Source organism: Actinomyces sp. HMSC075C01 (assembly GCF_001812965.1).
Classification (GTDB): Bacteria; Actinomycetota; Actinomycetes; order Actinomycetales; family Actinomycetaceae; genus Actinomyces; species Actinomyces acetigenes.
In genome coordinates this window covers 1-50,495 of sequence record NZ_KV810937.1, presented here as the reverse complement: position 1 = coordinate 50,495, position 50,495 = coordinate 1, and the positions used below count along the sequence as shown (strand labels likewise).

At 67.4% G+C, this 50,495-nt stretch carries 48 protein-coding genes; 38 read left to right on the top strand and 10 right to left on the bottom strand.

What is annotated here, in order from left to right; translation table 11 throughout:
- Window positions 1-124: 124 nt before the first annotated feature.
- Window positions 125-595, bottom strand: a complete 471-nt coding sequence (locus HMPREF2883_RS14550) for a hypothetical protein (RefSeq protein ID WP_141758987.1) — start codon at window positions 593-595, stop codon at window positions 125-127.
- Window positions 596-601: 6 nt separating this feature from the next.
- Here HMPREF2883_RS14550 and HMPREF2883_RS01795 point away from each other — a divergent pair, with 6 nt between their 5' ends.
- The 30 genes from HMPREF2883_RS01795 (at window position 602) to HMPREF2883_RS01650 (ending at window position 33,996) form a co-directional block, all read left to right on the top strand.
- The gene (locus HMPREF2883_RS01795; RefSeq protein ID WP_070658650.1) at window positions 602-1,450 is read left to right on the top strand and encodes a tetratricopeptide repeat protein; all 849 of its coding nucleotides are present in this window, start codon (window positions 602-604) and stop codon (window positions 1,448-1,450) included.
- 2 nt (window positions 1,451-1,452) lie between these two features.
- Window positions 1,453-2,553 (top strand): HAD-IIA family hydrolase, encoded by a 1,101-nt coding sequence (locus HMPREF2883_RS01790; protein ID WP_141758989.1) that lies wholly within the window; start codon window positions 1,453-1,455, stop codon window positions 2,551-2,553.
- Window positions 2,554-2,650: 97 nt separating this feature from the next.
- Window positions 2,651-2,905 carry a hypothetical protein gene (locus HMPREF2883_RS01785; RefSeq protein WP_070658646.1) on the top strand — a complete coding sequence of 85 codons (255 nt, stop codon included), beginning with the start codon at window positions 2,651-2,653 and terminating at the stop codon, window positions 2,903-2,905.
- Between the two features lies 1 nt (window position 2,906).
- On the top strand, window positions 2,907-3,779 hold the full coding sequence (locus tag HMPREF2883_RS01780; protein WP_070658644.1) for a TlyA family RNA methyltransferase: 873 nt from the start codon (window positions 2,907-2,909) through the stop codon (window positions 3,777-3,779).
- A gap of 143 nt (window positions 3,780-3,922) precedes the next feature.
- Window positions 3,923-4,882: an NAD kinase gene (locus HMPREF2883_RS01775; RefSeq protein ID WP_070658657.1), complete on the top strand. Its 960-nt coding sequence runs from the start codon at window positions 3,923-3,925 to the stop codon at window positions 4,880-4,882.
- Window positions 4,879-6,687, top strand: a complete 1,809-nt coding sequence (gene recN / locus HMPREF2883_RS01770) for a DNA repair protein RecN (RefSeq protein ID WP_070658659.1) — start codon at window positions 4,879-4,881, stop codon at window positions 6,685-6,687. Before HMPREF2883_RS01775 ends, recN begins: the two co-directional genes overlap by 4 nt.
- Window positions 6,684-7,889, top strand: coding sequence for a putative cytokinetic ring protein SteA (gene steA / locus HMPREF2883_RS01765; RefSeq protein ID WP_070658642.1), 1,206 nt, complete (start codon window positions 6,684-6,686; stop codon window positions 7,887-7,889). Before recN ends, steA begins: the two co-directional genes overlap by 4 nt.
- 58 nt (window positions 7,890-7,947) lie before the next feature.
- A complete protein-coding gene (locus HMPREF2883_RS01760) occupies window positions 7,948-8,877 on the top strand; it encodes a copper transporter (RefSeq protein ID WP_070658640.1) in 930 nt (309 codons plus the stop codon).
- A gap of 96 nt (window positions 8,878-8,973) precedes the next feature.
- The gene (locus tag HMPREF2883_RS01755) at window positions 8,974-9,891 is read left to right on the top strand and encodes a hypothetical protein (RefSeq protein ID WP_070658639.1); all 918 of its coding nucleotides are present in this window, start codon (window positions 8,974-8,976) and stop codon (window positions 9,889-9,891) included.
- Window positions 9,891-11,537, top strand: coding sequence for a murein biosynthesis integral membrane protein MurJ (gene murJ / locus HMPREF2883_RS01750; protein ID WP_070658637.1), 1,647 nt, complete (start codon window positions 9,891-9,893; stop codon window positions 11,535-11,537). Before HMPREF2883_RS01755 ends, murJ begins: the two co-directional genes overlap by 1 nt.
- The gene (locus HMPREF2883_RS01745; RefSeq protein WP_070658636.1) at window positions 11,534-12,691 is read left to right on the top strand and encodes a glycosyltransferase family 4 protein; all 1,158 of its coding nucleotides are present in this window, start codon (window positions 11,534-11,536) and stop codon (window positions 12,689-12,691) included. The genes murJ and HMPREF2883_RS01745 overlap by 4 nt, the downstream gene beginning before the upstream one ends.
- A gap of 69 nt (window positions 12,692-12,760) precedes the next feature.
- Window positions 12,761-14,575 carry a CTP synthase gene (locus HMPREF2883_RS01740; RefSeq protein ID WP_070658635.1) on the top strand — a complete coding sequence of 605 codons (1,815 nt, stop codon included), beginning with the start codon at window positions 12,761-12,763 and terminating at the stop codon, window positions 14,573-14,575.
- 53 nt (window positions 14,576-14,628) lie between these two features.
- A complete protein-coding gene (locus HMPREF2883_RS01735; protein ID WP_101587970.1) occupies window positions 14,629-15,300 on the top strand; it encodes an NUDIX domain-containing protein in 672 nt (223 codons plus the stop codon).
- Window positions 15,301-15,428: 128 nt separating this feature from the next.
- Window positions 15,429-16,847, top strand: a complete 1,419-nt coding sequence (locus HMPREF2883_RS01730; RefSeq protein ID WP_070658633.1) for a glycoside hydrolase family protein — start codon at window positions 15,429-15,431, stop codon at window positions 16,845-16,847.
- A gap of 30 nt (window positions 16,848-16,877) precedes the next feature.
- Entirely contained in the window at window positions 16,878-18,227 is a 1,350-nt protein-coding gene (locus tag HMPREF2883_RS01725) for an ABC transporter substrate-binding protein (RefSeq protein ID WP_070658632.1), read from the top strand.
- A 72-nt stretch (window positions 18,228-18,299) separates the two neighbouring features.
- Entirely contained in the window at window positions 18,300-19,178 is an 879-nt protein-coding gene (locus HMPREF2883_RS01720) for a carbohydrate ABC transporter permease (RefSeq protein ID WP_070658630.1), read from the top strand.
- Window position 19,179: 1 nt separating this feature from the next.
- Entirely contained in the window at window positions 19,180-20,091 is a 912-nt protein-coding gene (locus HMPREF2883_RS01715) for a carbohydrate ABC transporter permease (protein WP_070658628.1), read from the top strand.
- A 40-nt stretch (window positions 20,092-20,131) separates the two neighbouring features.
- On the top strand, window positions 20,132-21,118 hold the full coding sequence (locus HMPREF2883_RS01710) for a LacI family DNA-binding transcriptional regulator (RefSeq protein WP_070658656.1): 987 nt from the start codon (window positions 20,132-20,134) through the stop codon (window positions 21,116-21,118).
- A 165-nt stretch (window positions 21,119-21,283) separates the two neighbouring features.
- Window positions 21,284-22,288 (top strand): LacI family DNA-binding transcriptional regulator, encoded by a 1,005-nt coding sequence (locus tag HMPREF2883_RS01705; protein ID WP_070658626.1) that lies wholly within the window; start codon window positions 21,284-21,286, stop codon window positions 22,286-22,288.
- Window positions 22,289-22,397: 109 nt separating this feature from the next.
- Window positions 22,398-23,693 carry an extracellular solute-binding protein gene (locus HMPREF2883_RS01700; protein ID WP_070658624.1) on the top strand — a complete coding sequence of 432 codons (1,296 nt, stop codon included), beginning with the start codon at window positions 22,398-22,400 and terminating at the stop codon, window positions 23,691-23,693.
- Between the two features lie 115 nt (window positions 23,694-23,808).
- The gene (locus HMPREF2883_RS01695) at window positions 23,809-24,726 is read left to right on the top strand and encodes a carbohydrate ABC transporter permease (RefSeq protein ID WP_070658622.1); all 918 of its coding nucleotides are present in this window, start codon (window positions 23,809-23,811) and stop codon (window positions 24,724-24,726) included.
- Window position 24,727: 1 nt separating this feature from the next.
- A complete protein-coding gene (locus tag HMPREF2883_RS01690) occupies window positions 24,728-25,687 on the top strand; it encodes a carbohydrate ABC transporter permease (protein WP_070658620.1) in 960 nt (319 codons plus the stop codon).
- A gap of 7 nt (window positions 25,688-25,694) precedes the next feature.
- Complete coding sequence (locus HMPREF2883_RS01685; protein WP_070658614.1) at window positions 25,695-26,615, top strand: glycoside hydrolase family protein; 921 nt, start codon at window positions 25,695-25,697, stop codon at window positions 26,613-26,615.
- Window positions 26,616-27,213: 598 nt separating this feature from the next.
- A complete protein-coding gene (locus tag HMPREF2883_RS01680; protein WP_070658612.1) occupies window positions 27,214-27,948 on the top strand; it encodes a helix-turn-helix transcriptional regulator in 735 nt (244 codons plus the stop codon).
- A complete protein-coding gene (sufB, locus tag HMPREF2883_RS01675; RefSeq protein WP_070658610.1) occupies window positions 27,945-29,384 on the top strand; it encodes a Fe-S cluster assembly protein SufB in 1,440 nt (479 codons plus the stop codon). The genes HMPREF2883_RS01680 and sufB overlap by 4 nt, the downstream gene beginning before the upstream one ends.
- A gap of 92 nt (window positions 29,385-29,476) precedes the next feature.
- Entirely contained in the window at window positions 29,477-30,739 is a 1,263-nt protein-coding gene (gene sufD / locus HMPREF2883_RS01670) for a Fe-S cluster assembly protein SufD (RefSeq protein ID WP_070658609.1), read from the top strand.
- A gap of 67 nt (window positions 30,740-30,806) precedes the next feature.
- Window positions 30,807-31,556 carry a Fe-S cluster assembly ATPase SufC gene (gene sufC / locus HMPREF2883_RS01665; RefSeq protein WP_070658607.1) on the top strand — a complete coding sequence of 250 codons (750 nt, stop codon included), beginning with the start codon at window positions 30,807-30,809 and terminating at the stop codon, window positions 31,554-31,556.
- Between the two features lie 161 nt (window positions 31,557-31,717).
- Complete coding sequence (locus HMPREF2883_RS01660) at window positions 31,718-33,070, top strand: SufS family cysteine desulfurase (protein ID WP_070658605.1); 1,353 nt, start codon at window positions 31,718-31,720, stop codon at window positions 33,068-33,070.
- A 2-nt stretch (window positions 33,071-33,072) separates the two neighbouring features.
- Window positions 33,073-33,549, top strand: a complete 477-nt coding sequence (gene sufU / locus HMPREF2883_RS01655) for a Fe-S cluster assembly sulfur transfer protein SufU (protein WP_070658603.1) — start codon at window positions 33,073-33,075, stop codon at window positions 33,547-33,549.
- 51 nt (window positions 33,550-33,600) lie between these two features.
- Window positions 33,601-33,996 carry a metal-sulfur cluster assembly factor gene (locus HMPREF2883_RS01650; protein WP_070658601.1) on the top strand — a complete coding sequence of 132 codons (396 nt, stop codon included), beginning with the start codon at window positions 33,601-33,603 and terminating at the stop codon, window positions 33,994-33,996.
- A gap of 19 nt (window positions 33,997-34,015) precedes the next feature.
- On the opposite strand, the gene HMPREF2883_RS01645 is transcribed toward HMPREF2883_RS01650, so the two are convergent.
- Together HMPREF2883_RS01645 and HMPREF2883_RS01640 are read right to left on the bottom strand one after the other, a co-directional pair.
- Window positions 34,016-34,411 carry a DUF488 domain-containing protein gene (locus tag HMPREF2883_RS01645; protein WP_070658599.1) on the bottom strand — a complete coding sequence of 132 codons (396 nt, stop codon included), beginning with the start codon at window positions 34,409-34,411 and terminating at the stop codon, window positions 34,016-34,018.
- 78 nt (window positions 34,412-34,489) lie between these two features.
- A complete protein-coding gene (locus tag HMPREF2883_RS01640) occupies window positions 34,490-35,326 on the bottom strand; it encodes a MerR family transcriptional regulator (RefSeq protein ID WP_070658597.1) in 837 nt (278 codons plus the stop codon).
- Between the two features lie 190 nt (window positions 35,327-35,516).
- On the opposite strand from HMPREF2883_RS01640, the gene HMPREF2883_RS01635 reads away from it, so the two are divergent.
- The 5 genes from HMPREF2883_RS01635 (at window position 35,517) to HMPREF2883_RS01615 (ending at window position 39,325) form a co-directional block, all read left to right on the top strand.
- Window positions 35,517-36,266: a hypothetical protein gene (locus tag HMPREF2883_RS01635; protein ID WP_070658595.1), complete on the top strand. Its 750-nt coding sequence runs from the start codon at window positions 35,517-35,519 to the stop codon at window positions 36,264-36,266.
- 119 nt (window positions 36,267-36,385) lie between these two features.
- Complete coding sequence (locus HMPREF2883_RS01630; RefSeq protein ID WP_083313534.1) at window positions 36,386-36,724, top strand: S-adenosylmethionine decarboxylase family protein; 339 nt, start codon at window positions 36,386-36,388, stop codon at window positions 36,722-36,724.
- Window positions 36,721-37,491 (top strand): hypothetical protein, encoded by a 771-nt coding sequence (locus HMPREF2883_RS01625; RefSeq protein WP_070658592.1) that lies wholly within the window; start codon window positions 36,721-36,723, stop codon window positions 37,489-37,491. The genes HMPREF2883_RS01630 and HMPREF2883_RS01625 overlap by 4 nt, the downstream gene beginning before the upstream one ends.
- Window positions 37,492-37,542: 51 nt before the next feature.
- Window positions 37,543-37,788, top strand: a complete 246-nt coding sequence (locus HMPREF2883_RS01620; RefSeq protein WP_070658590.1) for a DUF350 domain-containing protein — start codon at window positions 37,543-37,545, stop codon at window positions 37,786-37,788.
- Window positions 37,789-37,798: 10 nt separating this feature from the next.
- The gene (locus HMPREF2883_RS01615; RefSeq protein WP_070658588.1) at window positions 37,799-39,325 is read left to right on the top strand and encodes a polyamine aminopropyltransferase; all 1,527 of its coding nucleotides are present in this window, start codon (window positions 37,799-37,801) and stop codon (window positions 39,323-39,325) included.
- Window positions 39,326-39,371: 46 nt separating this feature from the next.
- Here the strand turns inward: HMPREF2883_RS01615 and HMPREF2883_RS01610 are convergent, their stop codons facing one another.
- Both HMPREF2883_RS01610 and HMPREF2883_RS01605 read right to left on the bottom strand, forming a co-directional pair.
- Window positions 39,372-39,884: a flavodoxin family protein gene (locus tag HMPREF2883_RS01610; RefSeq protein WP_070658586.1), complete on the bottom strand. Its 513-nt coding sequence runs from the start codon at window positions 39,882-39,884 to the stop codon at window positions 39,372-39,374.
- Between the two features lie 192 nt (window positions 39,885-40,076).
- Window positions 40,077-40,985, bottom strand: coding sequence for a KPN_02809 family neutral zinc metallopeptidase (locus HMPREF2883_RS01605; RefSeq protein ID WP_070658584.1), 909 nt, complete (start codon window positions 40,983-40,985; stop codon window positions 40,077-40,079).
- Window positions 40,986-41,135: 150 nt separating this feature from the next.
- Between HMPREF2883_RS01605 and HMPREF2883_RS01600 the strand changes: the two genes are divergently transcribed.
- Window positions 41,136-42,191, top strand: a complete 1,056-nt coding sequence (locus tag HMPREF2883_RS01600) for a quinone-dependent dihydroorotate dehydrogenase (protein WP_070658581.1) — start codon at window positions 41,136-41,138, stop codon at window positions 42,189-42,191.
- 41 nt (window positions 42,192-42,232) lie between these two features.
- Here HMPREF2883_RS01600 and HMPREF2883_RS01595 read toward each other — a convergent pair whose 3' ends face one another.
- Window positions 42,233-42,841 (bottom strand): DUF3043 domain-containing protein, encoded by a 609-nt coding sequence (locus tag HMPREF2883_RS01595; RefSeq protein ID WP_070658579.1) that lies wholly within the window; start codon window positions 42,839-42,841, stop codon window positions 42,233-42,235.
- Between the two features lie 41 nt (window positions 42,842-42,882).
- Here HMPREF2883_RS01595 and HMPREF2883_RS01590 point away from each other — a divergent pair, with 41 nt between their 5' ends.
- Both HMPREF2883_RS01590 and HMPREF2883_RS01585 read left to right on the top strand, forming a co-directional pair.
- Window positions 42,883-44,271 (top strand): dipeptidase, encoded by a 1,389-nt coding sequence (locus HMPREF2883_RS01590; RefSeq protein ID WP_070658578.1) that lies wholly within the window; start codon window positions 42,883-42,885, stop codon window positions 44,269-44,271.
- A gap of 40 nt (window positions 44,272-44,311) precedes the next feature.
- Window positions 44,312-45,562 carry a glycerate kinase gene (locus HMPREF2883_RS01585; protein ID WP_070658576.1) on the top strand — a complete coding sequence of 417 codons (1,251 nt, stop codon included), beginning with the start codon at window positions 44,312-44,314 and terminating at the stop codon, window positions 45,560-45,562.
- A gap of 43 nt (window positions 45,563-45,605) precedes the next feature.
- On the opposite strand, the gene HMPREF2883_RS01580 is transcribed toward HMPREF2883_RS01585, so the two are convergent.
- The 4 genes from HMPREF2883_RS01580 to HMPREF2883_RS01565 all read right to left on the bottom strand — a co-directional run bounded on the left by HMPREF2883_RS01580 (window position 45,606) and on the right by HMPREF2883_RS01565 (window position 50,455).
- A complete protein-coding gene (locus HMPREF2883_RS01580; protein ID WP_070658575.1) occupies window positions 45,606-46,619 on the bottom strand; it encodes a LacI family DNA-binding transcriptional regulator in 1,014 nt (337 codons plus the stop codon).
- A gap of 195 nt (window positions 46,620-46,814) precedes the next feature.
- Window positions 46,815-47,744: a sugar ABC transporter permease gene (locus HMPREF2883_RS01575; protein ID WP_083313533.1), complete on the bottom strand. Its 930-nt coding sequence runs from the start codon at window positions 47,742-47,744 to the stop codon at window positions 46,815-46,817.
- A 30-nt stretch (window positions 47,745-47,774) separates the two neighbouring features.
- The gene (locus HMPREF2883_RS01570) at window positions 47,775-49,349 is read right to left on the bottom strand and encodes an ABC transporter permease subunit (RefSeq protein ID WP_070658574.1); all 1,575 of its coding nucleotides are present in this window, start codon (window positions 49,347-49,349) and stop codon (window positions 47,775-47,777) included.
- Between the two features lie 89 nt (window positions 49,350-49,438).
- Window positions 49,439-50,455, bottom strand: a complete 1,017-nt coding sequence (locus HMPREF2883_RS01565) for a sugar ABC transporter substrate-binding protein (RefSeq protein WP_256277276.1) — start codon at window positions 50,453-50,455, stop codon at window positions 49,439-49,441.
- Between the last annotated feature and the right edge of the window lie 40 nt (window positions 50,456-50,495).

Sequence of the window (50,495 nt, the reverse complement as noted above, 5' to 3'; positions counted from 1 at the left end):
GGGGGACCGGCCCGACAACCGTTAACCCCCACACCCCAACAACACAGGACACAACCAGCGACCGCCACGCGACGTGCTGCTGGTACCTGTTACGCCTGAGTGCCTCCGGCCAGGTAGGCTCCTCTCAGGTATTCAAGGACAGCGGGGGAACTGACGGCAGTCCCGGAGTGAAAGAAGGACCATGGCGTATCAGGACCGTCAGCACGGCTTGGACCACGGCGATGCAGGTCGGCGTCGCCACGGCAGTGAGCGTCACGGCTTCGGGGCGCGTCGCCGTTTCGCAGAAGAGGATGGCCACTCTCACCGCAGGGATTACGGGGGCCGGGACGACTGGCGCGACGAACGGCGTCGCGACGGGGACAGCGGCGACAGGCGCGGTGACCGCAACGGTAGGCGGCCAGGTCGTCTCAACGACCGTTCCGGGCGGAAGGATTCGCGGGACAGACGAGACGACCGGCGTGGTCGTCCGCCGCAGCGTCAGCGCGTTCCCGAGCCCAAGGTTCCGGACGAGGTTCAGCCCGGAGACCTCGAGCGCGGTGCACGGGGCGAGCTGCGCGCCCTGGGCCGCGCCAACGCTGAAAACGTCGCTCGGCACCTGGTGATGGTTCAGCGCCTCCTCAACGAGGATCCTCAGGCCGCCTACGAGCACGCGCGCTATGCCGCCTCTCACGCGGGCCGCGTTGCCGTCGTCCGGGAGACGGCCGGGATCGCCGCATACCTCGCCGGCCACTACAGCGAGGCGCTCCGAGAGATTCGCGCCGCCAGGCGCCTGTCCGGTCTTGACCTCCACCGGGCCATCGAGGTCGACTGCGAGCGAGCACTGGGTCATCTCGACAAGGCCCTCCAAGCCGCTCAAGCGGCCGATCCACGCCAGCTCGACGAGATTGAGCGGGCCGAGCTGGCCATGGTCGTCTCCAGCCTTCGCCACGACATGGGCCAGACGGATCTCGGTCTGATCATCATCGAGGACGCCATCAGGGCACGGCCCTCCGACAGTGAGACCCTCCGACGCCTGCACTCCGTGCGCGCCGACCGGCTCGAGGAGCTCGGCCGGCATCAGGAGGCCGAGGCCATCCGTGACCGTATCGGCCCTGAGCCGGTGGAGGAGGACGAGGTCGAGGTCTTCGACATCGAGGACGACTGCGACTCCGAGGCCCAGGAGGAGGACAGTCCGGAGCGCTCCGGTACGCAGAGCGCCACCGATTCTGATGGCGACACGGACGACGAGGCAGTGAGCGAGGCGGCCGAGGCTTCGCGGGCCTCGGATGAAGCCGCCCAGGACAAGGCCTCAGCAGACCTCGATGAGCACGACGAGCCTATGAGCCAGGATGAGGACGCTCAGTGGTCGCAGTCCTTCTCCGAGCGCGTCGAGGCCGAGATGGCCGAGCTGCTCCAGGACGCGCAGGACACGCCTGCGCCTTCCACCAACGCCTCTGAGGAGCCCCGATGACCGTGCCCCAGCCCCAGGCCACTGATACCGCCGTCCCCGCCACCCTGATCGGCAGCGAGCAGCCCCTGTGCGTCGCCTACGACGTCGCCCTGCTGGACCTCGACGGCGTCTGCTTCGCAGGCCAGGCCCGAGTGCCCCACGCCGCCGACAACGTCAACGCCGCCCGCCAGGCCGGAATGCACCTGTCCTTCGTCACCAACAACGCCTCACGGGCCCCTCAGACGGTCGTGGACAAGCTGGCAGACAACGACATCACCGCCGAGGCGTCGGAGGTCTTCAGCGCCGCCATGGACGCGGCCGCCATGCTCACCGAGCACGTCGAACCGGGTTCCATGGTGCTCGTCGTCGGCGGCGACGGCGTCCGCCAGGCCCTCCTCGACGAGGGCTTCCAGGTGACCAGCAGCGCGCAGGACGAGCCGGTCGCTGTCGTCCAGGGCTGGGACCCGGCGGTTGACTGGGCGCTGCTGTCCGAAGGCGTCTACGCCATCAATGCCGGGGCCCTCCACGTGGCCACCAACCTCGATGCGACCCTGCCCACCGAGCGGGGTTTCGCCCTGGGCAACGGCAGCCTCGTGGCCGCCGTCGTCCATGCCTCGGGCAAGGAGCCCCTGGCCGGGGGCAAGCCCTTCCCCGGGATCTACACGCGCGCCCTCAAGCGGGCCGGTGGGACCAGGCCCTTGGCCGTCGGCGACCGGCTCAACACCGACCACGTCGGAGCCCGGGCCGCCGGGATCCCCGGGCTGCACGTCCTCACCGGTGTCTCCGACGCGCGAGACGTCATCTGTGCGCCGGCCACCGAGCGTCCCAGCTTCCTTCACACCGACCTGCGGGGCCTGACCGCGCCCCACCCCGAGCCCGTGCGAGTTGAGCTCGACGGCCAGGTGTGGTGGCGGGTCGGCAGTCGTAGCGCCCGAGTCCTCGGCTCCGGGCTCGAGCTCCAGGACGCCGGCGCCGTGTCCTGCCCGGACGGCAGCGCTGTGCGTATCGACTTGGACTCCTACCGGGCGCTGGCCGTGGCCGCCTGGGACTGGGCTGACGCCCAGGTCCGCCGGGGCGAGGCCGCAGAGCTGGAGGTGCCCGAGATCGAGGTGATCGAGCCCTGAGATACCGGTCGGGGCCGGTGAGGCTCCTACCGGGGGAGAAGAGCAGCGCGCAGCGGCAGCGCGAACGATGTCGAAACGATATCGATGGGAGTCAGGAATGAGCGGCAACGAGTCGAGAACCGACGTCGGGGAGGAGAGTCCGGCGACGGCGGACTCCGCGCACCGGCCTGCTCCTCGGCCGCCGGTGCCCTCGCCCCCGCGAGCCGACGTCGCCCTGACGGCGGCGCAAGGGCTCCACGACCACGCCGACGAGCTCGCCCAGATCGCTCAGATGCCCTTGGAGGAGCGCGCAGCCGCCCTGGCCGCCATCCACGAGGACCTCGCCGCCGTCCTGCACAAGGCGGAAGGCTGATATGGCCCGGCTCATCCGCATCGACTCAGAACTCGTGCGCCGCGGGCTGGCCCGCTCCCGCACTCACGCCGCCACCCTCATCACTGACGGTCATGTCACCCTCGACGGCGAGGTCGTCACCAAGCCCGCCCGGCAGGTCAACCCGGCCCAGGCCATCGAGATCCTGGTGCCCTCCGGAGACGACTACGTCTCCCGCGGCGCCCACAAGCTCGCCGGTGCCCTGGACACGCTGGGGCGACGCGGCCTGGCACCCCGCGTTGAGGGTCGCCGCTGCCTGGACGCCGGCGCCTCGACCGGCGGCTTCACCGACGTCCTCCTGCGCCGCGGTGCTGAGCACGTCGTAGCCGTTGACGTCGGCTACGGCCAGCTGGCCTGGTCGCTTCGCTCCGACCCCCGCGTCACCGCCCTGGACCGCACCAACATCCGTACGCTGGATCCCGAAGCCGTCGCCCCCGCCCCGGAGCTGGTCGTGGGTGACCTGTCCTTCATCTCCCTGACCCTGGTCCTCGAGCCGCTGCTGCGCGCCGCGGCCGACGACGCCGACCTTCTGCTCATGGTCAAGCCCCAGTTCGAGGTGGGTAAGGACCGGATCGGGCACGGGGGAGTGGTGCGCGACCCGGAACTCCATGTGGAGACCGTCATGACGGTGGCTGAGCGGGCCCATGCCCTGGGCGTGGGAGTCGAGGCCGTGACCGCCTCCCCCCTTCCGGGGCCAGCCGGTAACGTTGAGTACTTCCTGAGCATGCACGCCTCCCGCGCCGGGTGCCCCGAGGACCTGAGCGGGGACGAGCTGCGCTCCAGCATCGAGGACGCCGTCGCCGCCGGCCCCGCGGCGCTCGATCCACGACGACGCAGAACAAGGACCCGCCCATGAGCAAGCTGAGCCCTTCAGACACCAGTGCTGCGGCGCGCCCGGCCGACTCTACTGACTCTGCCAACTCTGTCGACTCTGCAGGCCTCCGCCAGAGCTCGCAGCAGCCGGGAGCGGAGCAGCACGGTCGGAGGATCTCGCGCGTCATGCTGCTGCAGCGCGAGCTCAACGACAAGCCCGTCCCCGTCCCCAGACCCAGTGCTCCCACGGCCAGCGCCGTGGCCCGGGCCTCGGCGGCGCTGCGTGCCCACGGAGTCGAGCCGGTCGGCCCGGACTGCACCGACCACGTCGACCTCGTCCTGGTGCTCGGCGGTGACGGTACGATCCTGCGCGCCTTCGAGATCGCCCGCGAGCGCGACATCCCCCTGGTGGGTATCAACACCGGCCACGTCGGCTTCCTGGCCGAGGCCGACCCCGACGGCATCGAGCAGGTGGTGGCGGATCTGGTCGCCGGCCGCTACACGGTCGAGACCCGCACCACCTTGAACGTGGAGGTCATCTGTCCCGACGGGACGGTCACGCGCGACTGGGCCCTCAACGAGGCGGCCCTGGAGAAGCGAGACCGCGCCCGCATGATCGAGGTCGCCATCGGCGTCGACGGCCAGGCCGTCTCCTCCTTCGGCTGCGACGGCCTCATCATGTCCACCCCCACCGGATCGACCGCCTACGCGTTCTCCTGCGGAGGCCCCGTCATCTGGCCCGAGGTCGAGGCGCTCCTCCTGGTGCCCGTGGCTGCGCACGCCCTGTTCACCCGCCCCCTGGTCCTGGGGCCCAACTCCTGCATGGAGGTCGTCATCCAGCGAGTGGGCTTCGGAGGCGCCGAGATCTGGTGCGACGGAAGACGCAGCCTGGACGTGCCGGTCGGCGCCAGGATCCGCGTCACCCGGGCGGAGCGTCCGGTGCGCCTGGCACGTTTCAACGAGGCCCCCTTCGCCAGTCGCCTGGTGCGCAAGTTCGACCTGCCCGTGGAGGGATGGCGGGCCTCCAGCAGCGCCGATGAGGCCCACTCGCCCGAGGAGGACGCGCTGCATCAGCCGAATCTCTCAACCTCCGGCAAGGGCGCCGAGGGTGAGCGCCGGTGGGGCTCCTCGGGAGGGACGGCGTGATCGAGTCTTTGCACATCGAGGACCTCGGTGTCATCGAGGAGGCCGACCTTCCCCTTAGTCGTGGCCTGACCGCCCTGACCGGTGAGACCGGCGCCGGCAAGACGATGGTGCTCACCTCCCTGGGGCTGCTGCTGGGGCAGAGGGCTGAGACCACTATCGTGCGCACCGGTGCCGAGCGCAGCCTGGTCGAGGGCGCCTTCCTGGTCGACCCGGACTCGCGTGTCGCGGCCCGCGTCATCGAGGCCGGGGGTGATCTCGACGACGACCTCCTCCTGGCCTCTCGCACGGTCCCCGCCTCTGGACGTTCCCGCGCCTACCTGGGAGGGCGCTCCGTGCCGGCCTCGGTCCTCAGCGAGGTGGGGGGCCGGCTGGTCTCCGTCCACGGTCAGGCCGACCAGCTGCGGCTGCGCTCGACCGCGGCCCAACGCGCTGCTCTGGACTCCCTGGGCGGCCAGGACCACGCCGCGCTGTGCCGGCGCTACGCCCGGGCCTACCAGGCGCGCCGACAGGCCGGCCAGGAGCTCCAGGAGTGGCAGGCATCGGCTCACGCCCGGGCCGTCGAGGTGGCCCAGCTGCGCACCTGGCTCGAGGCCCTGGAGGAGGTCGACCCCCGCAGCGGTGAGGACCGGGAGCTGACGGCGGAGGCCGAGAGACTCGACCACGCCGAGGACCTGCGCAGGGCTGCCACGGGGGCCCGTACCGCCCTCAGTGGGGAGGAGTCCTCCACCGGGCAGGCGCCCGACGTCGTCTCCCTCATCGCCTACGCGCACCGCAGCCTGGCCGCCGAGTCCGACCGTGACCCCGCTCTGGCCGAGCTGTCCGCGCGCACCCAGCGACTGGGCATCGACGCAGCCGATATCGCCGCCGAGCTGGGCGGGTACCTGTCCGCGCTGAGTGCCGACCCGGCTCGCCTCGCCCAGGTCCAGGACCGCCGCGGGGAGCTTGCCCGCGCCTGCCGGGAGATCGGCGGGCCTCAGGAGCAGCTCGACGACGTCGACGCCCTCCTGGCCTGGGGCGAGCGCGCGGCCGCGCGTCTGGCCGAGCTCGACGGCCCCCAGGACACTGCCACCGTCCTGGCCGAGCGCCTGGCCGCCGCCGACGAGGAGCTGGCCGGTGCAGGCGCGGAGCTGAGCCGGGCGCGTCGGCGGCTCGGCGAGCGTCTTGAGCAGGCCGTCACCGCGGAGCTGGAGGGCCTGGAGATGAAGGGTGCCCGGCTCGTCGTCGAGCTGGACCGGCTTGATGAGCCCGGTCCCACCGGCCTGGAGAGCGTCGCCCTCACCCTCGTCTCACACCCTGGCGCGCCCGCCCTGCCCCTGGGGAAGGGGGCCTCGGGAGGCGAGCTGTCCCGCATCATGCTCGCCCTGGAGGTGGTGCTCGCTGACGCCGCGGCCTTAGCGCGCCCCTCGACCCACACCCGCACGCTCGTCTTCGACGAGATCGACGCCGGGGTGGGAGGCCGGGCCGCCCGGGAGATCGGTAGGCGCCTGGCTCGTCTGGCACGACACCACCAGGTCATCGTCGTCACCCACCTGGCGCAGGTGGCGGCCTGGGCCGACACCCACCTCGTGGTGCGCAAGGAGACAGTGACCGCCCCCGATTCCGGTACCGACCCCGCAGAGGCGCCCGCAAGGAATGTGAGAAAGTCCCAGCCGGGACGCACCCGCACACAGGTCTTCGTCGTCGAAGGCCAGGAGAGAGAACGGGAGCTGGCCAGGATGCTCTCCGGGCACGAGGACTCTCAGGCCGCGGTCCGGCACGCCGCTGAGCTTCTCCAGGAAGCAGTCGTGGGACAATCCGAGCCGTGAGGAATCCCTTCCGCAGGAAGTCTGCGTCCGTCTCCGAGCATCCCAGCGGTGTCGTGCGCGTCGACGCGCGCACGAAGAAGCTCACCAAGCGTCTCCAGCCCGGGGAGATCGCCGTCATCGACCACACCGACCTCGATCGGGTGGCCGCCGAGGCTCTGGTGGAGCGCGGTGCCTCAGCGGTCCTCAACGCCTCCCCGTCCATCTCCGGGCGCTACCCGAACCTCGGCCCCGAAATCCTCCTGGACGCGGGAATCCCCCTCGTGGACGACCTGGGCCCCGACATCATGCGTCTGCACGACGGCCAGCGCATCACCGTCGAGGACGGCTCGGTGCGGGTCGAGGGTAAGGAGCAGGTCGTCGCCGAGGGAGCGGTCCAGACCAAGCAGACCGTTGCCGAGGCCATGGAGGAGGCCAAGAAGGGCCTGTCTGTCCAGCTGGAGGCCTTTGCCGCCAACACCATGGAGTACATGCGCGGGGAGTGGGATCTGCTCCTCAACGGCGTCGGCATGCCCTCGCTGACCACGCAGATGGGCGGCAAGCACGTCCTGGTGGTCGTGCGCGGCTACTCCTACAAGGAGGACCTGCAGGCGCTCAAGCCCTACATCCGCGAGTACAAGCCCGTTATCATCGGGGTCGACGGGGGCGCCGACGCCGTCCTGGACGCCGGCTTCAAACCGACCCTGATCGTGGGCGACATGGACTCCGTGTCCGACAAGGCACTGACCTGCGGCGCCGAGATCGTCGTCCACGCCTACCGCGACGGACGTGCCCCGGGCCTGGCCCATGTCGAGGAGCTCGGGGTCGAGCATCATGTCTTCGCCGCCACCGGCACCAGTGAGGACATCGCCATGCTCATGGCCGATGAGGCCGGTGCCGAGATCATCGTGGCCCTGGGGACGCACGCTACCCTGCTGGAGTTCCTCGACAAGGGGCGCGCCGGCATGTCCTCGACCTTCCTGACCCGGCTCAAGGTCGGAGGTCGCCTCATCGACGCCAAGGGCGTCTCCCAGCTCTACCGCACCCGCATCTCGGGGTGGTGGCTGCTGTTCCTGGCCCTGGCGGGCACCTTCGCCCTGGCCATCGCTCTGATGTCCACACCCGGTGGACAGACCTTCCTGGGCCTGTCCGGCGCCGTGTGGGACGACGTTGTCAACTTCTTCCGTTCACTGCTGGGCCTGGCCCCGAACTCACCCACCGTCTAACGACCCCCGCCCATCTGAGAGGCAGCCCCTCTCACGGTCATTCTCAAGGTCTTCAACCATGATCGACTTCCGCTATCACCTGGTATCGCTCATCTCCGTGTTCCTGGCTCTCGCCGTCGGGGTCGTCCTGGGAGCCGGCCCCCTGCAGAACTCCCTGGGGACCGCGCTCAACGACCAGGTCACCGCCCTGCGTGAGAACCGCAACGCCACCCAGGCCAAGCTCGAGCAGACTGAGACGGCCGTCAACGAGCGGGACTCCTACATCACTCAGGCCGCCAGCAGCCTCCTGCCCGGGACCCTGGCCTCCAAGAGCGTGGCCATGGTACTTCTGCCCGATGCCAAGGCCGAGGACGCCGACGCCATCACCACCCAGCTCAAGAGCGCAGGCGCCACCGTCACCGGTCGAGTGAGCCTGACCAGCACCTGGGTGGACCTGTCCCGGGAGAACTACCGCTCCACCTTCTCCGGACAGGTCCAAGGGCACCTGGGCAGCGCCAACTCCCAGGACGCCAACGGCATTCTGGGAGAGGCACTGGCCAAGGCCCTCACCTCCAACGACGACTCCTCCCGAGTCCTCATGGACATGCTGTCAGTGGACAAGTCCGACACGCCCTTCGTCACCGTGGACTCCACGCCCACCGCTCCGGCGGAGATGATCGTCGTCGTCGGGCCGCGCCCGCAGGCCTCCTCCGGCAAGGGCGCAACGGTCGAGGCCTCACCGGGTCAGGACCCCAAGGCCTGGGCCAAGGCGCTGGAGGGTACAGCCGGCCGGGCGCCCACAGTTGTCGTCGGCTCAGCCGACGGTGACGACGGCGTCGTCGGCATCATCCGCTCCGAGAAGGCGAAGGTGACCACCGTCGACTCCATCGGCCAGATCGCCGCCTTTGTCTCCACACCCCTGGCCCTGGCCTCCACCCGAGCGGGAACCATCGGCCACTACGGCTTCGACGAGGGAGCCGAGGCCGTCATGCCGCCAGTGACCAAGTAGTCCCTGTCCTCAGGCGACTCAGCCGACTCAGGGGCTGCGGCCGCGTCATGAGTGGCGACGCCGCGATCCGTCCTCGTACTGCCTTAGGCTGAGATCATGGCTGGCACGATCACGCGAGTAAGCTCCTGCGCCCGAGGACTGGCGAGGGTGGGCCTCAAGGCGGCGGGCACCGCCCTGTCCTGGTCCGCCTGTCTGGCGCCCATCGCCCAGGGACTGGAGCGCACCAACTTCCACGGCCGCACCGTGAGCCTGCGCGGGGGCGTCGGGGCCGCAGCCGGCGCCGTGACGGCAGGGATCGAGGCCGGCAGACTCCTGCGGGCCAGGACGGCCTCTCCCTCACGGGTAGGGCTCGCCGCCACCCTTGCGGCGGCGGCCGGCGGGTGCGCCGGCCTGGTCGACGACCTCGATGCCGGGGCCCACGACGGCGACACCCCCGCCAAAGGGCTCAAGGGCCACCTCACCGCCCTCGCCCACGGACGCGTCACCACCGGAGCCCTCAAGATCGCCGTCATCGGCTCAGGGGCACTTGTCGGCGGTGTCCTCCTGGCCCGCCACCGCAGCTCGGGCACAGGCGCACGTCCGCTGGCGTCCAGCGCCGTCGACGCCGCGTCCAGCGCCGTGGTCATTGCAGCCTGGGCGAACCTGCTCAACCTGCTCGACCTGCGCCCCGGACGGGCGCTCAAGACCGCCTGCATCGTGAGCGCCCCGCTGCTGGCCACCACCGGACGCGACGGTGAACCCACCCGGATGCTGGCCGCGGGCACCCTGGGAGTCAGCCTCACGGCCCTGCCGGAGGACCTCCTGGAGAACACGATGCTGGGGGACACCGGGGCCAACGCCGTCGGCGCCCTGCTGGGAACCGCCCTGGCGTGCCACCCCCACGCCGCGGTGCGCGCCGGGGCCGCCCTGAGCGGGGTGAGCCTCATCCTGGCCAGCGAGAAGATCTCCTTCTCCCGCGTCATCACCGACACCCCGGTGCTGGCCGCACTCGACGGGCTGGGACGCCGCCCCTGATGGCATCCCGGCAACGCCACGGCGGCCTGCTCTCAGCGGCCGGGTCCGTCGCCGGCCTGACCCTCGTCTCCCGCGTCCTGGGGTTCCTGCGCTGGCTCGTCCAGGCCGCCACCGTCGGCACCGGCACGGTGGCGGGCGCCTACACCACGGCCAACCAGCTGCCCAACACCCTCTACGAGGTCGTCGTCGGAGGGGTCCTGGCGGCCACGGTCGTTCCGCTCCTGGCCGCACCGATCGCCGCGGGCAGGCGCGAGGAGGTCACCGCCACCGCCTCGGGGCTGCTGGGTCTGGTCTTGGCGGTCCTGACCCCGCTGTCCCTGGGGCTCATCGTCCTGGCCGCACCGATCGCCTCCCTGTTCCCCACCTCCCAGGGCGTGGACCCGGCGCTCCAGCACGAGCTCGTCGCCTCCTTCCTGCGTATGTTCGCCCTGCAGGTGCCCATGTACGGAGTGGCGGTCGTCCTCACCGGGGTCCTCCAGGCTCACAACCGCTTCGCCTGGCCGGCTCTGACACCGATGCTCTCCAGCCTCGTGGTCATGGCGACCTACGGGCTCTACGGGGTGCTGGCCGGCGGTGAGGACGCAGCCGCTTCCAGCCTCGCCCTCCAGGTACTGGGCTGGGGCACGACCCTCGGGGTGGCCGCGCTCAGCCTGCCGCTGCTGTGGCCGGTCCACCGGCTGGGGCTGGGACTGCGCCCCACCCTGAGACTGGGGGGCGCCCAGGCCCGGCGGGCGCTGCGGCTCGGTGGGGCCGGGGTGTGGACGATCCTGGCTCAGCAGGTGAGTGTCCTGGTGGTCCTGGCTATGGCCCGTTGGGGCGGGCAGACCGGCACCGCGGCGGTCTACCAGTACACGCAGGCCGTCTACGTCCTTCCCTACGCGGTGCTGGCCGTCCCGGTGGCCACCGTTCTCTACCCCCGTCTGACCGCCGCCTTCGAGGCCAGCGAGCTTTCGCCGAGCAGGCCCGGTGGCACAGGCGGGGAGGACGTCACGCGCCTGGTGGCGACCTCAACGGCCCTGGTCACCGCCGTCGCCGTGGCCGGAACCGCCATGCTCCTGGCCGCCAGCGCCGCCGCCGAGCGATTCTTCTCCTTCAAGCAGGTCGACGGGATGGGCCAGGCGCTGGCCGTCCTGGCCCCGGGACTGATCGGCTACGCCCTCATCTACCAGGTCACCCGGGTCCTGTTCGCCGCCGACCGCTCTCGGCCCGCCGCCCACGCCACCGCGGCCGGCTGGCTGACCGTGGCGGTGGCCAGCGCTGCCTGCGTGCGCCTCATGGCGCCCTCGGGCGGGGACGGGCGCGCCACCCTCGTGGCCCTGGGAATGGGCACGACCATTGGGATGACAGTGGCGGGGGTGAGCCTGCTGGTCGTTCTGGCCCGGGTCATGGGGCGCCGGGTGCTGCGCGCGACCCTGACGGCGCTCGTCGCAGGGCTGCCCGTGGCCCTCGCCGCCGGGCCGGCTGTGCGTGCGGCGACCACCCGCGTCACCTCCCTGCCCCTGGCCGTTGTCACCGCCGTGATCGGTGCTGCTGCGGCCGCAGCCCTCGTCCTGGTGGTCATCCACCTGGCCGACCGCAGCCTCCTGGCATCGGTACGCGGTGGGAGGGCGACGGTGAGAACGAAGGATGACAAGGAGAGACCATGAGCGGTGTCGATGCCACGAACGAGCCCGGTGCCGCGCCGGGCACGCACGCCGGGCGCCGGAGGATCCTCCAGGTGTGCGGATCGGCCGCCGGAGGGGTGCGGGCCCACCTGGCCGACTGCGCCCGGCTCCTGGCCGCCGACGGCCACGACGTCATCGTCGAGGCGCCCGCCGCGGTCCTTGACACACTGGATGTTGAGCCGGCTCGCGCCGAGGCACTCGAGATCGGCCCCCGCCCCAGCCTCAACGACTCCCTGGCCGTGGCCAGGCTGCGTCGGCTGGGACGGCGCGCCGACGTCGTTCACGCCCACGGCCTGCGAGCCGGGGCCCTGGCCGCCCTGGCCCTGGGACGACGCCGCCGCGGACGCACCCGCCTGGTCGTCACCCTCCACAACCTCACCATCGGGGGACGCCTGACCACCCTGGTGGGGGAGAGGCTCGAGCGGCTCATCGCCCGACGCGCCGACCTCATCCTGGCGGTCAGCCCCGACCTGGCCGAACGGGCCCGGGAGCTCGGCGCCCCACGCGTCGAACTCGCCATCATTCCGGCAGCGCCCCCACAGCAGCCCACCGAACCGGCCCCCTCCGACCCGGCTGCGCCGGAGGAGGCCTGGCCGCAGGAGGGCGCCCGCCTCCTGACCGTCGCCCGCCTGGCTCCCCAGAAGGGCCTGCCGCTGCTGCTCGAGGCCGCCGCGATCCTCTCCCGCGAGGTCGACGCCGGCCGGCTGGCGGCCTTCACCTGGGCCCTCGCCGGGGACGGCCCCGGCCGCGAGGAAGCCGCTGAGCGCATCGCCGCCGAGCAGCTCCCGGTCACCCTCCTGGGGCGGCGAACCGATGCTCCGGCCCTCATGGAGGCCGCTGACGTCGTCGTCCAGACCAGCCTGTGGGAGGGCCAGCCCCTCACCATCCAGGAGGCCCTGCGCTCAGGCACCGCGATCGTGGCCACCGACGTCGGCGGCACCGCCGTGACCGCCAGGGGAGGAGCCGTCCTCGTGGCTCCCCGGGCCCAGGCCATCGCCGAGGCGCTCGGAACCCTCCTGAGCGACCCCGAGGCCCGCTCCCGCGCCGCCGAGCGCGCTCACGAGGCGGCGGGGCGCCTTCCCGGGCTCGAGGACCTCGCGGTCCAGTTGCGTCAAGCAGCTCTGGCTCAGGACTGAGCGCAGATGACGTCAGCAGGACGCTCGTGCGTCGGGCAGGTTTCGCCGGGCCTGTTACCTTGAAACTCCGTGATCAACGCAGCCTCACGTCTTCAGTCCACTCAGGTCCCTGTACCGCGCCACATCTTCGTCACTGGCGGCGTCGTCTCCTCCCTCGGCAAGGGACTGACTGCCGCTAGCCTCGGGCGACTCCTACGGGCCCGCGGCATCAGCGTTGTCATGCAGAAGCTGGACCCCTACATCAACGTCGACCCCGGCACGATGAACCCCTTCCAGCACGGCGAGGTCTTCGTCACTGACGACGGCTCCGAAACCGACCTCGACATTGGGCACTACGAGCGATTCCTCGACGTGAACCTCTCCGGCAAGGCAAACGCCACCACCGGACAGGTCTACTCCACCGTCATCGCAAAGGAACGGCGCGGAGAGTACCTCGGCGACACCGTCCAGGTCATCCCGCACATCACCGACGAGATCAAGCGTGTCATGCGCGCTCAGGCCGAGCCCGACGACGACGGCAACCTCCCCGACGTCATCATCACCGAGATCGGCGGCACCGTTGGAGACATCGAGTCCCAGCCCTTCCTCGAGGCGGCCAGACAGGTGCGCGCCGATCTGGGGCGCGACAACGTCGCCTTCGTCCACGTATCCCTCATTCCCTTCCTGCCCGCCGCTGGAGAGCTCAAAACCAAGCCCACCCAGCACTCGGTGGCCTCACTGCGCAACATCGGGATCCAGCCCGACGCCCTCGTCCTGCGCACCGATCGGCACCTTCCTGAGGGGATTAAGGGCAAAGTGGCACTCATGTGCGACGTCGACCGTGACGCCGTCGTCGAGTGCAAGGATGCCGCCAGCATCTACGAGGTTCCTCCAACCCTCCACCGTGAGGGCCTGGACGCCTACCTCGTCCAGCGGCTGGGCCTGACCTTCCGTGACGTCGACTGGACCGAGTGGAACAGCCTGCTTGAACGTGTCCACGCCCCCAAACACCGCCTTGAGGTGGCGCTCGTAGGCAAGTACGTCGACCTGCACGACGCCTACCTGTCCGTCTCCGAGGCGATCCGTCACGGCGGCTTCGCCAACCACGCCCGTGTCGACATCCGCTGGGTGGCCTCTGACGTCTGCGAGACCCCTGAGGGAGCCCAGCGGGCCCTCGCGGGCGTCGACGCGATCGTCGTACCGGGAGGTTTCGGTGTACGTGGGATCGAGGGCAAAGTCGGTGCTCTGCGCTGGGCCCGGGAGCACCGCGTCCCGACCCTCGGGCTGTGCCTGGGGCTGCAGTGCATGGTCATCGAGGCCGCTCGCAACCTCCTGGGCCTGAGCGCGGCCTCCTCCGCTGAGATGGAGCCTGAGACTCCTGATCCGGTTGTGGCCACCATGGACTCCCAGCGCCAGATCCTCCACGGTGACGGCAACCTCGGAGGCACCATGCGCCTGGGCTCCTACCCGGCGGTTCTGGCGGAAGGCTCGATCGTTGCTGAGACGTATGGAACCAATGAGGTCAGTGAACGCCACCGCCACCGCTTCGAGGTCAACAACGACTACCGGGAGCGCCTGGCCTCGGTAGGGCTACGAGTCAGCGGAACCTCCCCGGACGGTCGCCTCACTGAGTTCGTTGAGCTCGACCGCAGCCGGCACCCATATTACGTTGCCACCCAGGCCCATCCTGAGTTCCGTTCCCGTCCCACCCGAGCCCACCCGCTGTTCGCCGCGCTTGTGCGCGCAGGACTGGATCGTCGTCGGGAGGTCTACGCCTCTCACCGGCGTGGGGAACATGTCGTCCCGGGTGATGAACCGGCCGAGTGCTTCACCACTGCCAGCAGCGACAGCGGCGATACCATCAACTACGTCGATGCGTGCAGCGATGACGCGGACAACGAGTGAAGGAGCCGAGCGTGGACAGAACGGACAGCAGGGCCGCCGAGAATGACGACGTCGTGAGCGACACGAGCAGGCTCGTCGACGTACGCGAGTCGGGGCGGGAGCTGGTCTCCAGCGAGCGGGTCTGGAGCGGGCCGATCTTCGCCGTCGACGCCGACCAGGTGCGCCTCGGACCCGGTCAGGAGCCGGTGGCCCGTCAGGTCGTCGTCCATCACGACGCCGTCGCCGTCGTCGCCTTGCGCGAGGGCAAGGCATCCTCCCAGGCCGACGGCGCCGCGGAGATCCTCATGGTCCGCCAGTACCGCCATCCCGTGCGCGCCTGCCTGTGGGAGATCCCCGCGGGACTGCTCGACGTGGCGGGGGAGGAGCCCGCCGTGGCCGCCGCCCGCGAGCTCGCTGAGGAGACCGACTACGAGGCGGCCATCTGGAACACGCTGGCCGAGTTCTACGCCTCGCCCGGCTTCACCACCGAGGGGGCCCGGATCTTCCTCGCCCAGGACCTGAGCCTGCTGCCCGAGGACCGGCGCACCGTCCGCGAGGACGAGGAGGCCGAGTTCGTGCCCACCTGGGTCCGTCTGGACGAGGCACTCGACGCCGTCATGGACGGCCGCCTGCACAACCCCTCCACCGTCCTGGGGGTCCTGGCCACGGCCCAGGCGCGCGCTCGCGGCTGGGCCGAGCTGCGGCCGGCCGACGCCCCGTGGCTCAGGAGCCCGGAGAGTCTCTAACCGGGCTCCCAGGGGGCAGCAGCCCGACAGGGGAGAAGGACGTCCTCCCGAAGATTTGATCAAACGCTTGACCATGGTCGAGGTGTGCTCTATCCTCATGGTTAAACGATTGACCACAAAGGAGTGACGTGATTCAGGACACCTGTTTTAGGCCGAAACCCGATTGGGTGGGAGACGTCATTCCCTGGACCGACCAGGAGGAGATCCGGCTCTACTACCTGCTCGAGCGCAGGCGGCTACCCAAGCCGGGAACGCCCTGGTCGCTGGTGGTGACGAATGACCTCGTCCACTATGAGGACTGCGGTGAGGCACTCCCGTCCGGAGGCGTTGATGCCGAGGACTTCAATGCCTATACCGGAAGTATCGTTCAGAGCGATGATGGGATGTTCCACCTCTTCTACACCGCGAGCAACCCGGATCGGCTGGCCGCCGATGGCAGGCCTCTCCAGCTCGTCGCACACGCCACCAGCGTAGATATGAAACGGTGGGTCAAGCACCCTGAGGACACCTTCGGGGCCCCGAGCGGGTACGACCCTGCCGACTGGCGGGACCCGCAGGTGTACCGCACTCCAGGGGACACTGGTTGGTCCCTCATTCTCGCGGCGCGGCATTCGTCGGGTCCCGACCGGCGCCGAGGGGTCGTGGCGAGGCTGATCAGCGATGACCTCACGCACTGGACCCCGGTCGCCCCGCTGTGGGATCCTCACCGCTTCGTCACTCAGGAGTGCCCCGAGCTTTTCCGGATCGGTGACTGGTGGTACTTGGTGTACTCGGAGTTCACCGACCGCTTCGTCACCCGGTACCGGATGTCGCGAAGCCCTGAAGGCCCGTGGGTGGCGCCGGCTCATGATTCCCTCGATGGGCGCGGATTCTATGCGGCGAAATCCGTTTCCTGGCATGGGCGGAGGATATTCTTCGGTTGGATCGCCTCGCGCGACGGCAGGACCGACGCGGGTCCTTGGCTGTGGGCGGGCACGATGGCTGCACTTGAAGCGGTCCAGGCCGAGGACGGCACGCTGTTGATGCGCTTTCCCCATGAAGTTCTCAATGCCTACTCGATCACGGAGACGACTCTTGACGACGTCGTGTCGATCTCGGTGCCGACCTCCTACTCCTCACAGGTACTGACACCGCCGCTGCCGGACTGCTGCCGCATCAGTGCGGATTTGTCGTGGGAGGAGGGGACGCGGGAGATCTCCCTTCTGCTGCGCACCGACGCCGAAGGTGAGAACGGCTACATGTTCCGGCTCGAGCCCGGTCAGAACCGTGCCGTGCTCGATCGGTGGCCTCGGCGGACGCCCGGGGTCGAGCAGTGGCACGTCGCCGGTGACATTCCCCATTTCATCGAGCTCGAGCGTCCGACCGATCTCTCAGCCGGCCGGGTCCATATTGATGTCCTGATTCGCGACGAGCTTCTTCAGTGCTGCGTTGACGACGCGGTCATGCTGTCAACCAGCGTCTACGACCATCCCTCGGGCCGTGTCGGGCTATCGGCCCTTGACGGGGCCGTCACCCTCCATTCACTTACCACCTACTCGCGTTCTTGAGACGCAGACCTTTCAAAGGAGAAAGAGACCATGAATATCAAGCGATCCCAGTTCCTGGCCCTGGCTCTCGCCGCAGCAGCGTCACCCGCTCTGGCTGCGTGCGGTGGCAAGAGCGCAACCTCGTTGAAGCCCGTCCAGATCAACCCCGAGGGGGAAATCAAGCCTCGCGAGATCTCGTGGCTGTTGTCGCGCGCAGCCAACGGTGCGGTCATCAACACGATGCAGGAAATCGCTGAGGAGTACGCCAAGGACCACAAGGGCTTCAAGCTCACCCTTATCACGACGCCCGACCGGCCTTCCTACATCCAGAAGTATGAGACCCTCGCCGCCGCCAACAAGCTCCCCGAGCTCTTCGACACCGATGCGACCCCCTTTGCTCAGAAGCTCGCGAAGCAGAATCGCATGGTCGATGTGGCCGCCCTGCTCAACGACTTAGGTATCACCGACAGCTTCCGGAAGGCGGCGCTAGACTACCAGCGTTTCGACGACGGCTCGCTGTACATGATTCCGCTCGAGTACGGAATCGAGGTGTTCTGGTACAACAAGGCGCTCTTCGAGGCCGCAGGAGCTGAGGCTCCGCGTTCCCTCGACGATTTCCCCGAGTTGTGCCGGAAACTGGCTGCCAGCGGCGTCACCCCCATCGCCCTGGACGGACTCGACGGTTGGCCACTCGAACGCTATGTCGCTTTTTACCCCTTCCGGATGGAGGGTGAGGACTACATCAAGAAGCTCAAAAAGGGTGAAGCGGCATTCGCCGACGAGCCGGGTAAGAAGATGGCGCAGTGGTTGCATGACCTCGGCGAGGCCGGTGCGTTCCAGAAGGGATTCTCATCCGTTGGCTACACCGATGCCCAGAACCTCTTCACCTCAGGGAAGGCGGCGATGTACTGCATGGGTACATGGGAGCTTCCGAGCCTTGCGACCACTGACCTGCCCGAGGACCTGCAGAAGAACATCGCCTATTTCACGCTTCCGACCACTGCTGGCTCGGTGACCTCGGAGCACGAGTACGTCGCTCCGTCGGGCATCGGTGTCGCGGTCAATGCCTCGACGTATGATCCCCTCATCCATGACTTCCTCAAGTTCGCTCTGGAGAATTACCCGGAGAAGTATGCGACCACGGGTCTCCTCGGTCCGACAAACACCCCTCCCATCATCCCCGGCAATGCTCTGCCGATCTACCAGCAGGCGATTGACGAGGCTGCGAATCTCTCCGGCACGGCTCTCATGCCGTGGGACACCCAGCTCGATCCGACGACGAATACCAAACTCGTCCAGGAGCAGGTGCTCCTCGTCCAGGGCGACGTCAGCGTTGACGACTTTCTGACGACCATGGACTCCACGCTCACCGAGAACGCCTCTGCATACTTCAACCAGTAACACGCCGAGGAGGCAGCACCGCTAGGCCCAGTCTCCTCCCGCAATCCGTGATGCTCCTGACAAGAAGGCATAATGCTCCCCTACAGGTCTCGACTCTCCGTCCTCGTGTTCCTGACGCCACCCGTTCTTTTGTTTGGAGGTGGTGTGCTTCTGCCCATCGTGCAGTCGCTCGTTCTGAGTTTCTACAAGTGGGACGGCATTACGAACATGCAGTTTGTCGGTATTGACAACTACATCAAGATGTTTTCCGCTGATCCCACGTTCTGGAAGGCTTTCGTCAACCAACTCGTCTACCTGGTGATCTGCGTCGTCATCCAGATGGGCCTCGGCCTCGGAGTCGCGCTGCTCCTGCTGACAATCACCCGAGGACGTGAGGTGCTGAAGGTTCTTTATCTCATGCCGGCGGTTATCTCGACCACCGCGATCGCCCTTCTATTCCAGCGAATCTATTCCTTCGACCCTAAGGGGTTGGTCAACACCATTCTGGGAATGGTTGGTCTTGACGCTCTCGAAAAGCCCTGGCTGTCTAATATTCATACGGTTCTCACGGCAGTGTCCATCCCGGAGGGGTGGCGGTTCCTGGGCCTCTACACGATCATCTTCTACGCAGCCCTGCTGTCCGTGCCGCGTGAGCTGGAGGAAGCTGCGCAGCTCGACGGCGCGAGCGCCTGGAAGGTCTTCGTCAAGATCCGTTTCCCCCATATCCGGCCCGTGTGGGCCACGACCATGGTCATGGTCGTCACCTACGGCCTGCGGGGGTTCGATATCCCATATCTGCTCACGAATGGAGGGCCCGGGCAGTCATCCGAACTTGTGACGACATACATGTACAAGACGGCCTTTGTCTCCACGAACTACGGGTATGCCTCGGCTATCTCCGTGTTCATCGTGCTCGAGTGTCTCGTTGCCGTCGCCTTCATCTTTGGTATCATTCGCAGGGGGAATGACTGACATGACTGTTCCTGTCGCAACACCGAGCGTTCCCAAGCCGCTGTTCGTCCCTGATCCGCAGATGTCGGCTCCCAGGCGGCGCAAGCGCTTGCGCAAGGTGCAGATCGTTCATAGGGTGCTGCTCGGACTAGTCCTGCTCATCCAGGTCTACCCGTTCATGTGGCTGATCCTCACATCAGTTCGTTCGCCCGAGGACTTTGCAGCGAACAATCCGTTCGGCATCCCCTCGTCGTTCACTCTGGAGAACTTTTTCAGGGCATTCGAGCAAGGGGACGTTCTGACTTACATTCTCAATTCCGCGATCGTGACGATCGGAGCCTGCCTTCTCATCGTGGTGTGCGGAATGATGGGGGCCTACGCCATTCAGGTGCTAGGCTTCAGGGGGGCCGGAATTGTGCGCTCACTGTTCCTCATGGGGATCGTCGTCCCCGTGCAGATCGCTCTCGTACCACTGTTCGTCGACTACTCGAAGATAGGCCTTCTGGATACCCATATCGCGATCATCATCCCGCTGGCCGGATTCGCCCTCCCGATGTCGCTGTTCCTGTTCATTTCGTTCTTCAGCTACATCCCTAAGTCGATCTACGAAGCAGCCTCGATCGATGGTGCGGGTCCCTACAGGATCTTCACCAGAATCACCTTGCCCATGTCTCTCAATACGGTCGTCACCGTGGTCATGGTCAACGCGATCTTCATCTGGAATGAGTTCGTTTTCGCCAACACATTCGTCCTTACTGAGGGCCTTAAGACGATTCCGCTCGGACTGCAGAACTACATCGGCAACATGGGGAAGACGGACTGGACGGCGACCTTCGCCGCCGTCGCCGTGACCGTTACTCCCCTCTTGCTCATGTTCCTTGTGCTGAGTAAGGCTATGATATACGGGCTTGAGAACGGTTCGACGAAGGGGTGAGCCAGTGCATCTGGCGAGCGGGCGTGACTCTCGTGTCACGATGAAGCAAGTGGCGCAGGAGGCCGGGGTTTCTGTAACGACGGTGTCTCACGTCGTCAACGACAAGCAGGGTGTACGGATCGGCACGGAAGCCAGGCGGCGGGTCCTGGACGCGGTTGAGAGACTGGGGTATCGCCCGAACGTGCTGGCGAAGACCTTGGTCAAGGGCGGCAGCCCCTTCATCGGGCTCGTCGCCGACTCCATCGCCTCAACCCCGTTCGCCGGTCAGATTGTCCACGGCGCCCAGGAGGAGGCGTGGCGGCATGGTCATATTCTTCTCGTCGCCAACACGGAGAATAACGCGGAGGCGGAGAACCGTGCGATGTCGATGATGCTGCAGTACAACGTCCGCGGCATTCTCTATTCCCGTTGGTACCACAGAGGCGTGGTTCCTCCCGAGGCTCTGGATGAGACGGAGTCGGTCCTAGTCAATTGCTATGACGAAGCCGGTCACTTGCCGAGTGTCGTCCCGGATGAGTTTGAGGGCGGTAGGGCTGCCGCGCAGATGCTTCTGACACAGGGGCATCGTCGCATCGCCTTCATCAACACGATGATCGACTCGCCTGCGCGAATCGGCCGGCTCGCCGGCTACCGTGCCGCCCTGGAAGCTGCCGGGATCAGGGTCGACCCGGCTCTCGTGTGGGACGTACAGCCGGATCAGGAGGGCGGTTTCGATGCTGGGTCGAGGGTGCTCGCCTCTGGGGCCACCGGCGTGTGCTGTCATAACGACCGTGTCGCGATGGGCCTGTACGACGCACTGAGAGATCGGGGAGCGACGGTTCCGGATGATGTCTCGGTCGTAGGTTTTGACAATCAAGAGGTTATTGCGGCGCATCTTCATCCGCCCCTGTCTACGGTGTCACTGCCGCACTACGAGCTGGGTGCCGCGGGCGTGCGTGCGCTCCTCGGCGTCGAGGAGGTTCCCGGCCACAACCAGCTCAAGATCTCATGCCCGCCTGTCGCAAGAGCATCTGTTCTCACCATCTAGTACAGAGTCTGGTACCCGTGCGCCGGACGACGTCCCGGAGCATCAACCGATTAATCGCCTCGACTCAATGCGGTTAACCGGTTGACGTGTGAGTGTGGTTGAGGTCATGATTCTCTCGTGTCCGGCACCGGGGCCGGACCTCCCATCAGGAAGGGGAGAGGGACGATGACGACCCTTGCCGACGTTGCTGCGGCTGCCGGCGTCTCCAAGGCCGCTGCCTCCCTCGTGCTCTCCGGCAAGTCCGAGGGGCGCGTGAGCGAGCCCAAGGCGGAGCGTGTCCGCACGGCCGCCGAGGAGCTCGGCTACGTCCGTGACGCCATCGCCGGGGGTATGCGCAACGGCCGGACGCAGACGATAGGGGTCATCGGCGAGCGCGTCCTGTCCACCCCCTACGCCGTCTCGATGATCGACTCCGTCCTGTCCACCAGTCAGGACCTCGGGTGGTCGGTTCTCCTCACCGACGCAGGACGCGATGGTGTCGCCGCGGAGGAGGCCGTCCGCGAGATGGTCGCCCGGCGAGTGAACCAGGTGGTCATCGCCTCCATGTACCACCGCGTCGTCTCCGTACCCGAGCAGATCGAGGACGTCGTCGTACTCAACGGCGTTGCCGACCGTCCCGGGGTGCCCGGCGTTGTCCCCGACGAGCGCCAAGGCGCCCACGACGCCGTCGCCCACCTCATCGGTCTGGGTCACCGCCGCATCGGCTACCTTGGGCACGACGACACCGGAAGCATTGCGGTGCGCGAGCGCTCCGACTCCTACCGAGACAGCCTCCGGGAGGCCGGGATCGCAGTCGACGAGTCACTCGTCGTCGTCGGTGGGCTTGATCCGGACAGCGTCGACGCCGTCGCCGGCCGGCTCCTTGACCGGTCCGAGCGCCCCACCGCCGTCTCCTGCTACAACGACGCCCTCGCCGCTGGTGTCTTCCGACAGGCGGCGCGCCTGGGGATCTCCATCCCCACGGACCTCTCCGTCATCGGCTTCGACGACCTCGCCCTCATCTCCACGAACCTCGATCCCCGACTGACCACAATGCGACTGCCGCACTGGGAGATGGCCGAGTGGCTCACCCGTGAGCTCGCCGCGGGACATGCCGCCGGGCTGCCGGACGTCACTCGTTTCCCTTGCCCCCTCATCCAGCGCGCCTCCACGGCGCCGCCCGCCTTCTGAGCCGCGGCTCGGGCCTGTCGCTACGAAGTCGACCCACCAGCTCTCCGCCCAATGGGTGGAGAAAGATCCCCAACCCAGCAGTCACGCTGACACACAAAGGAGTGCCATCATGATGACCACCCGTCGCTCGTTCCTCGCCGTCGGTGGAGCCGCCGCCGTCGCGGCCACGCTCGCTGCCTGCTCCTCCCAGTCCGGCAAGGGCTCCGGCTCCGCCGCCGGCGGCATCACGCTGTGGACCCACAACGGGGGCAACAAGGAGGAGCTCGACGTCGTCAACAGCGCGGTCAAGGACTTCAACGCCGCCAACCCCGACACCCAGGTCACGGTGAAGTCCTTCCCGCAGGAGTCCTATAACGACGCCATCGCCTCCGCGGCCGTCTCCGGCAACCTGCCCGACATCCTTGACCTCGACGGCCCGATCATGCCGAACTGGGCCTGGGCCGGGTACCTCTCGCCGTTGACGATTTCCCAGGATCTCCAGGACAAGGTCATCGACTCGGCCAAGGGAGTCTGGAACGACAAGCTCTACTCCGTCGGCCCTTACGACACCTCGCTGTGCTTCCTCGGCCGCAAGTCCGCCTTCGACCAGGCCGGTGTCGCCGTCCCCACGATCGACAAGCCGTGGACGAAGGACGAGTTCATGGACGCCCTCGACAAGCTCTCCAAGCTCGACGGCTTCGAGCACGCCATCGACATGTCCGTGTGGGACACCGCCGAGTGGTGGCCCTACGCCTACGCCCCCTTGCTCCAGTCCTTCGGCGGAGACCTCATCGACCGCAAGACCTACGGGACCGCCGAAGGCTTCCTCAACTCGGACAAGGCCGTCGAGTGGGGTACCTGGTTCCGCTCGTTGTTCACCTCCAACTACGCCTCGCAGACCCCGGCCAAGGACGGTCAGGACTTCCTACAGGGCAAGGTGCCACTGGTGTACACAGGAGGATGGAAGGTCCTCAAGGCCCAGGAGACGTTCGGGGCCGACGACGTCCTCATCCTCCCGCCCGTCGACTTCGGCGCGGGAGCGCACGTGGGAGGCGGCTCCTGGCAGTGGGGCGTGTCCTCCTCCTCGAAGAACGCCGCGGCTGCGAACAAGTTCATCGAGTTCCTCATGCAGGACAAGTACCTCGTCCAGTACTCGGACGCGATCGGCACTTTCCCGTCGATCGAGTCCGCCACCCCGAAGACGAAGTACTACGGCGAGGGCAAGCCGCTGGAGCCCGTCTACGAGATCGGCAAGAAGTACGCCCTCCTACGTCCCGCGACGCCCGGCTACAAGGTCATCTCCTCGATCTTCGACAAGGCCGCCCGTGACATCGTCTCCGGCTCCGATGTCAAGTCGACCCTCGACCAGGCGGTCAAGGACATCAATGCCGACATCAAGTCGAACGACGGATACAAGGCCAAGTGAGCCGAGTGGCTCACTGGGCCCCCTGATCGTACGGCCGGACAGTAGCCGTACCACCTTTCCACATCAGCATCGATCCGGCGGGGCGCGTGAGCGTCCCGCCGGGAATGGAACCGACATGGCAGCCCCCACCATCACGAGGCGTCGCGGCAGGAGCGCCGCGCTGCGCCGGGAGGCGCGGACGGCGTGGCTCATGAGCTCGCCGGCACTTGTGCTCCTCCTGCTCTTCATGGGCATCCCGATTCTGCTCACCTTCATTCTGTCCTTCACCAACACCCGCCTCATCTCGCCCAACCCGCCGCAGTTCATCGGGATCGAGAACTTCGTCCGGGCCTTCACCGACGACCCGACCTTCATCCGGTCCCTGACGAACACGGCCTTCTTCGCGCTCATCGTCGTGCCCTGCCAGTCCGGTCTCGCCCTGGCACTGGCGATCCTCGTCAACCAGAAGGTCAAGGGCGTCACGGCCTTCCGCACGATGATCTTCATGCCGGTGGTGACCTCGATGGTCGTCGTCTCCATCCTGTGGAGCTTCTTCTACCAGGACAACGGACTGTTCAACTCGATGCTCAACACCGTCACCGGGGGCGGGTGGACCGCCGTCGCGTGGCTCAGCAACCCCGGCACCGCGATGCCGGCAATCATCCTGCTGTCCATCTGGCAGGCGGTCGGCTTCCACATGATCATCTGGCTCTCCGGGCTGCAGATGATCGACCCGGTTCTCTACGAGGCCGCCGACCTCGACGGCGTCAACGGATGGCAGCGCTTCCGCTACATCACCTGGCCGGGCCTGCACTCGACAATGGTCTTCATCCTCGTCACCATCACGATCGCCGCGCTGGGCCTGTTCGTCCAGGTCGACGTCATGACCTCCGGCGGTCCCCAGGACGCCACCTCGACGATCGTCTATCACGCGGTGCGCAAGGGCTACCGCGAGCAGGACATGGGATACGGCAGCGCCATCTCGCTCATCTTCTTCGTCGCCGTCCTGCTCATCAGCCTCATCCAGCGCCGGCTCACCAGGGAGAAGGACTGACATGGCCGCTGAGACAACCGCCGCCTCGACCGCGCCCGTTGACGCACGTCATTCCGCCCATGGGGGCCCGCGCCGCCGTGGTCGTGCCGCCACCAGGAGGCGATCCAGGGCCCTGACCTATCTCGGCCTTGTCGTCGCCTCGTGCGTCGCCGTCTTCCCCCTGCTCTTCATGGTCTTCTCCTCCTTCAAGGACGATCAGCAGATCTTCGCCGACCTCGGCTCCCTCAAGGCGTTCCTGCCGACCGGGCACCTGTCACTGAACAACTACTCCGGCGTCTTCGAGCGAGTTCCTGCGGCGCGGTTCATCACGAACTCGCTCGTTGTCACGGTTGCGATCGTCGTGCTCGGTCTCATCGTCAACTCGATGATCGGATTCGCGATCTCCCGCATGCGCTGGAAGGGCAAGAGCATCGTGCTCTCACTCGTCCTGGCCACCCTGATGGTTCCCTTCGAGACCATCGCCGTGCCGCTCGTGTACTGGGTCGCCAAGCTGCCCTCGGTGCAGTGGGTGGTCGACGGGTTCCTCGTCAAGCAGGGGATGCTCAACACCTACCAGGTGCAGATCCTGCCCTTCATCGCCAACGCCCTGTCCATCTTCCTGTTCGCTCAGCACTTCGGTGACATCCCGAAGGAGATCGACGAGGCGGCCCGCGTCGATGGCGCGTCCTGGTGGACGATCTACTCACGGATCGTCGTGCCCCTGTCCGGTCCGACCTTCGCCACGGTCGCCATCATCACGATGCTGCCGGCGTGGAACTCCTACCTGTGGCCGCTCATGGTCATCCAGGAGGAGTCAATGCGGCCCGCGAGCGTGGGCATGCAGTACTTCTTCCAGCTCAACCCGGTATGGGGGCAGATCATGGCATACGGTACACTCATCACTCTGCCTGTTCTTATCATTTTCGCTCTGTTTCAGCGCTCTTTCGTGGCGTCGTTGGCAGGCACTGCCGTCAAAGGCTGAGGAAAGCATGTCTCTTCATCTTGCCGACCACTGGCTGTGGGACCACTGGATCTGTGACGACGGCGATCGCTATCACCTCTTCTTCCTGCGGGCGTCGCGCGCGTTGCACGATCCGGAGCGGCGGCACTTCCGCGCCTCCATGGGGCACGCCGTTTCCGATGATGCGCGTACGTGGCAGCTTCTGCCCGATGCTCTGGTGCATTCCGACGGGCCGGGGTTCGACGACAAGGCGATCTGGACCGGCTCCACCATCGTCAAGCCCGACGGTGCTATGCGTGTCTTCTACACCGGAATCTCTCGAGCCGAGGACGGGCTGGTTCAGCGCATCGGCTGGGCTGACTCCACTGACGGCGTGATCTTTGAACGCACGTGCAATGTTCCTCTGGAGGCGGACGCCAGATGGTACGAGAAGAGAGAAGCAGACGTCTCTGGTGCCGAGCACTGGAGAGATCCTTTTGTCTTCAGGTATGACGGGCGCTGGCACATGCTCATCACCGCCAGGGCGAAGGGGGCTGAGCACTATGGTGCCGGCGTCATCGGTCATGCCGTCTCCGATGACCTGGATCACTGGCGGATCGGGCCGCCGCTGACCAGCCCGTCGGTTTTCGGACAGCTGGAGGTTTCCCAGAGCAGAAGCGTTGACGGCCACCATCTCCTCATCTTCTCCTGCGGTGACGACATGAAGGCCGAACCCGGCCCCGGCGGGGTGTGGGTCGCCGAGGGGGAGGGGGCGCTGGGGCCTTGGGACATTGATGGCGCCAGGTACGTGTGCCCAGAGCACCTCTATGCCGGTCAGCTGCTTCAGCTGCGCGATGGGGCGTGGGTCTTCACGGGCTTCGAGAACATCGTCCATGGTGAGTTCGTCGGAGCGGCTCCGGACCTGCTGCCATGGGAGGACATCGAGCTTTTGCCGAGAGGTGGGCACTAGAGGGTTACGTCGTCGGTTGCCTGGACAACGAGCGATCGGGGTGCCAGCCCAGGACTGGGCACGTCCCTAGCTCACTGCCCTGTGCCGGGTGGCGAGGCAGGCGACAGGGCGTTTCTGTCGGGATCAGGCTGCTCAAAGCGGCCTCCACGCCAACGTCGGGCCGCGCCGGCTGCGGTCGGGAACGTACCTGTCAGTCGAGAACTGCGCCTTCCCGCAGACGACTGGGATCTGACCCCAGTCGTCTGCGGGAGAAGTACGTTCTGGATGGAAAACGCAGTCCTCGATGTGAGCGGCCGGACGTCCTGATCGACAACTAGTTAGGCGCTCCTAAGTGAGATCCGCCTTTCATCGGGTAACGTGTTCAATCCCACCCTGCGGCGCTCCGTCGTGAACTTGCCAGTGTTGAATTCGGAAAGCAAAATCTTGGTTAAACTCGTGGCACGACGGCCAGGGACGCTTCGCAGGTCGACCCTGGGGTCTGTCTGAGGGCTGTCCGGCTTGGCCGACTTGGCCGACTTGGCAAACAAGGGCATGGCCGAACCGGCCGCAACGGGGCAGACCGTGAGACGTCGTCAGCGACTAGGGGAGGAGAGCAGTCATGGCGCAGAGCGACGAGGACTCTACCCGGGCGCGCGTTCTTGACCTCATCGCTGAGAAGGGTCCGGTGTCGGCGGCGCAGCTCGCCAAGGTCCTCAGCCTGACGCCGGCCGCCGTGCGCAGGCACATCACGGCCCTTGAGGACGCTGAGCAGATCGAGGTTCACACTCCGGCCCAGACGGGTAAGCGTGGGCGCGGTCGCCCGGCCCGGCACTACGTCCTGACGTCCAAGGCCCGCACCTCCTTCGCGGAGGGCTACTCCGACCTGGCCAACCGCGCCCTGCGCTACCTGTCCCAGGTGGCCGGTGACAAGGCGGTCGACTCCTTCGCTGCGGCCAGGGGCCGTGACCTCGAGCGCCGCTACGCCGCCGTCGTCGAGGCGGCCGGCAAGGACCCCTCGGAGCGGGCCCGCGCCCTGGCGGACGCCCTGACTCTTGACGGTTACGCGGCCTCGGTGCGCGACGTCGGAGACGGGTCCTTCGCCGTCCAGCTGTGTCAGGGCAACTGCCCGGTACGCGACGTGGCCGGGGAGTTCCACGAGCTGTGCGACGCCGAGACCCAGGCCATCTCCCGGCTCGTCGGCGTCCCGGTCCAGCGTCTGGCCACCCTGGCCGGAGGCGAGCACGTCTGTACCACCCACATTCCGATCGCCATGCCCGCGCTGCGCAAGCGCGCGGTCCGGGCGGCGGCTAAGACGCGAGGCCTTGAGACCAAGCGAATGGAAGGAACCCGATGACACTGCCGACAACCGAGACCACGCGTAGCACCGACGACGAGATCATCGACTCGATGTCGACGAGCTACGACTTCGGATGGCATGACTCCGACGAGGCCGGTGAGAAGGCCAAACGAGGCCTTGATGAGCAGGTGGTCCGCGAGATCTCCTCCATCAAGGGCGAGCCGGAGTGGATGCTGGCCAAGCGTCTCAAGGCCTACTCCACCTTCGAGCGCAAACCCATGCCCACCTGGGGCGTGGACCTCTCCCAGCTCGACATGGATGCCGTCAAGTACTACGTGCGCTCCACGGACCGGCCGGCCAACTCCTGGGACGACCTTCCCGAGGACATCAAGAACACCTACGACCGCATCGGCATCCCCGAGGCCGAGCGCGAGCGCCTGGTGGCGGGCGTGGCCGCCCAGTACGAGTCGGAGGTCGTCTACCACCAGATCCGCGGCGACCTGGAGGAGCAGGGCGTCATCTTCGTGGACACCGACACCGCCGTGCGCGAGTACCCCGAGCTCGTCAAGGAGTACTTCGGGACCGTGGTGCCCGCCGGCGACAACAAGTTCGCCGCCCTCAACACGGCCGTGTGGTCCGGGGGCTCCTTCATCTACGTCCCCAAGGGCGTCCACGTCGAGATCCCGCTCCAGGCCTACTTCCGCATCAACACGGAGAACATGGGCCAGTTCGAGCGCACGCTCATCATCGCCGACGAGGACTCCTACGTCCACTACGTCGAGGGCTGCACCGCCCCCATCTACTCCACCGACTCCCTGCACTCGGCGATCGTGGAGATCGTGGTCAAGAAGAACGCCCGCGTGCGCTACACGACCATCCAGAACTGGTCCAACAACGTCTACAACCTGGTGACCCAGCGCGCTACCTGCGAGGAGGGCGCCACCATGGAGTGGATCGACGGCAACATCGGTTCCAAGCGGAACATGAAGTACCCGGCCGTCTTCCTCATGGGCCCCCACGCCCGCGGCGAGGCCCTGTCCATCGCCTTCGCCGGCGCGGACCAGCACCAGGACACCGGCGCCAAGATGGTCCACATGGCGCCCCACACCTCCAGCCACATCGTCTCCAAGTCGATCGCCCGCCACGGTGGCCGCAGCGCCTACCGCGGACTGGTGCGGATCATGAAGAACGCTCGGCACTCCAAGTCCAACGTGCTGTGCGACGCGCTCCTGGTCGATGAGATCTCCCGCTCGGACACCTACCCCTACGTCGACGTGCGCACCGACGACGTCGAGATGGGCCACGAGGCCACCGTCTCCAAGGTGAGCGCCGACCAGCTCTTCTACCTCATGCAGCGCGGGCTGACCGAGACCGAGGCCATGGCCACGATCGTGCGCGGCTTCGTCGAGCCCATCGCCCGGGAGCTGCCCATGGAGTACGCCCTCGAGCTCAACCGGCTCATCGAGCTGCAGATGGAGAACTCGGTGGGCTGACCCACCGCAGCGGATCCTCCCTCGTCAGCCCACTCAGCCTTCGACCCACACCTCATCACACCGGCCTGCTGCCGGCCAAGGAGCACCTCCACATGCCTGAACTCTCCACCGACCACTCGAGCGCCACGCTCGACGGCGCCCACTCCCACGGCGGTCCGCGCTACGTCTCCTCTCGCGCCGACCGCCCCACCTCCTTCGACCCCGCTGACATCCCGGTGCCGCGCGGCCGCGAGGAGGAGTGGCGCTTCACGCCGATGAAGCGCTTCGCCCCGCTGTTCGATCTCGACGTCATCCGCGCGGCCACCGCCGGCCAGAGCGATGCCGGCGCCGTCCGTATCGAGGCGGACCTGCCCGACGGCGCGAGCCTTGAGACCGTCGCGCGCAGCGACGCCCGCATCGGCACCGTGGGCGCCCCGGTCGACCGCACCGGCATCACCGCCTGGAACGGCACCGAGACCGCCACCGTGCTCACCCTGGAGCCCGGCGCCCAGCTGGAGCGGGCAGCCCGGCTGAACATCGTCGGCCAGGACGCGCAGCTCGCCCGCCCCACCGCCCAGCACATCCTCGTCGCCGCCGAAGCCGGTTCCAAGGGAACCGTCGTCCTGGACCACACCGGCACCGCCGCCCTGACCCAGGGCGTCGAGGTGACGGTCGCCGACGGCGCCGAGCTCACCCTGGTGACCGTCCAGGGCTGGCAGGACGAGGCCGTCCACGCCTCCAACCACCGGGTCAAGGTCTGCGGCCGCGGCATCCTCAAGCACGTCGTCGTCAGCCTCGGCGGAGACGTGCGCATCTGCCCCGACCTGGGCTTCTCCGGCGAGGGCGGCCACATCGACGCCTACGGCGTCTACTTCACCGATGCCGGCCAGCACCAGGAGCACCGCCCCTACGTGGCCCACACCGAGCCCCACTGCTACTCGCGCGTCACCTACAAGGGCGCCCTCCAGGGCGAGGGCGCGCACGCGGTGTGGGTGGGGGACTGCCTCATCGGCCAGGCCGCCCGCGGCACGGACACCTACGAGCTCAACCGCAACCTGGTCCTCACCGAGGGGGCCAAGGCCGACTCCGTGCCGAACCTGGAGATCGAGAACGGCAACATCGAGGGAGCCGGACACGCCAGCGCCACCGGCCGCTTCGACGACCAGCAGCTGTTCTACCTGCGTGCCCGCGGCATCCCCGAGACCGAGGCCCGCCGCCTCGTCGTCCTGGGCTTCTTCAACGAGATCGTCGCCGAGATCGGTGTCGATGAGGTCGAGGAGCGCCTCATGGCCGCCATCGAGAAGGAGCTTGAGCTCACCGGACTCATCGCCGCCCGCACCGACCAGGACCCCGCCGCCCAGCCGGCAGCCGAGTGACAGGCCGGACCCGCACGACGGTCCGCCACCCGCAACCAGACCACAACCCAGTTGAAAGAAACGTCGCATGAGCACTCTGCAGATCAAGAACCTCCACGTCCAGGTCGCCACCAACGACGGCCCCAAGCCCATCCTCAAGGGCGTGGACCTGACCATCAACTCCAACCAGGTCCACGCCATCATGGGTCCCAACGGCTCGGGCAAGTCCACCCTGGCCTACTCCATCGCCGGGCACCCCGACTACGAGGTCACCGACGGTGAGGTCCTCCTCGACGGCGTCGACCTGCTGGAGATGAGCGTGGACGAGCGCGCCCGCGCCGGCCTCTTCCTGGCCATGCAGTACCCCGTCGAGGTCCCCGGCGTCACCGTGGCCAACTTCCTGCGCACAGCCAAGACCGCCATCGACGGCCAGGCCCCCAAGGTGCGCCAGTGGGTCGGCGAGGTCAACCAGGCCATGAAGAACCTGCGGATGGACCCCGCCTTCTCCCAGCGCGACGTCAACGCCGGCTTCTCCGGTGGTGAGAAGAAGCGCTTCGAGATCCTCCAGATGGAGCTGCTCCGGCCCCGCTTCGCCGTCCTGGACGAGACCGACTCCGGCCTGGACGTCGACGCCCTGCGCATCGTCTCCGAGGGCGTCAACCGCCTCCATGACGAGTCCGACGCCGGCTTCCTCCTCATCACCCACTACACGCGCATCCTGCGCTACATCAAGCCCGACTACGTCCACGTCTTTGTCGACGGGCGCGTGGTTGAGTCCGGTGGCCCCGACCTGGCCGACCGCCTGGAGGAAGAGGGCTACGACCGCTACCTCGCCTGACAGCCCTCACCGTGCCAGGGCCGACGACGGCGCAGCGCGCATCCAGGCGTCGTCGCCGGCCCCGGCACTAAGGAAGGGGAACTAAGGTTCCTCGTGACCTCAGCCCCCCGCCGTCGGCAACCATGCCCGGAACCGCTCGCACCGAATCGGAAAGGCACGTCATGACCCAGTCCACGGCCCCGCTCACCGGGGCGCCTTCGACCGGCGCGCTCAACGCGGAGGAGGTCGCCGCGATCCGCGCCGACTTCCCCTACCTGGGCCGGCCCGCCCGCAACGGCGAGGTGCTGGCCTACCTGGACTGGGCGGCCACGAGTCAGAAGCCCGCCGGCGTCATCACCACGGAGGCCGACTTCTACCGCACCTCCAACGGTGCGGCAGGGCGCTCGACCTACCAGCTCGCCGACGAGGCCACCGCCACCTTCGAGGACGCCCGCGACACCGTCGCCGCCTTCGTCGGAGCGCGTGGCAGTGAGCTCGTCTTCACCAAGAACGCCACCGAGGCCATCAACCTCGTGGCCCTGGCCATCGGGCACGCCAGCCTGGGCCGGTCGGCCGCCCGCGGTGGCGGCCCCTCCGCGGCCGACGACCCGGCGCGGCGCCTCATCATCGGACAGGGTGACGAGGTCGTCGTCACCCGCGCTGAGCACCACGCCAACCTCGTGCCATGGCAGGAGCTGTGCGCCCGCACCGGCGCCACCCTGCGCTGGCTGGACCTGACCGAGGACGGGCGCATCGATGCCGCCACCCTGGACGTCATCACCGAGCGCACCCGAGTCCTGGCCCTGACCCACGCCTCCAACGTCACCGGCGCCATCAGCCCGCTCGACCTCATCCTCCCGCGCGCCCAGCAGGCCGGTGCGCTCGTCGTCCTGGACACCTGCCAGTCCGCCGCCCACCTGCCGCTGGACTTCAGCGCTCTGAAGACCGCCGGCGTGGACGCCATGGTGCTCTCCAGCCACAAGATGCTCGGCCCCACCGGCATCGGCGCGCTCGTGGCCACCGAGGAGCTCCTGGCCGCCATGCCGCCAGTACTCACCGGCGGCTCCATGATCGAGATCGTCACCATGGAGTCGTCGACCTTCATGAGCGGCCCGCCCCGTTTCGAGGCCGGCAGCCAGCCGCTGGCGCAGGCCGCGGGATGGAGCACCGCCGTGGAGTACCTGGCCCGGATCGGCCTGGACCGGCTCCACGCCACCGAGCAGGCCCTGACCCAGCAGGTGCTCGAGGGCCTGACCCAGGCGCCTGGACTGCGCCTGGTCGGCCCGACCGACACGACCGACCGCCTGGGCGTGGTCGCCTTCTCCATCGAGGGAGTCCACCCTCACGACGTCGGCCAGGTCCTCGACGCCGCCGGCGTCGCCGTGCGCACCGGCCACCACTGCGCCCAGCCCATCCACCAGCACTTCGGCATCCACGCCTCCTCGCGCCTGTCCTTCGGGGCCTGCTCCACTCCCGAGGAGGTGGACCGCTTCCTGTCCGCCATCGCCGACGTCCGACGCTACTTCCAGAGGTGAGCATGAACGAACTCGACCAGCTCTACCAGCAAGTCATCCTTGACCACTCCCGTGAGCGCCACGGCTCCGGCGCCCTCGATGCTCCGGACGCCACCAGCCACCAGGTCAACCCCACCTGCGGTGACGACGTGACCCTGGGGGTGCGCGTCAAGGACGGCAAGATCGAGGCCATCGGCTGGGAGGGTGACGGGGGCTCCATCTCCCAGGCCTCCATCTCCGTCATGCACGACCTCGTCAACGGCGTCGACCTGGCCACCGTGGCCCGCCTCGAGGCGGACTTCGATACCCTCATGCACTCGCGCGGCAAGGGCGTCGACGACGCCGTCCTGGACGACCTGGAGGACGGGGCCGCCTTCGAGGGCGTCTCGAAGTACCCCAACCGCGTCAAGTGCGCCCTGCTGGGATGGATGGCCCTCAAGGACGCCCTGGCCAAGTCCGGCGTCGCCCTGCCCGCCGTTGAGCCGAACGGCGCCGAGTAGCCCAACTGTCCTGACACCACTGTCCGACCTGCGAGGAAGAAGGAAGAAGCCATGAGTGACAACCCCAGTGGGATGCCGGCAGCCGCCGACAACCCCATGGCCGCCCAGCAGCCGCCGACCCCCGTCGCCAGCACCGAGGGCGTCGACGTCGCCGCCGTCGAGGAGGCCCTGCGCGACGTCATCGACCCCGAGCTCGGGATCAACGTCGTCGACCTCGGGCTGCTCTACGGGGTGTCGATCGAGCCCGACGGCACCGTCGTGCTCGACATGACCCTGACCACCGCCGCCTGCCCGCTCACCGACGTCATCGAGGAGCAGGCCCAGCAGGCCCTGTCCCTCATCGCCGACAAGGTCCGCATCCAGTGGGTCTGGCTGCCGCCGTGGGGGCCGGACAAGATCACCCCTGAGGGCCGCGAGCAGCTGCGCGCCCTGGGCTTCAACGTCTGAGGCCCCGTCGGGGCCGCCGTCAGGTCAGGTCCTCCTCGACACCGAGGATCGCCTCACGCAGGACACGCGCGTGGCAGTGGACGTGGTCGTGGCCGGCGAACAGGAGCGTCACGCGCCCTGTGAGGGCCTCGTGACGCAGGTGCTCGACGGCGGCGACCGCCTCGGGCCTCTCGGTGAGCTCGGCCCGGTAGGCCTCGACGAACTGGGGCCAGGGCAGGTCCCCGCTGTGGAAGGCCCGCCGCAGCTCAGTGGTGGGGGTGGCGTCCTTGGCCCACTCATCGAGAGCGGCACGCTCCTTGGACACGCCACGGGGCCAGAGCCGGTCCACCAGGACCCGTGCTCCGTCCTCGGCGCTGGGCTCCTCACGGATGCCTTTGAGAACCACGTTGTCAGATGAAGGAAGGCGTTGACTCATACCAGCGACGCTACTCGCCTCAGCTGCTGGTGCGGTCCCATCGGCTCGCAGTGAACCGGGCGTGCGAGCGGCGCTCACTTAGCTGGGGTGCCATCGGTCGATCGCGGTGAGGAACTCCCGTTCCAAGGCCCGGGTGAGCCGCGCATCGGGGTACCCCGTGGCTCCGATGAGGCTGAAGAGCCCCCGGACCGCATCGGTGTCGACGCTGCTGGCAAGGGCTGCAAGGCGCTCAGGCGGCAGCCGGGCCTCCATCCGGGAGACCATGACCTGGGCGCGCTGCTCGATCTGCGCCTCTGACATCTCGGTCGGCTCCTGGGAGTAAAGGGCCAGTGACTCGGCGTCGTAGTCAGGATCCGGGTCCACGAAGAGGAACTCCGCCTCCGGCGGCATCCGGCCGCGATAGCAGGCCAGGTCGGTCAGGTCCCGCTCCTTGCGCACGGCGCAGCGGGTGGCCTCATCGGCAGCCGCCTGCTCCAGCCGGTCGAAGAAGGCCGCCATACGCGGGGACATCGGTGAGACCGTCGAACCGGCTTTGGCTCGCTCCAGCAGGCCGGTGAGCATGTCCCTCTGCCTGGCGACCTCGGCCAGGTGATCCTCCACGGCGGCCAGTGCCCCGGCCAGGTCCTCGACCACGGAGCCGGCCGCCGCGCGTGCTTCAACCGTTCCGGCCGCGGGCACATCGTCGGGTTGCTCGACGCCGGTGGCCTCGGACTCGTCGAGGACGCGCCTGATGGTCTCCAGGGACACACCGGCCTGGACCAGCCAGCGGATCCGGGAGAGCCGGGCGACGTGGCTCAGGTCGTAGTCGCGCCAGCCGCCACGTTCGTCAGGGACTGGAAGCAGCCCCAGCGAGTGGTAGTAGCGCACCGTGCGCACGGTCGTCCCGGTCAGCTCGGCGATCTCGGCAACGCGCATGGGGACAGTCTCACACGGCACCCGGATCCTGAGCCGTTCGGATCCACGTAGTGGGGCCGGATCATGGGGAGTGCGATCCGTTTGCCGGGACATGCCCGCGTTGCTACTGTGCCCGCGTGATGACAGGCGGATCAGGTACCGACGGCGGCAGCGGCGCCCCGTCTTGCTCTCCGCAGGCGGGAGGGTCCTGGTGAACGGCACGCGAGGTAACCTGCAGGTCGGCGACCTGCTCCAGGGCACTGCAGGCGCCCTGTCAGTCACGGGCTGCCTGCTCTTCAAGGAATGGGACTCCCAGGACCACTGCTTCTACTACTGGGAGGAGTGGCAGCTCATCGGGGCCAGCAACGCCGACACCTGGGTCGAGATCGACCACGATCCCGGCGAGGTCCTCTTCTACGAACCCGTTCGTCTCCAGGAGACGATCGAGCCGTGGGCCCTGACCGTCGGCCAGACGATGCCGCTGACGATCAATGGCGTCCTGCACCGGGGCATGGTTGAGGAGGTGACCACCGGAACGCTCGAGAACGTCATCGGTTCCCCAGTGTGCCCACTCAACATCGGCGAGACCATGACCTACGCAGAGGTGCGGTTGACGGACCCGGCCGGCGTGACCAGCAGGCTGACCATCGACAGCCACCGTTTCCGTGACCTCCTGGCATACCGCAAGACCTCCTTGTCCACTGCGCAGCAGAAGCAGCTCTTCGGGCGGGTCCTGTACAACCGCCGATCTGCCCCTGGAAGAACCGGCCGGAACATCGGATGCGCCGTCGTCGCCGCCTTCGTCAGTATCGTGCTCGTCGGCGGACTGTTCTCCGCCTGCTCCAACCCCAGCCGCTCCAGTGGCGACGCCGATCCCACCAGCACCTCGCACTCGGGCTCCTCACGGAGCTATCGTCACCGCCCGGTCTACGGTGGCGGCGGAGGTGGAGTCGGCAAGTAGGTCGCCCCATCGGTGACGGGCTTCCCGCCATGTGTTGTCGACGGCGGGGGAGTGAGGATGGGGACCTCAGCCCGTTTGTCGGCTGCCTGCCTCGTTGCTACCGTGCTCGCGTGAGTGCGGTGAGCCTGTGTTCCGTCAGCTACAAGATCAGTGGCGCTGAGCCGTATGCGCTCAACGACCTGTCCACCATGGAGTCGATTCTCCTGACCGCCGCCCGGACGGCGGGACTGACTGCCGTATCCAGCGCTCACCACCGCTTCGAGCCCCAGGGACTGAGCGCCGTCATCATTCTGTCCGAGTCTCATATCGCCGCCCACACCTGGCCCGAGTCCGGAACCGGCTACGTGACGCTCACCAGCTGTTGCACACTGACCCCCGCCCAGATCGAGGCCGTGGGAGAGCTGGTGCGCAAGCGCCTGCGGGCCCAGCAGGTGACCAGCTCGGAGATCACGCTGTGAGTGTCAGAGGCGATCTGAGAGTCGGTGAGACGCTTCGCGGTTCCCTGAGGAAGAAGCGCCGCTCCTACACCGTCATGGGACGAGTTGTCCTCAAACGACGGGATCAGGGAAGCCGGCGCTTCGTCAAGCGGGAGCAGTGGCGCCTGATCGACGACGAGGGTCAAGAGCTCTGGCTGGAGATCCGTCGAGACACCAACAAGGTTGTTCTTCACGAGCCGGTTCCTGTTAAGCCGACGATTGACCCGCTCACCCTCGAGGTCGGTTGGACCCGGAAGCTGAGAGTCCGTGGCCGGCCGTGCACCGTCGAGGTCACGAATGTGCGCCGTGCTGAGATCGACCACGAGACCGGGGCTGTGAATCATCCCAATGGGGCTCTTACCACGACGACGTGTGCCGAGCTCCGCGTGGTGGATGCGCACGGCTCGATCTCCACCATGGTGGTCGATGCACACCGCCTCCACACCCGAGAGATCTATAGCGAAACAGGTCTGTCCTCCTCGCAGCAGTACAAGGTCTTCGGTAGGCCAGTGTCCCGACCGTGGTGGATACCCAGTTTCGTGCGAAGGCTCTGGCGGTGGTTCCCCGCGGCGATCTCCGGGACGAGCGGAAGCGAGTGGGCCCCCGTGTTCTGGATCGTCCTGATGTTCGTTGCGCTGGTGCTTGCCGAGCTGATTGATGACGATGGGGGCTTCATCCCCTCAGGAGGCGGCGTCTCCTTCCGAAACCGCTCGGTCTACGGCGGCGGGGGCGGCGGCGTCGGAAAATAACCTGGAGCCCACTCACCCAACCCCTCGACAGTCACACACGAAGGAGAAGACATGTCGCTCATGACCATCGCTGGCCACTCATCGGTCGACCTCAACTGGCAGTCACTGCTGAGCACCATCGTCTACGCGGTACTCGGAGTGGTCCTGCTCATGGTGTTCGCGCTGCTCGTCAACCGCATCTTCCGCCTCGACCTCAGACGCGAGCTCATCGAGGACCAGAACATCGGCCTGGGGGTCGCCTTCGCCGGCACGGCGCTGGCCATCGCGATCATCATCGCGGCCACCATCCTGAGCTGAGCGGCGAACCATGACCCACGGCCGAATCGGGCGACGGGAGAACGTCGCCCTGTTCACTGCGGCCCTGCTTGCCGCGATCGGCGGACTCATCTATGAGCTCATCCTGGGCACGGCCGCCTCCTACCTCCTGGGCGACTCCGTCCTCAGTTTCAGCCTGGCCACCGGCATCACCCTGTTCGGCATGGGCATCGGCTCGCTGCTGGTCAACCGCTTCCACACCGCACCGGAGGTCGTCTTCGGTGTCAGCGAGGTACTGCTGGGCCTCATCGGCGGCAACTCCGTCCTCCTGCTGTACCTGGCCTTCGGGCGCACCCGACTGCACTGGGTCGTCTTCGGCGGCATCAGCCTGACCATCGGCATCCTCATCGGCCTGGAGATCCCGCTGCTGGTGCGGACCTTCGCCGCCTTTGGGCGCCGCTCGACCAGTGAGCTGCTCGGCAAGGTCATGGCCATCGACTACTTCGGCTCGCTGGTGGCCTCCCTGGTCTTCCCCCTGGTGCTCCTCCCACAGCTCGGGCTCATGCGCGGGGCCTACCTGGTCGGGGCTCTCAACGTGCTGGTCGCACTGCTCGTCCTGCTCCAGGTGCGCACACCTCGCAAGATCCTGTGGGCGGCCACTGCTGCCGTCGTGGCACTTGTCGGCATGTTCGCAGCCGCCAACCGCATCGAGCGCAGCGTGGAGGCGCTGACCTACAACGATCCGATCGTCTACTACCAGCAGACCGCCTACCAGAAGGTCGTCCTCACCAAGTACCAGGACGACCTGCGCCTGTACCTCAACGGCCAACTCCAGTTCTCCAGCCTGGACGAGGCCAGGTACCACGAGACCCTGTCGGCCAGTGCCATGACCTCGGTGAAGGATCCCGCCCATGTCCTCGTCCTCGGCGGCGGCGACGGTCTGCTGACCCGGGAGATCCTGCGCTACCCCAGCGTCACGGACATCACCGTCGTGGACATCGACCCCGATGTCACCGAGCTGGCGCGGAGCAACCGCCTGCTCAAGGACCTCAACCACGCCTCCCTGTCCGACCCCAGGGTCAAGGTCGTCAACGACGACGCCTTCACCTACGTCCAGGACTCCAAGGCGACCTACGACGTCGTTCTCATTGACCTGGTCGACCCCTCCAACGAGAAGCTCGCCAAGCTCTACTCCACCGAGTTCTACCGGAGCATCGAGGCGCGCCTGGCACCCGAGGGCGTCATGGTCACCCAGGCCACCTCCACCTTCTTCTCGCCCCACGCCTTCTCCACAGTGGCCAGCACCGTTGCAGCCGCTCAGCCGGATCGACAGATCCTGCCCTTCTCCACCAACATCCCCTCCTTCGGGGAGTGGGGCTTCATCCTGTCCACCAAGACGCCGCAGAACCTCATCAGCCAGCCGCTGCCAAAAGGCCTGACCTACCAGGACCGGCAGACCCTGAAGTTCATCATGCGAACCAAACCGGCCCGTACCGAGGCCATGGAGCCCTCCACCCTCCTGCATCCGCGGATCGTCGAGGTCTACAACCAAGACATGCGGCAGTGGCGCTACTACTGAACCATTCAGGTATTCGTCCGTGCAGGTGTCGCGGAGAGACCCGCCGCTATCTGCTGCCCACCGAGACCGCGAGCTCACGTCCCCAGCTGCGGGCGTCGCTCTCCTGGCCGGCGGCCAGCGGGCCCTTGCTCGCCGCGACCACGAAGCTCCTGACCAACGCCGTGCGCCGCCCCTGTTGACGCTGCAGCGCCTTGGCGATCGCCTTGGCCGCTGAACCGCTGAGCCAGCCCTTGGAGATGACCGTGTCGAAGGCGACGACATCGGTGGAGACCGGGACCGTGGCAGTCTTCAGCCACTCGCCGACCCCCGGGGAGACCTTGCCCGGTCCCGCCTGCGCACGTGCCTTGGCCCGCGTGGCCGCCGTCGGCAGGCCCCAGTTGTGAGTGGGAGCTCCCAGGACGAGCAGATCGAGGTCTGCGGGCAGGCCGCTTGGAGCCTCATCGACGTCGTCGACCTGGGCCTCGGCGCCGCCCTCAATCAGTCCGGCGGCAACGGCCTCGGCGACGGCCCGGGTATTGCCGAAGCAGGACTCGACAATGATGAGCGCCCTCCCGGTCATGGTGTCCTCCTGAAGTCTCGTACCGGCGATGTCGCTGGTGACGGGGGTGTCATGAGCCCAGTGTCGGGTGTGACGCCACGTCACACGCAAACGGGGCTCGCCGCGCAGAAGGCGGCGGGCCCCATCAGGCCGAGAGGATCGGCGGGGAGGCAGGACGAGCCAGGGCGACGAGCGGCGTCGCCGCGGCTCGTCTCAGAGCTGGGAGGCGTCAACGGCGAAGGTGTTGCAGGCCTGCATCGAACCGGAGTTCATTCCTGTGGTGAACCAGCGCACGCGCTGCTCGGAGGAGCCGTGGGTCCACGTGTCGGAGTCGACGTGCCCCCTGGCCCGCTCCTGGATGTGGTCGTCGCCCACGGCCTCGGCCGCGCCCAGCGCACCCTTGATCTCCTCACTACTGGGGCGGTTGAGGAAGGGCTTGCCGGTGTCCGGGTCCGGGGTGGAGGAGGCGTGGTTGACCCAGATCCCCGCGTAGCAGTCCGCCTGGAGCTCCAGACGCACCGAGTCGGAGGTCGCACCGCTGCCCGAACGGTCGGCCTTGGCCATCTGCCCGGTCAGGTGCTGGATATGGTGGCCGAACTCATGGGCCACGATGTACTCCTCCGCCAAGGGCGTGTCAGTGGCCCCCAGGGAGCGCTCCATCTCGGAGAAGAAGCTCATGTCCAGGTAGACCGTCCGGTCCCCTGAGCAGTAGAAGGGACCCACCGCCGAGGATGCGTTGCCGCAGGCCGAGGAGATCTGGGTGCCGTCCCACAGGACGAACTCGGGCTTGGCGTACCTGAGCCCCGCCTGGGCGGGCAGCTGCTCGGTCCACACCGCGTCAAGGGACTCGGCGGTGGCCACCATACGGCACTGGGTGTACTTGTTGGCGCTGTCCCCGCTGGTGCACACGGAGGTGTCGATCGATGAGGCCGTCGACGTCGTCGTCCCAGTCTGCTGCTGCGTCCCCAGCATGGAGGTCAGGTCCACTCCCGTGAGCTGGGAGATGAGGACGACGGCGATGACGGTCAGGATCGATCCGCCGCCGATCATGGCGCCCCGGCCTGCGCCGGAACGGGTCTGGACCCGGTTGGGGTCGAGCTGGATATCGCGGTTGAAGGACACTAGCCACCTCTGAGAACACGCCTGCAATGAGGCTCGGACGACGCCCACGCTACCGTGACACCGTCACCGGTGCGAAGCGGGAACACCGAGGAGAATAATGGCGGGAGCCTGCACGGGCCCTGGAAGACCCGGTCGGGGTAGCCTGATGCCGTGCTCTACGACCTGCTGTACAAGACCGTGCTCACCCGTATCGACCCCGAGCTGATCCACGACGTGTGCCTGGACGCGATCGAGGTCACCGGCAAGGTTCCCCTCGTCAGAGACGTGGTGCGCCAAATGTGGGGGCGCCGGCCGGTCTTCCCCGTTCCCTCGGCCAACCAGGGCGGTCCCTTCGCTCGTCCCGTGCCCGGCATCCTGGGACTCGCAGCGGGGATGGACAAGGAGGGGCAGGCCGTTGAGGGCCTGGACATGCTCGGCTTCGGCTTCATCGAGGTCGGCACGTTCACCGCCCGCCCCCAGGGCGGCAACGACAAGCCCCGCATGTGGCGCTACCCGCAGATGCGCGCCGTACGCAACCGCATGGGCTTCAACAACTCCGGGGCGGATGAGGCCGCCAAGCGCCTGCGGGCCCTGCGCCGCACCCCGCGAGGACGCTCCATCGTCGTCGGTGCGAACATCGGCAAGACCAAGGTAACCCCGCTTAACGAGGCGGTGGACGACTACCGCTACTCGGCCGCAGCAGTGGCCCGGTGGGTCGACTACCTCGTCGTCAACGTCTCCAGCCCCAACACCCCCGGGCTGCGCAGCCTGCAGAGCGTTGAGATGCTGCGCCCGATCCTCGAGGCGGTGCGCGAGGCCGCCGACCGCGCCGCCAGGCGGCACGTCCCGCTCCTGGTCAAGATCGCCCCCGACCTGGCTGACGAGGACATCGACGCCGTTGCGCAGCTGGTCCTGGACATGGGGCTCGACGGGGTGGTGGCCACCAACACGACCATCGACCACGACCTGGGGGAGGGCGGCCTGTCCGGCGCCCCTCTTCTTCCCCGCGCCCTGGAGGTCGTGCGCCGTCTGCGCCGCGGGCTGGGGCAGGAGCCCACGATCATCGGCGTCGGCGGCATCTCCTCCGTCATGGACGCCGAGCTCATGCTCGACGCAGGAGCGGACCTGCTTCAGGCCTACACGGCCTTCATCTACAACGGTCCCGCCTGGCCGGGGCGCATCAACCGGGCCCTGGCTACCGGCTCCGCCGCTCGAACGACTGCCTGAGCCCAGGCGACCGGGGCCGTCCCAAAGCGGACCGGAACGGATCAGGAGGGGTACTGGCCCCGCTTGACCAGGGCGGCGGGACGGCGCCAGCGCCGCAGCATGAAACAGCGCGACATGACGTAGAAGACGATCATCCCCTCGTCCTTGACCCGCTCCTGGCCGAACTTCGCGGTCAGGCGGCGGCGCAGGCGCGCCCAGCACCAGACGGCGTCGGCGATCGCCGCCAGCAGGTAGCCGTTCATCGCCAGTATTGTGTAGAAGCTGATAAGCGGGTACTGGGGCAGGAGGCGGGTGAACGTGAAGGATATGACGATCAGGATGAAGACGAGGGGCATGAAGTACTCGCCCAGACAGAAGCGCGCGTCGACGTAGTCGCGGATGTGGCGCTTGACCGGCCCCTTCTCCCGGGACGGGAGGTACTTCTCCTCACCGGTGACCATGGCCTTGTTCTGGCGCTTCCAGGCGGCTTCGCGGGCCGCTCGCGCCTCCCGCTTGGCGGCCGCACGGTCCTTGGGGACCACCGGGTGCAGGTTCTTGGCCTGCTGGTCCTTGCGCCGGGGCGTGGGGCGTCCCTTGCCGCCGGGCTTGGGGGAGGACTCGACCACGGGCTCCGGCTCAGGGGTCTGGCTGCGCTTCTTGAACAGGCTCACGGTGCCAAGACTAGCGGCAGCGGCGCGATACCCTGAAAACCATGATCACCGTTGATGCCGTGCGCACCGCCGTGCACACCTCCATGCCCGCCATCGTCTCCGACCTGACGGACCTGGTCGCGATCCCCTCGGTCTCGTCCTCCAGCTACGACCAGTCCCAGGTTCAGCGCTCCGCTGAGGCAGTGGCCGCGCTCCTGCGCGACAGCGGTCTGGATGCCGAGATCCTCTCGGTGCCCGCCCCCGACGGGACCCCCGGCCGGCCCGCCGTCCTGGCCCACAAGGCCGGCCCGGACGGCAGCCCGCACGTCCTGCTCTACTCCCATCACGACGTCCAGCCCGTCGGCGACCCGACCGGCTGGGGCCAGGCCGACCCCTTCACCGCCGAGCGGCACGGGGAGCGGATGTTCGGACGCGGAACCGCTGACGACAAGGCCGGCGTCATCACCCACGCCCACGCCCTGCGCATCCTGGCCTCCCTGGCCGACGGCGAGCTGCCCTGCTCCGTGACGGTCTTCATCGAGGGTGAGGAGGAGGTGGGCAGCCCCTCCTTCGAGAACTTCCTGACCACCCACCGCGACCGGCTGGCCTCCGACGTCATCGTCGTGGCCGACTCCTCCAACTGGAAGGTCGGCACCCCGTCCCTGACCACCACGCTGCGCGGCGTCGTCCAGGTCGACGTCCGCCTCGACATGCTCGACCACGCGCTTCACTCCGGTCAGTACGGCGGCCCCGTGCTGGACGCCGCCACCGCCATGTGTCGTCTGATCGCCTCCTGCCACGACGAGGCCGGTGACGTCGCCGTGGCCGGGCTGGTCAGCCGGTCCCAGGCCGACGCCGACTTCCCCGACTACCCGGAGGCCGACTTCCGCGCCGACGCCGGAGTCCTTGACGGTGTTGAGCTCTCCGGCACCGGTGACCTCACCGCCCGGCTGTGGACCAAGCCCTCCCTGACGCTCATCGGCATGGACGTCACGCCCCTGGACCTGGCCGGCAACGTCCTGACGCCGTCGTGCACGGCCCGGCTCTCGCTGCGCATCGCACCCGGGCAGGACCCGGCCGCGGCCCAGGAGGCCCTGGTCACCCACCTGGAGAAGCACGTGCCCTTCCGGGGCCGTCTGACCGTCACCGGCCGTGAGGCCGGGCCCGCCTTCGACGGCTCCGAGGTCACCCCCGCCTCCGAGGCCGCCCACTGGGCCCTGTCCACGGCCTGGGACACCGAGGCCGTCAACATCGGACAGGGCGGCTCCATCCCCTTCATCGCCACCCTCAAGGAGACCTTCCCCGACGCCCAGGTGCTCGTCACCGGGATCGAGGACCCCGACACCCGGGCCCACAGCGAGAACGAGTCCATGCACCTGGGCGAGCTCGAGCACATCGTGGTCGCCGAGGCCCTCCTCCTGGCCCGCCTGGGCGGCGCCATCAGCTCATGACGACCAGTGCTCGCCGAGCCCGCCACCGGAGACCGAACACATGAAGGTTCTTCTCGCCCCTGGTGGGCTGTGGCCCGAGCCCGCTGGAGTGCCTCTGGCGGGCTCGGGACCAGGTCTCGCCCCGGGCCACGTCGCCTCCTGCCTGGCGCGTGGCTGGCGGGAGGCGCGCCCCCACGACTCCCTGACCCTGCTGCCCATGGCGGACGGCGGACCAGGCTCGGCCCAGGTGATCGCCCCTGAGCAGGTCGCCTCCCGGGAGGTCATTCAGGGGCGGGGACCGCTCGGACAGGTCAGAGAGGTCGACCTGGTGCGTCTGCTTCCCAAGCCGACACCATTCGGCAACCGGCGCCGCGGCGAGGCAAGCACTTGGTTCCTGGACGCCGCTCGGCTCCTGGCGCTTCCGGCCGATCCCGATGAGGCGGCCCAGGAGGCGCTGGAGGGGAACACCTCCGGCCTGGGAGGAGTCATCGGAGCCGCCCTGAGCCGTACCGGGCCCTTGGACACACTCCTGGTGGGGTTGTCGCGCTCCGCCGTTCACGACGGGGGCCTGGGAGTCATGGACGCGCTCGGGGGCCTGCGAGTGGCCAAGGACCTGCTGTCGCGCCGTAGCCTCGGACTCGTTCTGGCCGACGACATCGCCCTGGGAGGCATGAACGGCGCCGGGGCGGCCCTGACGAGCATCACCTCCATCAGCCCTGAGCTGGCACAGGAGCTGGACCGCCGCGCCTGCTCCCGCGCGATGGAAGTCGTCAGCGCGGCCCAGGGCCTCGATCCCGGTGCCGTCGGCCCACGCAGATCCCTGCCTGTCGTCTCCGTGCTCGACGACGTCGGGCCCTCCGCCTCCGAGCACGCGTCGAACTCCGCCGGGAACGCTCGCCTGAGCGCGTCTTTCTGGGGAACCGGGGCGGGCGGGGGCAGCGCCCTGGTGCTGCGGGCCCTGGGTGCGTGGGTGCGGCCCGGTGCGCGAGCCATGGCGGAGATCCTCGCTCTGAGCGATGCCGTTCGCGGTCAGGACCTGGTCGTCGCGGCCTGGGGAGAGCTCTACGACGTTCTGGCCGACGGCGTCGTGGGCGTCGTCGGCCAGCAGGCCGCCTCGCAGGCGCTGCCGTGCATCGTGGTGTGCGGGCGCTGCGCCGTCAGCCGCGGTGAGCTGGCCGCTGCCGGCGTCACCACCGCTTACGGGCTGCAGGAGGCTCATGCCACCGAGCCCTGGGACGCGACTGACTCTCACCGGCTGGAGTCACGGCTGACGGACCTCGGCACCCGGCTGGCCCGCACGTGGTCGCGCTGACCGGACGCTTCGCGCCAGGGCGCCGCTGCGAGCGGCGGGCGGCTCAGTCGATGGGGGCCGCGGCGGTCGAGTCGCGCACGATGAGGTCGGGGGCGAAGAGCATCTCGGTGTCGGCCGGCCGCTGCCCGCTGAGCTGTGCGAGGAGCGTGGAGACGGCCGCCCGGCAGATGGACTCCACGGGCTGGCGCACCGTGGTCAGCGGCGGGTCGGTCATGGGGATGAGCGGTGAGTCGTCGTAGCCGATGACGGAGACGTCGTGAGGCACTGACCTTCCCGTCTGGCGCACCCCGTGAACCACGCCCAGGGCCATGACGTCCGAGGAGCACACGATGCCGGTGCAACCCTGCTCCAGCAGGTGAAGGGCTGCGCTGACGCCGCCCTCGTAGGTGTAGAGCGTCTCCACGATCCGCAGCGGCTCCTCGGACAGGCCCTCGCTCATGGCGTCCTCGTAGCCGGAGCGCTTGCGCTGAGCCGGCACCATGCGCATCGGCCCCATGGCCAGACCGATGCGCTGGTGCCCCAGGGCGATGAGGTGATCGACTGCCATCCGGGTCGCCCGTCGGTCATCGGTGGCGAAGCCCGGGGCCTTGATGGTCGGCGCGTTGCCGTTGACCGTCACCAGCGGCACGCCGCGCTCACGTAGGCGCTGGTAGCGGGTGACGTCGCCGGTGGTGTCCGCGTGACGGCCGGAGACGAAGATGATACCGGCGACACCGCGGTCCACGAGCATCTCGATGTACTCGTCCTCGCTGATACCGCCGGGGGTCTGGGTGCACAGCAGGGGAGTGTGCCCGGAGGGCGCCAGGAGCTGCTCGATCTGCTGGGCGAACAGCGGAAAGATCGGGTTGCTCAGCTCGGGCACGATCAGCCCCATGAGACCGCGGGAGGCCTGGTGCACCGACTCGGGACGCTCATAGCCCAGGATGTCGAGCGCAGCGAGCACCTGCCGGCGGGTCGAGTCCGCCACGTTGGACTTTCCATTGAGCACACGCGAGACAGTCGCTGTGGAGACACCCGCCTGGTCGGCGATGTTGGTGAGAGTGAGTCTCTGTGGCATGAGTGAATCCTACGAAGAACGGTCAGGATGGAGGGGCTGATTCGCGTGCACCGACACTGGATCGTCGTGTCCCTCCACTGACCATCATCGCAGGTCATGTGCCGTTCGTGGGAATCCGTGACGGCCATGTGGCGCTGACAGTCCCTGATCTTCGGCCGACGGGGGTGGGGGACGTGCGAAGGTCCCCGACCATGATCAGCCCTTGACCGCGCCCGAGATCGATCCTCCGACGATGTAGCGCTGCAAGTACTGGAACAGGGCGATCACCGGGGCCATGGTGAGGACCGCCCCGGCGGCGAAGATGCCCAGGTTGTTGGAGCGGTCGCCGGCGAGCATGCCGTAGAGCCCCACTGCGAGCGTCTTCTGAGTGTCGTCGGTCAGGATGATCGAGCCCAGGAGGAACTCGCTGATGACGCCCACGAAGGCCAGCAGGAAGGTGGTGGCGATGATCGGCTTGAGCGTGGGCAGAAGGATGATGCGGAAGACCTGCCAGTGCGTGCAGCCATCGATGATGGCCGCTTCATCGAGTTCGCGGGGAATCGTGTCGAAGGTTCCCTTGATGAGCCACACCTGCCCCAGCGCCCCGCCCATGAGCGCCAGGCTGTAGCCGGCCAGGGTGTTGAGGCCGAGGAAGGGGACTACCTGGCCGATGTCGGAGATCATCGTGTAGATGGCGATCATGGACAGGATCGCGGGGAACATCATGATCAGGAGCAGGGCCAGCAGGCCTCCACGGCGCCCGGCGAAGCGGAACCGGGAGAAGGCGTAGGCCCCCAGCAGGGACAGGAAGACCTGGGCGGTGGCCACCACGGTGCAGATGATGATCGTGTTGAGGTACCAGCGCAGGAATGGGCCCCGTACCCCGGACAGCAGGTTCTGGTAGTTGACCAGACTCACCTTGGTGGGGATCAGACCGGTGGATGCCACCGTGCCCAGGGGGTTGAGTGAGGCGGAGATGACGTAGAGGACGGGGAAGGCGCCGAAGACCAGGGCGATAACGCCGACGACGTGTCTCCAGCCGATCTCCCGGAACCAGCGTGAGAACGGCATGTGGTTCTCGACGACGGCGCTCTCCTCGGAACTCTTGGATGCGGACTGGGGCACGGACTGCGATGAGGTGCTCATGGTGATGATGTTCTTTCCGAGGTCGGCTGGTCAGTTGACGTCTTCGAGCTTCTTGGTGGCTCGGAACTGCAAGGCGGCCAGGACACCGGTGACGGCGAACAGGACCACGGAGACGGCCGAGGCGAATCCGAAGTCCGAGCCGGCACGGCCGAAGGCAATGCGATAGACCATGGAGATGAGGATGTCGGTTCCGCCTCGCGTGTACTCCCCAGCCGGGAAAGGTCCACCCTCGGTCAGCAGCTGGATGGCATTGAAGTTGTTGAAGTTGAAGGCGAAGGTGCTCACCAGCAGGGGGGCGACGGCGACCAGGAGCAGCGGGGTGATGATGCGCCATGTGGCCTGCATGCCACTGGCGCCGTCCATCTTTGCCGCCTCCTTGACGTCGCCGGAGATGGACTGCAGAGCGCCGGTGCACACGATGAACATGTAGGGGAAGCCCATCCACGTGTTGGTCAGCAGGACGGCGACCTTGGCCATGGTCGGGTCGGACAGCCACGGGATGCTGAGGTGCAGCATCCGGTTGATGAGGCCGAAGTCCTGGTTGTAGAAGTTCGACCACACGAGCAGCGAGATGAAGCCGGGGACGGCATAGGGCAGCAGGAGGAAGGAGCGGTAGAGCTTCTTACCCTTGATGCGATCATCATTGAGGGTCAGCGCCAGGAAGAAGCCGAGGCCGAAGGTGAGAAGCACCGATCCCAGGGCGAAGATGATGGTCCACGCGAAGGCCTTGAGGAACTGGGAGGCCAGGTTGCCCTCAGTGAAGAGCCGCGAGTAGTTGGCCAGTCCCACGTTCTGTTTCCAGGACTGGGCCAGGCTCTCGCCCTTGGCGTTGACGAAGTGCTCAGACAGTCCCACCTTCTTGATCGAGTAGACGTCCCCGGTGACGGTGTTGGTGATGGTGTCGGAGGACTCGTTGTAGACCATCCGTTTGGTTCCCTCGAACGCGGTCCTGACGCCCTGAACCTTGACCGTGGTCTTGTCCGTGAAGGGAACCGACATGGTGCTGATGTCCTCGTAGGCGGTGTTGATCTGCCTGGGGGACAGGATCGTGTACCCCTCCGCCTTGGTCACCACGCCGTTGTCAACGGTCACGGTGCTGGCATCGACCTTCTCCAGCTTCTTCCCGTCACTCCCTCGCAGCACTTCCTTGGTCTGCGGATTGACAAGGAACAGTGAGAAGGGCCCTTTGTTGACGTCGCCGTCGGTCGCAACCGACAAGCCATAGGTGGGGGAGTTCTCCGTGCGGACCATGGAGTTGTTGGTGATGGAGGTGATGGCCTCCTCCTTGGTTCCGCGGTACCCGTCTCCGAAATTGGTGAAGGAGGTCTGAATGGTCAGCAAGATGGGGATGATGAGGAAGACGGTGAGGAAGAACGTCCCGGGGAAGAGGTACTTGGCGGGTATGAATCTCCTGGTCGAGTACAGCAGGAACATGGCCCCTGTGGCGATGACGACGACTGCCAGCCACAACCACATCCGGTAGGCGATAAGAAGCGGGACGAGGTAGATCGCTGCGACCAGCGTGAGGGAGAGCACCATAATGCGACCGACAAGACCTCTGATGGTCGTGGTCTTCTCCCTCGGGGTGGTGGATGCGGACGTCATTATCTGCGGGTCCTTTCCAGAAGTGGGAAAGCAGGATGAGGAATAACCGGGTGTGTGGAGAAGCGTTCCGCCTCGGGGCAGGCGATGGGTTATGAACCGTTGATCGACGTCTGGATGGTCTTGCCGACCCCTGTCATGGTGCTCGCAGGGTCGGCGCCTGCGACGATGTTGGCCTGAGCGCGTCCAAAGGGTTCCCACACTGAGGACATGGCGGGGATCGCGGGCATGGGCTCCGCCTTGGCGGAGAGATCCGCGAAGGTGACCATGTCGGGTTGCTCCGTCTTGAGCTTGTCCGCGAGGTCCTTTTGGGCCGGAGGCAGCTCGTTGGAGGGGAACATCGCCGCCGCGAAAGTCATGTCCTTGGCCGCGTCGGCCACGAAGGTCTCGGCGAAGGCCTTGTTCTTTCCGTTGGAGGCCACATAGAAGCAGTTGACTCCCACGAAAGGGCGGGCCTGGCTGTCCTTGATATCTTTGAATCCTGGAATCCGAGTGAGCTGGTAGTCGATGCCGGCCTTCTTGATGTCCGCCAGAGCCCATGGCCCCGAGATGAGGTAGGGGGCCTTGCCGTCTGTGAACAAGGAAATGTGGTTGGCGGCTGTGACTGACTTTCTGAGGACTCCCTGCTGGCCGAGCTGGCGGATCTTTTCCGCGGCCTTGATGGATCCCTCCTTGCCGATACCGAGGTCCTCGGGATTGTAGGAGCCGTCCTGGTTCTTACCGAACAGGTAGCCGCCGGCGGCGGTATAGATCGGCTCCATGTTGTAGGCGTCGCCCTTCTCGTCAATGGCCTGAGACAGGATGAGCTCGGTTCCGGCCGCCTTGCCCGCCTCGATCATCTCCTCAATGCTGGCCGGCTGGGTCACTGAGGTCAGTGCCTTGTTGACGAATAGGCCCAGGCACTCGACGGCGTAGGGCGTTGCGTAGATCTGGCCGTCGTAGGTGACGGCCTTGAGCGCGATGTCGGAGTAGTTGGACTCGGCCTCGGGGCTCAGGACGACCGGCCGGATCGCGCTGTTCTGCACCAGGTTGCCGATCCAGTCGTGTGCACCGACGACGACATCGGGGCCGTTACCGGCCTGGTTGGCGGTGACGAAGTTGGGCTGCAAGTCATTGAAGGTTATTCAGGGGGTGGTGGTGTAGGTGTAG

Bases quoted from the DNA above. Each gene is read 5' to 3' on its own strand.
- HMPREF2883_RS01650 (WP_070658601.1), top strand. From the start codon at position 33,601: ATGAGTGACAACCCCAGTGGGATGCCGGCAGCCGCCGACAACCCCATG.
- HMPREF2883_RS01720 (WP_070658630.1), top strand. From the start codon at position 18,300: ATGCTCCCCTACAGGTCTCGACTCTCCGTCCTCGTGTTCCTGACGCCA.
- HMPREF2883_RS01585 (WP_070658576.1), top strand. From the start codon at position 44,312: ATGAAGGTTCTTCTCGCCCCTGGTGGGCTGTGGCCCGAGCCCGCTGGA.
- HMPREF2883_RS01775 (WP_070658657.1), top strand. From the start codon at position 3,923: ATGCTGCTGCAGCGCGAGCTCAACGACAAGCCCGTCCCCGTCCCCAGA.
- HMPREF2883_RS01700 (WP_070658624.1), top strand. From the start codon at position 22,398: ATGATGACCACCCGTCGCTCGTTCCTCGCCGTCGGTGGAGCCGCCGCC.
- HMPREF2883_RS01575 (WP_083313533.1), bottom strand. From the start codon at position 47,744: ATGAGCACCTCATCGCAGTCCGTGCCCCAGTCCGCATCCAAGAGTTCC.
- murJ (WP_070658637.1), top strand. From the start codon at position 9,891: ATGGCATCCCGGCAACGCCACGGCGGCCTGCTCTCAGCGGCCGGGTCC.
- HMPREF2883_RS01645 (WP_070658599.1), bottom strand. From the start codon at position 34,411: ATGAGTCAACGCCTTCCTTCATCTGACAACGTGGTTCTCAAAGGCATC.
- HMPREF2883_RS01725 (WP_070658632.1), top strand. From the start codon at position 16,878: ATGAATATCAAGCGATCCCAGTTCCTGGCCCTGGCTCTCGCCGCAGCA.
- HMPREF2883_RS01640 (WP_070658597.1), bottom strand. From the start codon at position 35,326: ATGCGCGTTGCCGAGATCGCCGAGCTGACCGGGACGACCGTGCGCACG.
- HMPREF2883_RS01580 (WP_070658575.1), bottom strand. From the start codon at position 46,619: ATGCCACAGAGACTCACTCTCACCAACATCGCCGACCAGGCGGGTGTC.
- HMPREF2883_RS01785 (WP_070658646.1), top strand. From the start codon at position 2,651: ATGAGCGGCAACGAGTCGAGAACCGACGTCGGGGAGGAGAGTCCGGCG.
- sufC (WP_070658607.1), top strand. From the start codon at position 30,807: ATGAGCACTCTGCAGATCAAGAACCTCCACGTCCAGGTCGCCACCAAC.
- HMPREF2883_RS01795 (WP_070658650.1), top strand. From the start codon at position 602: ATGGTTCAGCGCCTCCTCAACGAGGATCCTCAGGCCGCCTACGAGCAC.
- HMPREF2883_RS01780 (WP_070658644.1), top strand. From the start codon at position 2,907: ATGGCCCGGCTCATCCGCATCGACTCAGAACTCGTGCGCCGCGGGCTG.
- HMPREF2883_RS01610 (WP_070658586.1), bottom strand. From the start codon at position 39,884: ATGACCGGGAGGGCGCTCATCATTGTCGAGTCCTGCTTCGGCAATACC.
- HMPREF2883_RS01705 (WP_070658626.1), top strand. From the start codon at position 21,284: ATGACGACCCTTGCCGACGTTGCTGCGGCTGCCGGCGTCTCCAAGGCC.
- sufB (WP_070658610.1), top strand. From the start codon at position 27,945: ATGACACTGCCGACAACCGAGACCACGCGTAGCACCGACGACGAGATC.
- HMPREF2883_RS01680 (WP_070658612.1), top strand. From the start codon at position 27,214: ATGGCGCAGAGCGACGAGGACTCTACCCGGGCGCGCGTTCTTGACCTC.
- sufU (WP_070658603.1), top strand. From the start codon at position 33,073: ATGAACGAACTCGACCAGCTCTACCAGCAAGTCATCCTTGACCACTCC.
- HMPREF2883_RS01660 (WP_070658605.1), top strand. From the start codon at position 31,718: ATGACCCAGTCCACGGCCCCGCTCACCGGGGCGCCTTCGACCGGCGCG.
- HMPREF2883_RS01760 (WP_070658640.1), top strand. From the start codon at position 7,948: ATGATCGACTTCCGCTATCACCTGGTATCGCTCATCTCCGTGTTCCTG.
- HMPREF2883_RS01620 (WP_070658590.1), top strand. From the start codon at position 37,543: ATGTCGCTCATGACCATCGCTGGCCACTCATCGGTCGACCTCAACTGG.
- HMPREF2883_RS01615 (WP_070658588.1), top strand. From the start codon at position 37,799: ATGACCCACGGCCGAATCGGGCGACGGGAGAACGTCGCCCTGTTCACT.
- HMPREF2883_RS01590 (WP_070658578.1), top strand. From the start codon at position 42,883: ATGATCACCGTTGATGCCGTGCGCACCGCCGTGCACACCTCCATGCCC.
- HMPREF2883_RS01715 (WP_070658628.1), top strand. From the start codon at position 19,180: ATGACTGTTCCTGTCGCAACACCGAGCGTTCCCAAGCCGCTGTTCGTC.
- HMPREF2883_RS01570 (WP_070658574.1), bottom strand. From the start codon at position 49,349: ATGACGTCCGCATCCACCACCCCGAGGGAGAAGACCACGACCATCAGA.
- HMPREF2883_RS01695 (WP_070658622.1), top strand. From the start codon at position 23,809: ATGGCAGCCCCCACCATCACGAGGCGTCGCGGCAGGAGCGCCGCGCTG.
- sufD (WP_070658609.1), top strand. From the start codon at position 29,477: ATGCCTGAACTCTCCACCGACCACTCGAGCGCCACGCTCGACGGCGCC.
- HMPREF2883_RS01685 (WP_070658614.1), top strand. From the start codon at position 25,695: ATGTCTCTTCATCTTGCCGACCACTGGCTGTGGGACCACTGGATCTGT.
- HMPREF2883_RS01745 (WP_070658636.1), top strand. From the start codon at position 11,534: ATGAGCGGTGTCGATGCCACGAACGAGCCCGGTGCCGCGCCGGGCACG.
- HMPREF2883_RS01710 (WP_070658656.1), top strand. From the start codon at position 20,132: ATGAAGCAAGTGGCGCAGGAGGCCGGGGTTTCTGTAACGACGGTGTCT.
- HMPREF2883_RS01690 (WP_070658620.1), top strand. From the start codon at position 24,728: ATGGCCGCTGAGACAACCGCCGCCTCGACCGCGCCCGTTGACGCACGT.
- HMPREF2883_RS01755 (WP_070658639.1), top strand. From the start codon at position 8,974: ATGGCTGGCACGATCACGCGAGTAAGCTCCTGCGCCCGAGGACTGGCG.